This window comes from Litorimonas haliclonae, from assembly GCF_965138505.1.
GTDB lineage: Bacteria > Pseudomonadota > Alphaproteobacteria > Caulobacterales > Maricaulaceae > Litorimonas > Litorimonas haliclonae.
Genome location: NZ_CBCSCO010000003.1, coordinates 115344 through 167618, shown reverse-complemented (window position 1 = coordinate 167618; position 52275 = coordinate 115344). Strand labels below are relative to the sequence as shown.

The following is a 52275-nucleotide window of genomic DNA, read 5'->3' as shown; positions in this document are numbered from 1 at the left end:
CATCATACGCTGTCAAACAGACGATAGGGTCACCGCCTTTTCGCGCCGTAATCTCCGGAGCAGTCATTCGTTTAACGTGGTTTTGTGCTGACATAGTAAAAGCCCTATCCGTTCGGAAACGCTATACGCGTCAAGCCTATAGGTCTGCAAGCTGACTCTCGGGAAAATCAAACAAGGCTGAAGCGCCTGCTTGGACTTGCGCGAGCGCGGCATTTGCTTCGGGTAAGATCGCAACCGCGTGATAGCGGGCAAGACTTGCCATAGAGGCTGTAAGTTCGTCTCCGGACTCAGCTCCCTTCACAACGGACTTAAGAAGAAAGGCTCCGGAAATAACGGACGCGCATAGATTTAAATATGGCATTGCTACGCTGAGCGCCTCTTTATCATCCGCCTTTAGAACGATGTCTGTCGCGGTAGAAAGCGCCTCTATGCCTTTAGTGAGTGAGGCTGTGCACTGGCTCAAGCCCAACTTGTCCGCAGATGAACTCCCCTCTGCAAGCGACTGAATTTGCTTAAGGTCTTCAATCAACCTTTTCATCGCCTCGCCGCCATCTCGGCGAAGTTTACGTCCAACCAGGTCAATTGCCTGAATTCCATTTGTACCCTCGTAAATCGGGGCAATACGTGCGTCGCGGTAATGTTGGGCCGCACCGGTTTCCTCAACGAAACCCATTCCGCCATGCACCTGAACGCCAATAGAGGCGACTTGGACGCCTGTGTCGGAGCCATAGGATTTAATAATGGGCGTCAATAGAGCTTCGCGGGCGTGTGCGGTTTTCGCAACATCCGCATCTTGGCTGGCAAAAGCCAAATCTGAAGCCGCGGCTGTAGCCATCGCGATCGCCCGGGCCCCCATAAGGCGGGTTTTCATTTCCAGAAGCATGCGTCGAACATCAGGGTGACCTAAGATTGGGTCGCCCGCTTCGCCTTCAATGGGCACGCCTTGCACGCGCTCATTCGCGTAATCTAGAGCGGCTTGATAGGCGCGTTCACCGATTGCGACCCCTTGCACTCCAACAAAAAGTCGGGCCTCATTCATCATCGTAAACATACAGGCGAGACCGCGATTAACCTCTCCCACGAGCCAACCTGTTGCGCCGTCAAATTCCATAGTACAGGTCGGGGAGCCGTGAATGCCTAGTTTATGTTCCAGCCCTATAGGTTTGAATTTATTGCGTTCTCCAAGAGATCCGTCTTCATTGACAAAATATTTGGGGCAAAGAAAAAGGGATATGCCCCGCGATCCTTCGGGAGAATCGGGTAAGCGCGCCAGAACTAAATGGATGATATTATCGGCGCAATCATGATCGCCCCAAGTAATATAGATTTTTTGTCCTTTAAGGCTGTAAGTTCCGTCGCCGTTATCAGTCGCTTTTGTTCGAACCGGCCCCAAATCGGATCCAGCTTGAGGTTCTGTCAGGCACATGGCCCCGCTCCATTCGCCTGTCACCATTTTAGACAGATATATCTCTTGAAGCTCCTTAGACGCATGGGCGTGAATGGCTTTGGCCGCGCTGGACGTCAGCATCGGGCAGAGGCCAAAAGACATATTGGAGGCGTAAATCATCTCATTGGTCGCAACACTCACTACGCTCGGAAGGCCCATTCCGCCAATATCTTCGGGCGTAGCGAGTGTTTGCCAGCCGCCCTCTACAAAGGCCTTATATGCCTCTTTAAATCCCGGTGACGCCGTCACGTCATCGCCTTTGAGCTGCGCCGGAGACTGATCGCCGTCCCAATTTGTCGGGGCTATCACATCGCTGGAAAAAGCCGCCGCCCCGGCCAGAACGTCACTAACCAACTCTTGGCTCGCATCTTCGAATTGCGGCAAAGCGCGGAGCGCCTCCATATCCACGCTGTGACTGAGCAAAAACTGCATCGCTTTCTGGGGCGGATGAAATGTCATAAATTCTCTACTCTTTGTTTTCGCTCTCCTTTTAGCAAAAAGAAAGCCTTCTAATTGTCATAAGTCATGCCACATCACAGCAAAGCCGATAAGAGGCGCTTTGTCACATTCACATATAGCGCATATACGTTTTTGTTCGACTTGATGAAATTCAAAGGAACTTACAGGAATTAACGATGACATTTCAGGCGAAACTTCCGACCCTTTGTATCTCCCTTCTCATCACAGCTGCTTTGCTTTCCGGTTGCGGAGACAAGGAAACAACTGGGTCAGCAAGCCAATCAACGCCAGTCGCGACTAAAAAGCCCATGACGCAGATGGAAAGAGGTCGAATTATTTTTAAACGCTGTCAGGCCTGTCATACTCTAGGGCAAGACGAAATTCACAAGGTTGGCCCAAATCTCCACGGCCTCTTCGGAAGTGTTTCGGGTGCAAAACCTGACTTTAATTATTCAAAAGCGATGAGCGCCTCTGATATTGTCTGGACAGATAAAACTCTCGATACTTTTTTGATCCGCCCTAGCGACTATATTCCAGGCAACCGGATGAGTTTCATCGGATTAAAGAAGGAAGAGGACCGAGCAGCGGTTATCGCCTATATGAAACAACATACCAACGGGATAGAATCTAAAACTTCCGCCAAATCCCCGTAAACAAACCAGTTTCCTTAACGAGATTCCGTCCCGCAAGCGTTTGTAGTGCGCCGATCTGAATATATTGATTGGGTCTAATTTTATAGGCGATAGATAGCTCTAACTTGGCCTGTTTTGTGCTGGGAACGATAAAATTGCCGTTTCTCTGTTCCTGAATATCTAACCCGTATAATTGGGCCAGGCCCATCCACTTGTCATTCGGCTTTATTCCGGCCGTCAGATCGAGTTGCCACCGACTGATATCACTACTTTTCAGGTCATAACGCGTTCCCAGTTGAACGTCATAAAACCAAACCCATCTTGGGTCTTCGCCAGATTTAAGAGATTTACTTCGCCCGAAGAGCGCCCTCACCTCAATTTCATTGTTGCGGCCGCCAAGGTTCAGTCGAGGGTCATCAAGCCCGCCGTCTAGGACATAGGACGCCAGAACAGAGGCGGCCAAACCCTCTTTCCGTTTGATCTGATACTGCAAGCTCAGTTTCGTCTCTTCGAAATCAGCGAAGTCAACGTCACTTCCGGCGCCTTCAAAATCAATGAATTGATACCCGGTCTGCCCGACCATCATTATATTTTCGAATAAGCCAAACTCCAGATAGAGGCGCGTGTCACTTTTGGTAAAGCTTTGCAGCTCAACACTATCGCCTTCACTACCTATGAGTGTATCGGCAGAGCTATAAGCCCCCGTTAGGATAAGCTGGGCTTTGCCAGGCTTTAACGTCCAGGCACTCGCCGACGCCTCAACATATCCGAAAGCAGGTATCAGTCCGGAGAGAGTTAGAAACAAAGCCCTTTTAACAAAATTACAATAACACTTTGACATCAACACCCCCTCTCAAGTTTTTAATCTTTGCAACATCCTCAGGTCAAATGATAAGAGATAATCAAATGAACCGGAAAGGGCCTGAACTCAAACGCAATGGCCGACACAACATTTCAAAAACTGGCCTTTGTCGCCAGTCAGAAACCCGACGCTCAAAGCGCCCTTAAAACTTTGACGGAGCGTTACGGCAACGTGGATGCCGCAACAGCAGACGCGATTATTGCTTTGGGCGGCGATGGATTCATGCTGGAGACATTACGGCGGCATACGACTTTGGTGCAGCGCGGACTGCCTGTTTACGGCATGAACCGAGGCACGGTCGGGTTTCTGATGAATGCTTATTCAGAAGAAAGCTTGTTGGAGCGTCTCTCTGCAGCAGAAAAAACGACTGTACGTCCGCTGAAAATGATGGTGGAAGCTAAGGGCGGGCGTTTCGAAGATCTGGCCTTTAACGAAATCTCTCTCTTTCGTCAGACGCAACAGGCCGCACATATATCTGTGACTGTAGATGGGCATGAACGACTCGAGAAACTAATTGCCGACGGCATTCTGGTCGCAACTCCAGCAGGCTCGACCGCTTATAACCTGTCCGCTCACGGCCCTGTTGTTCCTTTAGGCTCCCGTATTTTAGCGCTTACCCCCATTAGTGCTTTCCGACCGCGTCGTTGGCGTGGGGCTTTACTAAACGCCAATGCCACCGTAGAATTCAAGGTGCTGGATCCGCTCCGCCGCCCGGTTTCAGTTTCCGCTGACAATCAAGAAATTCGTAATGTGACCTATGTGAAAGTGCACGAGGATCGCGGAAAAAAGCTGAACCTCTTATTTGACGCCGATCACGGGCTGGACGAAAAAATCCTGCGCGAACAATTTTCGACTTAATCGCTTTTTCGTTGATCCGATTCGAGACCGTCCAAAATCCCGTAAAAATAGTCACTATCAGCTTCCGATAGTTCAATTGGCAGCGTCAAAATTCGTTCCAGCATTTTGACTTGAAATTCATGCGCGGAAAGTTTTCCACCTGACATTTCAATATCATTGTAGAGCTTGAGAGCTTCCCGCATAAATCGGGTTTGGGGTTCTTTGAACCCCGCTTTCGCACAGAGACCACGCAATGCAAATGGCCCTGTATCATGGAGCATAAGAACAACTTTTCTGACGCTTAAATCTGCCAGGGCAGCAAGGCAATAATGAACGAGGCTTACCTTACCAAGCCCCATAGCTCTGAGTGTCAATTCAGGACTGAGACGCCCATTACATTTCAAAGCGGAAACGAGATCTCTGAGCGTCTTTTCAGAAAAATGCTCATTGGTTAGTCTGACGAGAGTTCTTTCGTGGGTCTCCCGTCCGATTCTGTTCGAATTTTCCTTAGATAGTGACTTTCTGCGAAATAACCTATCTGCGATGTCTTCCGCAGAGGCCGCCACAAGTTTCTCCACGACAAGCATCGGCATTGACGCTCTATTTAACATAGCTTGCCGGATAATGTCGTCTTCACGGTAGGTCTCAATCATCGCTTGCGCGGCTTCGTCCGACAAATGGAGAGTGTCATTGGCGGCGAGCGTGCGGCTCGACTGGGCGTCTCCTGTCTCTATCAAACTCAAGATGATGCGGTTGGATAGATCTTTACGCGCCGCGACAGCCCTCACCTTTCCCACCATTCCTGACTTCAGAACAAGCGAAAGATCAGCCTCTGTCAGTAAAGGAGAATGCGTAATCAATGGGACAGCAATCGAATCGATGTCTTCGATCAATCTCGACAAAACCGGTCTAGGAATAAAGGGAGAGTTCCTAAGTGTAATCGCCAAAGAACGACGAACCAATTCGGAGACGTCCTCACTGATGACTTCAATTAAGCGATTTGCGTAATCTCTTTCGCCTTCGGTAAGGTTGGGGTTCTGAATAACTTTAGATAGACGCATAGTCGCGTGGCTGCGCTTTTCAGGGTCAGCGTCATGCACAGCCTGACGGGCATCTTCAGTCTTAATGCGGTCTGTATCTTGAAGCATGCCCTGATTTATCCCGAACAGGGTTAATCAGTCGTTAGGACATGGAAAATTAGCCTTAATTTCAGGCATATTTGACAACCGGGGTTGCCACCATAGCTTGTCAAATAGGTTTGAAAAATGGTACCGCCTCTTGGTCTCGAACCAAGGACCTCCGGTTCCACAAACCGCGCACAAACTTAATAAAAACAATGAGTGTTCCGATATTTTGAGCGCTGATTCGGGCGGAACAAATCGTGAAAGTTGGAACAAATCAGTTGTGATCGAGTGCATCCGCTTCCTCGGTATTACGAAGGTGAGAACGTGAACGACGAGGCTCATGCAATGATGATGGCTTTAATGGGGTCGATGGTGCTTGGCCTCGGCATGGGCGGATTTAATCGTTACGGCGAGATAGAGTCTCGACCTCGTTCTCCAAACCAAATTTATAGCCGTCCAATTGGCCCTCCTACTTTGGCTCAAATAAGAGCGAAAGAGGCGAGAAACTTGCGCGACTGGGGGCGCGAGGTGCGGCGCACCTTGGCTGTCAGGCTGCCCGTCCCTGCATCTTATCCGCCAAACCCAAATGAAACCAGACAGATGCGCCGCGCAAGAGAGCGCTCTGAGAGCAAAGCTTGGGAATCACACCTCAAGAGACTGGATCGGGCGGCTTCTTCCCCACCGCATTTACAAAAAGGAGAGTGACGTGAGCTTATCACCGACTGAAATGCATGAGCAAATTCAGCGCCGCTTGGAATCCGCACAGGAAGGGCTAAGTCGAATCATGCCAAAGGCTAAAGAGCGCAAGCTGACTGTGGGTAAATATGAGGCGTCCAACTGGACTCACCTTGAGCAAGTTTTGTCTGATGCAGATGAGTCCTGCCCACGCGCCGCCGATACTATTCGATGGCTTATTTGGTGGAAAGCGCTCGACCTTCAGACCCTTGCGTATCTTTTAAGTGATGTTGAATCCTCCCCCACCAAAGGAACCTAACATGACAGAGAGAAAACCGTTATTCGTCCCGCTCAAAACAAAATACTATGAGCAGTTTGAGGCGGGCGTGAAGGTATCTGAAATGCGTCCTTATGGGCCGCGCTGGAATGAGCGCACTTGTTTTGTCGGGCGCCCCGTCACTCTATCTAAAGGGTATGGCAAGCAAAACCGTATTTCAGGCGTGATAACACGTTTCCGCCGCACGACGCCCGAACATCTTGGAGCCGCGCAAAACGACTGGATCGCCGTCTATGGCGAAGACCGAAACGATGTTGCCGAGATATTTATAAGAACGGAGCTAAGTCAATGACCGACTCATACACCGCCGAATCCCTTTAGCCGCCTTCTACGGGCCCTATCTCTTACGCTTTCTAGTTTGCGCCAATCACTGAGGCTCAAAAACTGTAAGGGCTGTTTGGTTCGGGCAACGTGTCTGTTCAATTCTATCATATATAAGTTTGGGATTGGGTCTTTGGTCATGGGTACTTCCTTTTTGTTTTAGGAATTACCTCTTGCCAGAAACCTTCAGACGCTCACACGCACCGCTCGTTGGCTATTGAGAAGCGGGTCTGGTTTTGTATATGATGTCCAAATGAGCCATGGAGAAAGATTTCGCCACGAGATGTACGTGACCCGTCAAAAGATGGACTATCACAAGATCAAGGCCGAGAATATCGGCAAGCGCCTGCAATTCATCGAGGGCGCGTTAATCGTAATGCTGGCAATTTTCTTTTCAAATATCGGGATAAGGTATTTCGGCGGCAACTATCCGGAATGGGTCATCGTGTTGGGCGGGGCGTTACTGGGAGGTCTCATTGGCTCGACCGTTCCCAAGCCTATCCTGAAATCTTATCACAAACGCATGAACGTCCGCTATCTTCGAAAATATTTGGCGATGGAAAACCTTTTGACAGGAACGTCTAATGACAATGCCGAATAGCGCGCGGCCGTCGCCTTGCCCTTTCTGCGGCGAGGCGAAACACTCGATTGATCTGGATGTCGTGACCGGGTTTGTGCGGGTGAAGTGCCTCAATTATGAGTGCCACGCGCAAGGACCGAAAGTGATGTTGCCCACGCGGATAAAGGACAGCGCTCACCCCGATGTGCCGAAGTTTGAGGCGACCGCGATTGAGCGATGGAATAAGAGATCTAGTTAGAAAAATGAAGCCAGACCCATGTGGAGAATAGGAAATCTGTATATATTTTTTATTAGACGGGCTCGACACTGAGGGTAATTTCTTCATAAATACGAAGCCCACAGCTAGATTCGGGATGGAAAGCCACACTTGCGAAGCTAGAGTTTAAATTGTCGCAATTTGAGGACTCCAACACCCGCCAATGTCTCACACACGATATATAATATACTGTGATGAATCCGACGCAAAGGGTCGGTTCTATTCTAATTTCTACGGCGGCGCATTAATCCGTGCCGATCGGCAATTTGCAATTGAGCAAGAACTGCAAGCTAAAAAAGATTTTCTAAACGTCTTTGAAGGTGAAATGAAATGGGAAAAAGTAACCCCTCACTATAAAGCCAAGTATATTGATTTCTTAGAGACCTTCTTTGATATTATTGAAAGGGGAGACCTCAAGGTGCGGATCATGTTTACGCACAATCAAAACATCCCGAATTTGCAGGATTATCAGGTCGGAAACGACTACTTACTCCTTTATTATCAGTTCATCAAACACGCGTTTGGACTACGCTATTCAGTGCCTCAGAACGGATCTGCATCGGCAATGGTTTTGCTTGACGATCTTCCGAGCGACCAAAAAAGTATTGATCAATTCCGAACATATCTATCTGATTTATCAAACTACCCGGTCTGGTCGCGCGCGAAGTTCAGTATCGCATTCGAGGACATTACAGCCATCAACTCTAAAGGTCACAATATTCTGCAGGGGTTGGATATCATTCTAGGCGGAATAAACTCTCGACTTAATGAAAAGCACACGAGAGTAGTGCCGCCAGCCAAAAGGCGAAGCAAAAGAGCGCGGGCGAAGGAAGAGGTTTACGCTGTTATCAAAAGACGGGTTAAGAGGCTTTATCCAAATTTCAATTTTGGAACGGGCACGGGAACGCCTGGCGGATTAGAGGACCGATTTAACCATCCGTATCGTCATTGGCTGTTTCTTCCGAACAATTCGACGCACGACCCGAACAAAACGAAAAAAGCTTCTAGGAAAAAATGATGCCCCATCGGTTCCTACGTACGACCAACTGCACCGCAGGAGGCTTCGGAATCGACAGGGCATCCCATATATAGCTCGATATATAAGAAGTAAATAATGTTTTTCTTTAAGATTTCATAAAAGAAAATCAATCTTTCCGCTTCCCAAACAGCTGTTGATACCAGGGCTTAGATCGCCTCGCTTCATTATTATTCAACTTTTGTACTAGCGCATCTATCTCCGCCGCACGGGCCTTTTCCGCCTCGACAATCGTTTCTTCTGAAAACTCTCTTTGCTTCACCGCCCCAACCAATTCCGTCAGCCGCGTCCGGTGAACCGCTAAGTCAGCGCCGAACTTTATGGCCCGCTCCTGGAGGGACGGATAATCGGTAGCGGGCGGCACGTCACTCAGCGGGGGGATAACCAGCAAGTCTGGGCTCACTTTCGCCGCGCTCCTCGCGTCCGGCTTCGTCACCACCGAATAAGAGACGATCGAGCTGGGTGTGCTGCACCCGCCAATCATCAGGAATAAAACCGGGGCAGACGTCAACATTTTTCGCATTTTTCAGATCCTCTTTTAGTTGAAAGACTTGGCCTTCCAGTTCCGCGATCGTGCGGATGGCGGCGTAGTCGGTTTTGACAATGGTTTGGGTTTCACGTTCGATGACGGCGGGAACTTTATCGGCACCTGCCTCTATCTCGGCTTCGCCTTTTTCAGAGCGGTCCTCGGCTTCGTCAACGCCTGTTTCCCATTTTTCTCTTTCAACGGACTTGCCGTATTTATAACCAGCAAAGGTTCCAAGAGAGGTCATGCCCAGGGCACTGAGAGAAACGATGGCGACAAGGCCGCCCGTGATTTGAGAGCCAATCACGGCAGCACCTCGCCTGTTTCCCACCAATACTTGACGTCAAAAGAAGGACAGGCCGTCGCTTTAGTGTCTCTATGTCCGATAATCTTGGCGGAAGGGTAATGGACAAGTTGCTCTTCCAGGACTTTCCGAAGGGTGGAAAACTGCGCCTTGGTGAAATTGGCTTCCGGCCCATGAGATTCAGACAAGCCGCCAACCATCATTATTCCGAGTGTGTTGGTGTTGTGGCCAGAGGCGTGGGCGCCATTGCGGTCCACAGGTCGAAGGCTTTCGAATGAGCCGTCGCGGTGAATAAAACCGTGATAGCCGACATCCGTCCAGCCTTGCTCAACGACGTGCCATTGATGGAGGTCGGCCTTCGAGACTTTCCGGTTTGCTTTCGTCGCGCTCGAGTGGACAATGATCGTATGAATGGGTCTTTTCGATTTTCGCAAATATGACATTGCAGGCTCCTTGGGTTCGGGATGGGGAATAGGGTCGCGGGAAGCGAAGTTCCCGGTTTTGTCGCCGCCAAACGCGATAGAGAGAAAACGGATTATCCAGTGCATGGTCAGGCGCGGGGCGTCATGTCTTTGGAGGTCTGATATTTCAGGCTCATCTTACCGTCCGTGACAGTCAGGCCGAATTCGACCAACAGGGCGTCACGCTGCCCCGCGAATTCCTTTAGGCTCTCAGGCGCGCGGTCGAGGCCAAGACGAAACACATCATCGGGGCCGGGATTGTCGACCAGGGACGGGACGCAAGTGGCGAGCGGATCATGCAGCCGCAGATCCCGCTCAATATAGCGCGCCGCGCTGAACAGAGCGCTTCGGTCAAAGCGCTGGCCGAGGAGAACCTTCTGACAGGTCTCCAATGCGCGGATGTTAAAATCAGACATGGATATCTCCATTAAAAAAGCCCCTTGCGGGGCAGGCGAAATTTAGCGGTAGAGAAGAATTTAGGGCCTTACCCTCACGTTGACGGAGGGCGAGGTGTAGCGGAGCTGCGTTCCTGGGCTTGTTGCTTTAAATCCATCTGCCGCCTGACACTTCACTCTGGCCGTGAAGAACAGACGGTATTTCCCCGCCGGGGCCGCTTCGGGAATTTTGTAGGTTACGACCTGCAAGGACTGACCTTCGGGCCACCCCGTTTCGCCGTTTCGCAAAGTGTAATTGACCGGGCCGACCATTTTGATTTTGACAGTGCCGGCGCAGCCAGGCCTTTTACGAACCGTAAAAGACGTCGGGATTTCGTCTCCAGCCGCCGCTTCGTACCGCATCGGCTTCATGTCGAGAATTTCCATGTACGGCTTATTATGATCATCAAAGACCGTGCCATCGACCAGAGGCAGAAGGCGGTCATAAATCCCCCAGAAAACCACAGAGAGAGAAATCGCGAAGACCGACCGGACAATTGTCCGGTCGGGAAACTTATCATTCCCTAGAACCCAGAACAGGCCGAGGGCAGACACAATCAACGCGAGCAAGCGGATTAAATCAATTAGGGTCACTTTGACCTCCTTTTTTGCGGGCATAGGCCAAGAGCGCGTTAATCACTGCGTCTTTGAACCCTTCGCCCTCACTCATCCCCCTTCCAATTTTTATTGTGATGCGTGTTATGAAAATGCCGAATATCCCGACCAGAAAGCCAAACCCCAAAAGCACATCGCGGTTTTGGGCGTCCACAAAAGGGACGATGTTGGCTAAAAACGGCCCGACAAACACGGCGCAGAGAAACCCGACGATAACAATCTGCAAGGACTCAAAATGCGAGGCAGGCTTCTTCGCGATAATGTGCGCGACGCTTCCGGCGATTCCCGCCACGCCGATCAGCAGCTTGAGCAGGACGCCTTCGAGAGAGGTAATATTCATCGGGTCACGCTTTTAAATAGAGTTTTAGGGTCATCGATAGGGAGGGGCCGTTAGACCTCTTCCGGGTTAGACGGGTCTGCCACCGGAACTGAATTGCGGGCGTCTACTCTTGCCTTGACCTTCTCGGCGATAGCGAACGCCTTATCCGTGGATTTGAGCCACATCTCAGAGTAGGATTTCTGCACAGCATCGGGATTGCCCGAATGGCTCACCTCTCGGTGAAAGGCCCTCATTTGCATGAAGATGAGAGGGTTGGCCTCTATCAAAGCCAAGGCATCCAGACAGGCCTGTTCGAGCCTCGCCGGGTCGAAGTCCTGCGACTGCCGCGCCTGCCAATCCGCGTCATTGGCTTCGGCGCGGGCTAATCTTTCTTCTTCTTCGGTCATGGGTTACTCCTATCCCGGTTCACTTGTGGAAATTGTAACGCGCACTTCTTCTGTGACGTAGCTTGCAGGAAGAGTTGTTGTGCCAGTAGCCCGCGCTTCATAAGTGGGGCCAGTTGTGGCTGTGAACGTTCCGGCTTTTGTTGCTGACGCCACGAAGGTCTCTTGAACATAATTGTCTCCGCTTCCGTTGGTAAACGGATGAACTGTTCTAGTGATTTCGCCATTGTTTGTGGTCGTTCCGATGTCTGTCCAACTGCCACCTGTTGTCCGTCTCTCGGTTTTGACTTGAGCGCTACCCGCCGTGATGGTGGTAGTGCCGACAGCGTAAGCGCTACTGTAGTAATTTCGAGAAGACGTAATCCGGGCTGTGCCTGTAACGGTTTTTGTCTTGCCGTTTCCGCCGATACCTGTTGTTGTGACCGTTCCATCAGATGTTCGGAAGTCAGAGGTTTCTATAGCAGATGTTCCAAGCTGTTCTCCAAACTGCCAAACCTCTCCGTCTGTTGTGTAAACGACGCGGCCATTTGTTCGGGTGCATGCATCCGGTGTTCCGAGATTTGCACCTTCCCATCTCATTAAGTCAGATGAAGCGCCAAACCCGTTACCTTGAACTATCCATGAATTACCATCAGGGCTTTCATGGATAAATGGAATTTCAGAATATAGACCGTCATCCGTTGCATAGAGACCTTTCCCGTTTGCACCCCTAAATCCAATCGCGTCAGACTCGAACAGAATAGCACTATACTCATCACCGTTGTCCTTATAGGCGCCGATTATCATTCTGGCCGTATTCGCATCGCCTGTACTGGCCGAAACACTAAACGTGGCGCTAGAAAGGTTCTCCTCTAAGTCTTCAATCGCCTCCGATTGTAGCGTGACAGTGGATTGCAAAGGAATGACCTTTTGCGCTTCAATTTCAGACGGGGTGGCGGGGCGAATATTGAACTCGGACAGACCAATATCTTTTAGCGACAATGAAACGCCGAAGCCTGTCCAATTCCCCATAAAGAAAATTCGGAGATTATCGACATCAGGGACAAAGGATTGACCCGAATAGTCGTAAAACTGACTGAACCGGACTTGCTTTCTGAAGTCGTCTGTTGAATCTAGAACGTCATCAAAATGAAGCCGCGTTGCAGTGTTGAGAACGACATCACCTGTGTCCCTCATCTGAATGTGAATGCCAGACGCTTCAAAGGTTCCATTGCGAAGATAAACTACGCCCTCTATGACGAATTGAGGCGAGAACTTCCAATCTTGGATGAACCCGCCTGAATTTGTGAAAAGCTGAATACCTATCTGGTCGTTTGTTTGCCCGTCAAGATACGGAGCCTGAGTATAGAGCGCAGAGTTGGTTGTTCGTAAGATGTCCCCGCCGTCATCTGACCAGACAAGCCAATCTTTCGGAACCTGATACCCGACGTGTGTCTCAAACGGCTCCGCAAAGGTCGGGTCTAACAACCACCCGTCCCGCTTTATATTCGCCGACACCTGATTGATTTGGGTGGACAGCGCGTCTCTCGCGCTCGCATTTGTAATGGCCGCAGAGGTGATGTCCGCTTCATTCTGGTCAACGCGGGATGTTTGCGTGGTAATCCGTTGAGCCTCTGCGGTTAAATCCGCCTGAGACGCTTTGACGGTGTATAGGTCGCTGATGTCGCTTTCTGTAGCATCGGTCCGCGCGTCCAAGTTAGTTAGCGCGAGAGCGTTCGCTTCGTCGGCATCGGTATAGGTATCGAAAAACTCTGTAATCTCGGCGGCGCTGTCGCCCATTTTGGACTCGAAACGTGCGACCCGTGTCGAAAGCGCGGCGTCTCCGTCGTCTGAGCTTTGTTGCACCGCCGCATCAGCCTGAGCGCGAGCTTGATTAACTTCGGCCTTCGCATCATTGATTTGGGTGGTCGCGTCGGATTGCGAGACCGTGGCTTCGAGGTCGGCTAGAATTTGGGACGCAGGCGTCCCGCCAACCGCATCTGTATTGTCTGAATTAGGAACCCGCTCAGGAACCTGCGTGGGAGGTGTGGCGGTCGTTCCGGTCGTCGTGGTCGGGCCAGTGGAAGCTGGCGTTGTGACATAGCCGACATAGTGGCGAGAGGGGTTGTCTGTAGACGTTCTAGCAGTCGGTCTGACGGGCGTTGCCTGGTAAGTAACATTCCCGCCTTCTCGATCAGCGTCATCGTAGAATATATAATAAAAGCTATTGAGAGTTAATCCGGTTAGAGTATCGCCATCCACATCAAGACCAGCGGCTTTATCCGTATAGTGCCGCGCATGAGACGAGATCGCAATTGAAGCAGTTGAGCCAGTCTTGGTAGCTAATATGGCAGCGCCCTCGACCCATGACTCTTGGATGATGACAGATACCCCTGCGAGACGGACTGTTGCTAGTGTCCCGGGGTTTGCGAATGGCCTCGGCGGGAAGTCTGGATCTCTCGGCGGAGAAATATTCGGACGAGTGTCCGGCACGTCCGTTTCATCAAAATCATGTGTTAGGGCGCTGTATTCACGCAAAATGAAGTTGATATAGCCCTCAGGTGTCTCGGCGTAGCCTTCAATCGACCATGTACGTCCGTTCATTGCCGGGACATCCGTATTGGCCAAAGTGACGGTCCCGCCTACGGCATAATCTTCAAATGGGATAAGTGGCAGGTTCTCAATCTCGCCGTTCGCCTGCAAGCGGGATGTGAATAGATCGGCTTTCTCAATCTTCGCGCCTTGGGTGGAATTCGCGACCAAGGGCAGTGTTTGCTTGAGGTAATTGATCTCGCCTCCGTCTTCGACAATCCACTCGGTCTTCGTCAGTTCCGGAAGGTCTTTCTCTGCGAACTTCTCTAGCGGCTCAATATATTTGGTTTGGGTCGCATTATAGACTTCGGTGGAATAACCATCCTCGTCATATCGCTTGACCCGGGCGGCCGGATAGTTGGCGAAGTCAATCGTGCCGTAATGAGGGCGGTTTCCTTCCGGAACGGTGCGTATTTTTGCGAGGCTCTCGACCAGAATGCCGTTGAAGGTGTCTCGGATGTTTTGACCGTCTTGTCTGGATCCCGATGTTACCACGCCGTGGCACTCAAACTCTTTCAGATCGCAATAATCTGCATTGTCCTCAATCTGGTCTTTGTCGAGAAGGTCTTCGAAATCGCCCGCGTAACCGAGACCGGCAATGAGCTTGTCTCCATTCTCGCCCCCGAACCAACCATGCTGGAATTGACCGTCCACAAGCCCTGAATTTGCACTATAAACATAGGTAGAAGGGTCGGAATAAATTCCACCGTTGCGAGGGTCGCAAACCTTTACACCGGACAGCTCAACGCGAAACTCTGGAAAGCCGCGAAACGGAATGAAGTTTTTGCCCTGCTGATCTTCGGGGTCGTCTTCATCACCAATGTCATCGTTTGTGTTTACGCCTCGCAGCATCCCAAGGCAGAGGCCGTTATGGTCATCAATGTCATTCAGCTCTGTCAGCTCATTATAAGTGTTCCATAGGCTCGGGTAGAGTGTTTTTAAGTCCGCCCCAAGACCGGAATTATTGTCTCCGAGCCAAAGCCTGAAACTAGCCCTTGGAACGTCATTCTTACCGAGAAAATGGGACGTGATGGTTGCCCATCCTATTGTAGCGTCGCCAGAAAGGGTAACGGGCTCTCCGTCCATATAGAGCTTATGGAACGCCGTGCAGGGAACCGCCGAAAAGATAGAAATGCGTTCGCCCGTTTCGAGGTCAACGCCTCGCGAGTTGTCAAAGCTCCCTACCCCGCCGACAATGCGGCGGCCAATTAAGACCTCCCTCGGTGCGCCGTTCTGAAGGCGTCTCTGAATGGTTTGGGTGGCATCGAGAGAACCCACGTCCTGCTTTGGCAGCTTGGGCATCTTGATAAAGGCGGATAAGATTGTACCCAGAACCGATGTAACCGCCCTAAAGACGCTTTTGACGACCTTAGGCATTTATACGGTAACCCTGAACCAAAGCATGGCGTCCAACACTGGCAAAGCCTCCCGGATGACCGAGGCCCGTGACAACCGGCCCGTTTACGATAGCCGCCGCTTCCCCCTCAAACTGTGCAATCACGAGATCGCCGGTTCTTGGGCGGTCAACCGGCGTTGCAAAATGCGATATAGTTTCATGCAATCCTCCTCCAAATTGTCGGTGCATTATTCGAGCGGCCTCAAATTCCGTGCTGTAAGTGCCGATAAATTCTGTTGCGGGGTTTCGCCCCGTCTCAACGCCAATCCAGCCGCCTAAATAAATCAGGCAGTCCCATTGGCCGTGTTCAAAGATTTGTCCGTCATTCTCGCGCAAGAACTGCGCGAGTCGATTAGCGATAGACAGTTCTCGGCCCCTGATTAGGTCGATAAGGGCTTCCGCCCGGATTGCTCGGCACGGTGTACCCACCAGAGCCAGAACCTTCTTTATTCCAGTCAAAGACACCGTTTCGGAAAACAACGTCTGAGAGGTGCTTAAAACAGCCGTCTCGCGGATGAAGCAAACGCTGGTCCACGTCCGAGTAAATTCTCTGAGCAGGGTTTTGGGCCAGCAAACGAAAGGACAAGCATTCGATTATGAACATCGGCTTTCGCTCGTCGCTGCGGTCAAGATAGGCCTTGTCGATACGGCCCGCGAATTTGTGCTTACGCGACACGGCCAGCATTGTGTCGATGTCCAAGTCCAGACGGTGAAAGTCCACGCGAACCTTACGCAATCTCTCCTCAAATATACTTTGCAGAACGCTGTCTGGCGTTCCCTGACCGTCCGGCCCTGAAAGAATATGAGAGCCGTCCAGCGTAATTCGGCATTTGTCAGACACCGTGCCGGGCTGGGACGCATATCCGTGTAGGTTGCCATAAGGCGCCGCGGTATAGTTCACGCCGTCCACCGAGTAGCCGACATTATCACGAACAAAGTGCAGCGCGCCGGAAGCCAGATGAACCGTGCAGGCCTTTCGCGTCACATAGGCGGTCATTCTGATATGGCTCCGAAATACTCAAACCCTGACAGATTGTGCGTGGTAAACCGTCCGGAACCCGTCTGGCGGCTGTCTTCGTTCAAATCGACCTGAAACAGGCATCTTGGGCGGATGCGCGTCGCGGCTATAGTGACACTCGAAAGGTCGTAACGCGGGCGGATTTTGACCTTAACCGCTTTGATATCCCCCAACCCAGTGCCGGTTCCTGTCATCGTTGCGTCAAGTCCCACGCGAAAATAGTGCGTGATGCCAAAGGCGTCCTTGAAAGCAATCGGGTCTCCGACCGTCACAGTCTCGCCCGGCGGGATTTGTAGGCTTAATGTGCTGTTCGCCCGGCTCATGCCTTTGACCAGAACCTCTTTGACAATGGTCTCTGACGCGCCGTTCTCGATAGCCTCTTGATGCTGCCAAGGGTAAAGGCGGGCATAATCGTAAATACCGAGAATATGAATGCCCTCGCCCTCATCCAGAGCGGCTTCGAACTCGCGCGCTTCCAGTCCTTTTAGCGGTATGAAGTCAGCCCGAAACGCCCAGTAAGGACTTCCAAAATTGTTCGGCACCTGGCCGTATTTATCGTAATGCGTCTGGTAAACGGGACGGAAGGTAAGGCCCTGCGCATCCCCGCCAATATTTATCACTCTCAGGCTCATGCCGCGCCCCGATTTCGGTCAAACTCATATTGCTGAATGCGCGCCGGTATATTCTGCTCGATTTCCTCTTTCTGTCGGCGGTCTTTCTCATCGACCTTCGCCATGATTTCTTCTGTCGTCGTGCCGTAGAAATTGTTCGTGCTGTTATATCTGACAATCGTCTGATTGCCGCCAGAGCCCCGACTGTCGTTTACAGGCGTCATCTGGCGCTCGTTATAGACCTGCCCTCTATTGCCCGGGATCATATAGTTCTTGCCGTTCATGGAGAGAATTTCAGGGCGGTTCTTCTCTCCAACTTCGTACATTGTCCCGGGCGAGACTGGACCGCCGTTTTCCCGGCCACCGCCGATAGCTACCCGGCTAACCATCGCCGCCTGTGCCAACACATTTGCATAAACTGCGGCGGCTAATACGAAGTTGAATGGCGGCGGCGCAGACGCCATGGCTTTGGCAGCAGCGGTTGGCGCTGCAATAGCAACTTGGGCCAACGCCGCGCCCTTCTCTGCGACCAGAAACGCTTTCGTCGCTTTAGAGTGCTCTCCCAATATCAGAGACATGGACCCTGCCAGACTGCTAAAGCCGTCCGCCATAAGGGCCGCGGTGCTTGCGTTGGCCTGAACCTTAAGTTCTTTCAGCTTAAGCTGGGTATCAGCCTCTATCGCAATCCGTCTTTGATTAAACTCCTCGATCACGTTGAGCTGTGCGAACAAGTTACCTTGTAGCGTGGCCAGTTTTTCAGCCTCAAGCTCTTGCAGGGCGTTCATTCGCTCCCGCTCCTGCTCGACGATGTCGAACGCCGCATAGGCGGCGCCCTCTCCCATCCCGCCGAATCCCGCAACGTCCGGTGTTCCGTATGCTCCCTCGCGGGTTAGCTGCGCATCAAACCTATTAATGCTCTGGTCAATCCGCTCGGCCTCGGCTTTTCTGCGTGCCGTCTCTCTGGCAAGGCGGATTTCTTCCTCGGCAGCTTTTTCCCGTAACGCCTTCTCATGGTCGTAAATGTCTTTATTGGCGCCCCGCATGGCCTCGCGCTTGGCGTTTGCGAGTTGTGCGTTAACCTTGGCGGCGTCAGCGCCGTTTTTAATGGCCTCCGCAGCAACCGCGTCTAGAGCCTTCATTTCCTCGCGTAAGCGGCGCTGAATGAGTTGAACGACCCTGCCCTCACCCTGCATTCGGGCTTCAATCAACTTGTCTTCGCGCTTTGCCAATTCTTCCAGCGCACTTTCCCGCGCCTTGGTTCTCTCCTCGGCAGCCTTAAGAGCATCTTTGTCATTCGCCAGACGCTCCTTCGCTATCTTTGCAGATCGCTTGGAAATGGCATCAAAGGCACCCCCGGCGTAATCTGTATTGCCGATTTCCTCCAAACGCTCCTTGGTAAGAGCCAGTTCTTTGTTCGCGCGTTCGAGCGGGGTTAGATCATCTGTCTTGATAGGTGCGATTTTGATATTGCTTGGGTCAAGCAGTCCGATTTGTCGGTGTTCCTGCTGCATCGCCACCATTGCCGCATTATAAACTGTTAGGAGCGTGTTGACCTTCTCAATCGACTTCTCAATAGCGTAATTCATCGGCGTCAAAAGCGCATTGAAGACAGTCGCAAGACCTTGCGTAACCGTCCCGCCGACTATCCGCACATAGGCGCCGGCCAATTCAAACCCCGTTGCAATGCCCCGCGTTATGGAGTTCACGCGTTTTGCCGTATATTCAACGATAGTGTCCCAGACTGCCTGCCAATTGAGACCGAACGACTCAATGATCGCCGTCGCCTGTTCTCCCAAGAAGTCACGAACACTCTCATAGGCAAGCTGTGCGGACGCTTTAACCACATCGCCCATCTTAACGGAGGTTTTGTTTGCCTGGTTGATCTCGTAAGTGAGGCCAGCAGCGCCGGCAGCAACCACACTTAAAGCTAACGCCAACGGCCCTAAACGCGTGGCGAGACCTTTCGCAAAATGGGCTCCGTCTGATAATGCGTTATTAAGTCCGCCGCGTCCGCCGTACACCTGAGCCAGCTGGCCGCCCTGTTGGGTAGCTACCATCATGGGCGACTGCCCCATAATTAGCCCAGAAATGATATCGTTTGACTGGTATAGGAACTGTTGCCGACGAAAGTTTAGCTGACGAGTTGCTCTTTCGTTTAATTGGACTGCCGAGGTGTTCGCTTTCAGCGCCGCGCTTTGCAGGTTCTCGGCTTTAGTGGCGGATTTTGTCGCGATTGTCGCCCGATATTGGGCGGCGGTCATACGTTCAGTCTGCCCTTCCAGTCCTTTGGCCGACGCTTGAGCGCCGGAAGCACTTTTACTGAGTTTGTCGAGATCCCCAGAGGCTTTTTTGACGGGTGATGAGTCAACGGACAAACCAAGTTGTGCAATATCCATTCAGTCCTCCATGCGAAAAAAGCCCAGTCAATGAGAGGGGCGGTTCAGTCGGTAATTTTAGGTTGGTTAGCTAGGCGTGAGGATGGGTCCAGACGACTTCGCCGTTTCGTTGCGCCCGGATCAACTCCCAAGCGCCATTTTCATTCTTGCGGGTGTCGCATTTATATTTTGTGTCTGAAGCGGCGAAACTAAAGGAGACGGTGCCGTCCGACTGGTATCCACTCCACTGAGTTTCTTCTCCCCCAACCGTCGACTCTATGTGCATAGGATGATTTCCTATCATCCCGAGTAGCTCGTCCCTGCGTTCTTGGGCATCACCCGGCGGCAACTCAATCTGGGTCTTACATTCTTGCCAAAGATAGCCGATTTCTTCTTTGTCGATTTCGCTAATACTAGTCGCACCACACGAGATAAGTGACAGAGTAGAAAGGATCAAAATAGGTCTAAGCATACTCTCTATTGGCAGACTGCTATTAAAACGACAAGAAAAACAAGAATGTGTAACATATTAGTTGACACATGTAACATGATACATTACATACAATCATGATTAAAACAATTAGGCACAAAGGACTTCGAGAGTATTGGAAAAGCGGAACAGCCCGCAGACTAAACGCAGACTGGGTTCCTAAAATTCGACGCATCCTGAATGCCTTAGACAGAGCGGAAGCACCGGAAGACATGAACATCCCGGGTTACTATTTCCACCTCCTTAAGGGTAAGGAAGCAAACCGCTACTCTGTTCGCGTCTCAGGCAACTGGCGCATAACTTTTGAATTTGACGGCAATGACGCCACAATTTTAGACCTAGAGGACTACCACTGATGACCAATCGACACAGATCCATTCCTGAAATGCATCCAGGCGAATTGCTTCGTGAGGATGTTCTTCCGGCCCTTAACATCAACAAAACCGATTTTGCTGGACTGCTTGGCATATCGCGGCAGCATCTGCATGCTATTCTCAATGAAGAGCGCCCCATCAGTCCTAAAGTGGCTGTCCGCTTAGGCAAGCTCTGCGGCAACGGTGCTCGACTCTGGCTAAACCTCCAAACTGCTTATGATCTTGATCAGGCCGAAAGAACGGTAGACGTCTCAGGTATCAAAACTTTAGCGGTCGCTTAGACCCATGGCCCCTAAAGCCACAAAAACGTATATTGAGGTCTGGTTTGACGACGAGACCTGACCAGCATTGACGCATGGTGCAAGGCTCAGCCTAAGAAAACAACACGCCCAGAAGCCATCCGCCGCCTTGTTCGCTTGGGGTTAGACGAAGAATTGTCCTAAACCCCTCGCACCTTGTCGTCCTGCTTTTTCCGTTCAATGCTTTCTTTCTGCTGCTCTGAATATGTGCTCATGAACTCCATATCCATTGATCGAATAAGCTTCACATCATCGGCGCTAGGCTTTCGTCCGGTGAGCCGGGCCCACACCTCAATGGCATGAAAATCGACAGGGGCTGGCCCTCCCTCTCCAAAAGTCCTTGCTTGGTGCATCTCGAAGAACCAATTCCAGTATTTTCGGCCAATTGGCGGGATATCTGGCTCTGGAGAGCGCCGATTAAAGCGCGCCCTGAATTGCTTCGCTGTCTGACCGTCCACGCCATAAGTATTATAGGTGAAATAAGTCCTGACCGCTTTTAAGAGCCAGTATTCAGCCCTTTGAAGAAATTCGATTTGGTTATGGTAAAAACCTCGGCTTGCGCGAACACCTCGTCATTTTTCAGAAGCTCGACTACATTAGCCTCGCAAAAGTCCGGCACTTTGCCGTCGAGCGTGTTGTCGCCCCATTCCCAACCAACGACAGACTTGGCAAGGCACGTTAAACCGCGCTCGTCTTCCAGAGCGTTGATGACAGCCTCGTCCTTGCCCATTGATCGGGCAGCTTGGATTTTCTTGGCGTAGTCTTCGTAGTGAGGTTTTACCTTCTCATCGCGGAAATAAAGCATATCGAGCTTTAGGCCCGTTCCCTGCCCTGTTGCTGGGTTGATGATTTCAAGCGTCGCTACCCCGGCCTTAAAGTTCAGAAAGTCCATTAGACGACCGCCGCAGGCTCAACCACGAGCTCTTGCTCGGTGTAAATGGTGAAGTTCTGACGGATGATATCGTTCGCGCCGCCCATATCCATCACATTGGACTGCTTACCACGGTAATAGGTGGTTTTACCTGTATAATCGGCAGCGCCGGCAGGCTCGACCTTTTTATAGGCATACGGGAATTGCGTCTTACCTGCTGCGATCGCAGCGGCTTGGCCTGCATCCTGTTCTTGAGAGGCGTCGCGGACAACAGCGAACATCCATTCCATGTTCTGATTGTTGCGAACACCTTTAGACTTCAGCGTCCGGTTTTTAGAGATAGATTCGAAACTGACCTCGGCTTCTTCGAGACCGCTGGTCGGCACCTCGCCCGTGTCTGAGATTTCAACAAACGTTAGTAATTCGAACGCGGCTTTATCCAAATCCTCACCTTGAGGGGTGGTGCAGATGAATAGTTTTGTGCCCACATTGGGCTGACCATTAGACATAATTATCTCCTATATGCTCTGTATGGAATTGTGATGGGAACGCGCACTTCATTATCTTCATAAATAGGCGGACGTTCGTTGGCCTGTTGGTGAATGGTGACGCACAAGTCGTCATCGTAAAATCTATTGCCCTTCGCAAAAACGGTCAGAAGGCGTGAAGCCAGCTCTTTGACGTCGATTATTCCGGCATTACGTCTCTGGATAATCGTCACTTGAAAGACGCCGGATATGTTCTTGAGCGGTCCCAGTGTTGGCCCCGCCCCATCGGCGGAGAAGTCCTGCACATCCAAATATGGATAAGTTGTCGGCTCAAACCCCACATTCGGAATGGCTACGCGTAGCGCAACGCTCGGCTCTTGCTCCGCCATAAATCCGACGAAGGTTTCCACCTCGTCCAATAGCCGTTTGTAAACACGCGTTTCCGCGCCTATAAGCTCAGCCATGGCGAGCGCTCCTGTCAGTAAAGAAGAGGTCCAGAGACGCCTTAGGGCTTGTCATGACCTTCTCGGCACGGAGAAATCGGATGATGTAAAAGCAAACACGTCCCTCGACACAGCCCGCCGCGTCCTCGTGACCTTGGATCTATCCCTTGAACTGTCTGAAGACGAGATAGCGGCGCTCAAATCGACGCCCTGAAGGTCGTTGCTGCATCGTTGACAAAAGACTGCCACCGCGCCGCATTTGTCAGTACAAACCCGTCTCCAGGCTTTCCCCGGCTTCCATACTCTCTTGGCCGCGCATAGTTTGCGGTAAACATCCCAAATATCGTCTGCCCTAAATCCGCCTGATTAATCGTGAGCGATATGGCGCCTGTGTCCGGCGTAAAACTGGCCTCTCCATCTGGACGAGGCTCAAGCCGTAAGACGGGCTGTCCAATCGACGCCTGAAAAGAGCTGCGCAAGAACCCTGTATCAATTCGCATCCGTCCGCCTTCACGAGCAGGCTTTAAGACGCCGTAAAATAACTCCTGAGTGGCAATCTTAAATACCGCCTCAATGCGGCGCTCAGACTTGGCGATCCACTCATCAACCTGGGCGTCGAAGTCATTCATTCTAAGCCTCGTGTAAAGTCAATGTCGTATTCCGAAATGCAGCGACATTGAACGATGTCGGCAGTTTTGGCCCCCAAACTGGTATCACCCGGGAATCTCAACATAGACCCAAGCGGAGTTATAAACGCCTCGCCGAAGCCGATTTCCTCATCATGCAGTGCCGAGTGCGAAAACCGCACTCTTCCGTCTCGGCTATCTCTCCACCGCTTCGTTACAGCCTGAGCCTCTACCTCTCCTGATGCTATTGCCTGTCGATAAGTTTCATATTTCGATGCCTGTAAGGCTTGCAGCGTCTCCGTGCGGGCGATTGTGTCAGCCCTCAATTTGAGTAAACGATCCGAATAGCGTCCGGCAATTTTATCGATTTCAGTCTGCTTCAAGCCTTTACCAGACCGGATCGCTTTCAGGACAGTTCGGTCAAACCTCTTATCCCGTTTCTTCCGGCGCAAATAAGCCCTGAGCTGGCTTGTTTCCCCAGACGCAAGTTCTCCCTTGCGCGGGATAACGCCTGTTCCTGCGGCTTTGTCAGCCCCAGAATGCCGCCTGAGCGACGATTTGAGCCGCGCTGCACTCGGCCCACAATATCGAGTGCCGTCCGCCGTGGATTATCTCCCGCCTCTAGTCCGCGTCTTAAAGTCTCTCTGACTGTTTGGCGCTGCCCCTCTGCAATACGCGTCACCAATCGGGAAGACATATCCGCGAGCCACCGTTCAGCCTCCAGATTGCGGGCGTCAAAGCGGATGATGGCTTTTAATCCCGTCTGGGAAAGGCGAACCGCAGATAATCCTTGCGCCGTTATGCGGCCGCCAGACACATAAGTCTCGGCCACACGCTCTGCGACTATCTGGAAGGCCTCGTCTTGAATATTGAGCGCTCTTAGCGCCCCGTCCAGATCGTTGCGCTCCAAGGCCCGAATAATGCGCTGCACATCGGAGCCGTCTACTATGTCCGCGACAGCCTCAAGAAAGGCTTCGCGGGTTTTATCGTTCCCGCTTTCCAGTAGCGCCTTAAGCGCTCTCCTTTCTCGACGGGAGGCCATAGGTTATTTTCCCTTGGAGCCTTCCTTAGAGCCCGTGTCCTTTGCGCCAGACTTCGAGGCAGTGACCTTCGATATTGTGAGGCCTTCCAGCGCTAGCGCGCCAATACGCTCATCTGATAAAGCCTTCGCGAGGTCCAGCTCGACAGTTTCATTGGACGAAACAGTTCTCACCCCTGATTTCGTATTGAACGCATAGTTTCCGCGCGATTTGTTCTGTATTTTGTAAGTGCTCATTTAAGCCTCCAGCTTGAGTTTGTATAATACTGTGATGCCAGCAGGTGAGACCGGAATAACGTCCACGATCTCACTCCACGCTGTGCTTTCGCTCACGTCGTCTTTCGTGATGCCCACACAGACCTTGTCGTCTTTGCTCGGCGTAATATTGATATCGGCGCTGACCAAAAGAGTTCTTTCCATTGCCAGAATGGATCCGTTTCGGTCGCGCGCTACTCTGTTTGTATCGACAATTATCAAGTCGTGATAAGTGAATTCTGATGACGGCTCGTCGAAGTCGGATGCGCGTTCGCCTCGCGTTTGAAGGACTGCCGGAAACCCCTCCCCGTCCGAACTCACGGAAGCAATACCGGCGGCGACCTCGGCCCGAACCGCTTCCCAGTCCTCAGCCACCGACCGCCCTCAATCCAAAGTTCATATCATCCGGATCGTTCACATATGGCTCGAACATGGCATGAATGAGCGTCGAAACCGGCATGGCAGAATGCGTCCCGTCAGCCTTGCCAGTCACCGTCCATCGGATGCTATCCACCCCTGTCAAAACCTTCTGTTCAGACTGAGTGAATGTCTTCGTAAACAGACCGGGCGTCGCTAGTTCAAGCCTTGCAGCTTCGTATGTGGCGGGCTCTACAACAGACAGGGTCTCGTCATAACCTTGGGCCAGTATCGCGACATAGCGATATTGAATGTAGTCAGAGGCCCGTTGCAAAGCTGCCAGAGCTTCTGCGTCATTTGCCTCTGTTGGCGCGCTATTCCCCCTTGCGAGAGCGTGAGCGCGCCAGTCTGTTAGGTTTCCGTACATAGCGGATTATGCGCTAAAGGCCTTGCGGTCTTTGGCTGTGAAAGGCGTCTCGCCTTCGTCCAAAAGCTGGTTCAAGGCGGTCAGATTAGGCTCTCCGTCTTTGGTAAAGTCGTCCTCTGACAGACCTTTGACCAATTCGTCATAGCGGGCCTTGCGTACCGGGTCAGTTTCAGCGGACTTGGCAGGCTTTCCCTTGCCTTTCGGTGCAGATGCTTTGCCAATGAGCCAAGCAGGCATTTCATCGCCTTTGACATCCATTTCAGTGCCGACCGCAACTTCTTTTCCTTTGGCATCAAAGACGCCAGATCGTTCTATAGTGACTTTCATAAGTCTCTCCATGTGGTTTGGTTTACTCAATTACTCAATTACTCAATCAAGCCATGTCCAACTTTGTCGGCGCTTGATTTCTCCAACAGTCTGGCGCGAAACGCCGAACATTTTAGCTATTTCTGAATGAGTTCCATCCATTACTCGAATGGCCCTTACATCCACTTCTGTAAGCTTGGCGCAGCCGTGACGCTCTCCGCGATTATCGGTCCCATCAAGGACACGGTCCGCGTTGTTTTCTATGTTGGTTGCCCAGCGTAGATGCTTGGGGTTTATACATTTCCGATTGTGACAGACTCTCGGTTTATGTGCGCAAACAGAGTTCGCGCTAGGGGCTGGCCCAACAAACCTAATCAGAGCCTCTTTCGGCGCAGTCACAATATGACCGTCAATACTCAGAACGCCATAACCATGAGTGCCTATGGCATAAGGCCAGATAACGCACACGTCAGGAGGTGTGGCTACTGTCTCCATCAAGAAACTTAATGGCTCTCCCGGACTGGCATGTTTAGAGGCTAAAGGGTCGCCGTATTTCCGCCAACGCTCATAGTGAGCGCCGCACCATTCACGGCGTCTTTTGGGCTTGAAACAGCCCTCGATTTTGCAGATACACCCTTTGGGCATCGAGACCTCCTAACTAGGTTTCATGTCAAGGGCCGGGCGAGTGTTGGTAGCACCGTCCGGCCCGTCTATTATAGCCCGTTAGGTACTAACTGCAACTCCACACTGGCTCTCCGCATCAAACTTAATTTCCACCGCGGCGGCTGCCATGGTGCGGAAATCATAATCGTCTTCTGGATTAGCGCGGAAACGAGGCAAGGTCGCAATCGGCATACCGTTGAGAACCTGAACAACGCGGCGGTCTTTGACCAAAGCGATCAACTGATCTGCGTTCACAGAGTCAGAAACGACCACTTCACGGACGCCGCCAGTTTCCATAACGCGCTGCGCAATGGTCTTGTCGGACTCAGCCTTGAAGTCTGTGTTCTGTGCGTAGAACCAATCGTCGAAATTGACGTAAAGCGTAACTGGAACTTTGAAGTTCTTGTTATGCAGCAATTTGACGGTCGCATTGACCTCTGCAAGCCACTGAGCGCCAGTCGCACCATTTAGCGTCACGCCTGTAGAACGTGTGTTGCGGTTCGGGTGATTACGAAGACCGTAAAGCGGGTTGCCGCCGACGACGATACTTGTGTCACCGTCCAGGGCAATACTTTCCAGCTTCTCAGCGACCCGGCGCATAGCGTTCATGCGGCCTGCACTATCGAGTGGAATGCCCTCTGACTGAGCGGCAAGCATTTGACGCCAGCCGTAACCGAAGGTGCTATCGACGATAGGCAGCGGCGTTCCGTGGTAGTCATAGACCTGTTGGTCCCGACGCGCGGACTGACGACCGTCAAGGCTGATATTTGCCTCGCCTGAGTCGCTTACCGTCTGGAAGTGGTGCACCAATTTGCCAAGCGGCATAGGTGTGGACACCGTGCGGGCCAGATCATTGAACACTGCCAGGGTCGAACGCTGAATCTCAACAGCCTCCGTGTCCCATTCGCCCCAAACATCGCGGGGGACAGGTAAAGCGTTACCGATAAGGATATCGCTTCCCATTGCAGTGTTCAGCAAGCCCTGCTGGGCGTTGAACTGACGGCGCGTGTTCAGAACATGCGCCTCTTGTGGTTTTGTGAAAAGTAACATTAATCAGCCCTCCTTAAGCCGCTGGTACAATGTAGCCGTCAACGAAGACGACATCGGCCAAAGCATCAGCGGTGTAAGCGCCGGCAGTGTCGTTAAACACCGCGACCACCTTGTCGCCGCTTGTGGCTTTGGTGAACCGACCAGACGCTCCGACTGTCAGCGCGTCGTTGACGGCGTAAGTCGCAGCCGCGAGGCGGGCGTGAAATACGTCGTTCGGGTTGGCTTCGTATCCAATACCTGTATCGCCAGACGCATAAGCATCCGCGACGGTTTGTTCTTTGAAAGCCACGTTTCCGAGAACGTGCACACGCTTGCCAATGGCCGTTGTGAGTTGAGTTAAGGCCGCACCTGTGTCCTCGACAGCACACCCCGGAAGGTATGCGCCAGAGACAGGCAGATTGACCGCGACAGGGTCCTTATCCAAGGGACCACGATAGATGACGTTCGCCATGGGTTACGCCTCCTCTTTCATGTTTGCGTTCAGGTCATAGCCCTCGAACTCATCCTTGCCGTCTTTCGACTTAAAGGCATTGTTGAGTCCTGCGGCCTTGCCGGGCTCGGCTTTTTTGGCGAGTGCGCGGGCGGTATTGAGCGTAAGCTCTTTCGCTGCGTCTTCGTCCATCAGCCCGCCTTCGACGATCTTGTTTTGAAGCTCGGTAAGCTCCGCGTCGTCCTTGGCTTTTTGATTGGCCTCAAGCTCCTTCTGGGCATCCAGAACGGGCTTCATTTTCTCTTCAACAGAGTTGCTGATTGTCTCAGCTAATCCATCACTCATTTTTTTGACGCTATCCGCGAGGGCGTTAACCGTCTCGGTAAGAGCGTCCAGCTTCTTTTCATCAGCCATATCCGCGTTCTCCTTTGTTGCGGGGTTCGTTTCCTCCGAGACGGAGAAAATATCCAAGATTTTGGATTTCAGTGCGTCCAGCTTTCCAGCCTTCTTGCGTTGCTCGACTGCGCGCGCGAGGTGCTGCACCGCCCAGTCCATTTCACGGTCGGCGTCATCAAGCGCCGAGTTGATTACATTGATGTTTTCGCCTTTGGCGTTGACCATAAGCCCGACGCCTTGCTCGGGCGTTGCCGCCCCTTCTTCGTTCAAGAGAATGGCGTCGTGGTCGAATTGCATCTCCGTGGCGATAAAGCCGTATTCAATGCCGTCCTTATTGCTCAGACCCTTTTCGGCTTTCACCAAATTGGCGAGTAGCGCATTGGATGTGTGAACAGGTTCGCCTTTGTTGATCGCGTCTATGACGGACTTTCCGCCCTCAGAGCGGTTGGCGACCTCGATATCGATAATCTTGTCGAGAAAGACGCGGCCATTTTCACGGCGCACATTCTCATTCCAAGCGCCGATATATCCAAGGTTCAGCCCTTCAGGGTCTTTGGCACTAATAAAGCGGTCATTGACCAGAGGGTGTCCAAGAGGCGCAGGCGTCCGGTCGAGGGTTTTGTAACCCTTCTCAATTTCGTCTGCGGGGTAAAAGACCCCGTTCATCACCACATCATCCGGCAAGGTAGCGCTCGGCACGATCATGATCTCGCGACCGTTGCGGGTTTCGGTTCTCACGGCGGCCGTGTTAACCAGTGTGCGGATATTAATCCGTGTCAGACCCTCATGGGCTTGTGTGTTCTTATTCGTCAGAAATGTCATCTATAGGCTCCTCTCCGGCCTCATCCGCATCGGCAGGGTCGTCGTTAAAGTCATTGAGTTGGTCGGGTGTGAGCGGTGCGTAATCGACCGTTCCGCGTATCTCGTCATCGGTGAACAAGAGCGCTCCGTTCGTGGTGTGGCTGTGCTTCTCATTCATGTCCGTCATTTTGGACGCCCGGTCTGTTTTCTCGGTTATCGAGCTTTCAGTTAGGTCAGCCCAATCAATCAGCCAGTCGCGTTCCGGCAGGATTCCAAAGCGCTCCAGACGGTCAATAAAGGCCATAAGGTTCGGAATGACGACGCTGTCCCGGCGTGACATGCAGGTCTTTGCCCACTCCTGGGCGTCCTCTGTGCTGGCTCTCTCGCCGGACTGTGAGCCAATGAGAATTTTGAGCGGTATCTCGATAGAAGCTGCGAACAGCTCCAACGGGCCTTGTTTGAAATGTTCAGGGCTTGGCAGATTGACCGGAACGGTCGTGACCTTAATCCCTTGCGCGAGAAACGTCTTGTCGAACCCCTTGTTGAAGTCGTCAACGGCCTCCCCGATTTTGTCAGCCACTTCGCCCGGCTCGACACCCATGCCTTTCGCAAGTTTTGTGGCGTCAGCATCTTTGTCCAGTTCAAGAACCAGACCCGACTTAGCGTTTTTCCAGAAGCCTTCACCGCCTGCGCCGACGACCTTTTCCAGATCGATTAGGTTGTTATATCCCGCCTCTAACAGGCTCGGCGCGTGAACCGTCCCGTCCTCAGACCAGACGATAACGCGGTCTGGGTGGACGTTGACCGTCCGTTGCGGGTTAGTCTCGCCTGCACGGTCAAGGCTGGCCTCCTGAAACTGAAACATCTTGGGCTCGCCATATGTCTCGGACGTTTCGTCATAATCCCAATCAGAGACCGTAAGCTGACCCTTCCAAGCAGGTATAAGTCCGACAAGGCCGTTTAATCCGCCCGGGACACGGCTCACTGGCTTATCAAAGGTCTGATCGTCCGCGAGCCTCAATATGACGCCGGAATAACCTCCAACCAGAGACCGGGCATCGGCGAGACAAAGGTTCTGCCAAACCCTCAGCTTTTCGAAGCGCCGGCGGATAAGCCTTTCCTGCTCCGTCTCCGCATCGTCCGGCTGTTTCTGCTTTTCCAGAACGTAAGGCATGTCCTGCCAGCATTTCTTTGCCGTCTTGTTCACACCCGCCTTGGCAAGGCTGTTACGCGTGTATTTCTGGTAGAAGTGATTAAACGACAGGTGTTCAGGATAGCCGAAATCCGCCGCGTAATTATGCTTTGTGTCCCCAAAATAGCCGGGGAATAGGTTCTCTAATCGACGCGAGGCGGCGTTCATCAGAGATTGTTTGATGCTCATCGGTGACGTGCGCCTAAGAATATGGCGGTGTTTGATTGGTCGTTCAGCATAAGTTCTGTCATCCCCCAAATCATCGCGTCAGCACGGTCAGGCGAGTCCTCGCCCATATATCCAGAGACCATGAAGCCGCACATTTGATCCTCTAATTCCGGAAAGCGGCCACAGTGTTTGGCGCGTCCCTGCTCGTATAAACTTGCCACAGGCTCGGCCCGCACATGCTTACCCCTAGAAGCCGTTACCAGCTTGACTGGGGCAGACCTGTCCGCCGTCCGAATGACGCTTTCGACCATGGCCCCGCCATAATTGCGTTCGGCTACGATCTTGTCCGCTTCCCATTTATGATAAAGATTGACCGCGACGCGGCCCCATTGATCCGGATGAGCGCGTAATGTGGCGTCCTCCAAAACATAACCGTTGTCGTTAAAATCTATGCCAGACGCGATTATTCCGATCTCGTCAGAACGATAGTCTGCATCCCCACTGGCGCCAGAAGGGTCCACGGCAATGACAATGCGTTTAAACTCCGCGGGAACTTCAGCCCTACATGCGTCCAAACCGTCTATCGTCCAGAGTGCGCCTTCAGTATCGTCTAGGAACACACCCTCCAGAAACCGTTTCCTTTGGGCTTCCGGCATCGACTCAAGTGTCTCGATGTAATCCGACGACAGATTTTCCAAATTGTCGCCCGGGTTCATCACGATGTGTCCGTATCGAGACTTATTGCGTAAAGGCTCTTTGGTCACTGGGTCTATCTTTTGGATAAACAGACGATAGGTCCAGTGTGACTTACCAGGTGGGTTGCAATCGAAATACGCCTTGTTCACCAAGCTCGTTTTTTGTGCCAGGCGCGTCAGCGCAATTAAAACCGCCTTATAACTGATCTGCGAACACTCATTGAAATAGAGCGTTGCGAATTCTTTACCGAGGATCTTCTCGGTGCGTTCTTTGTCATCCAAACCCAGAAGCCAGATTTCGGAGCCGTTCGGCAGCCGCACGACCCAGTCCGTCTTGTCGATGTGATAACTAAGGCCCGGATAGCAGAGAGCCATGACCTTGGGCAGCGTATCCAGCCCCACTGATTGCTTGATGTGGTTGAACCTGTGCCTGAGTATTCCGTGACGGCTGCCCGCCGCTTTCAAGGCCCTTGTGACAACGGCATAAACCAGCTCGAAGGTTTTGCCCGAACGCGAGCCCCCATAAAGCATTACGCGAGTTAACGCAGTCGATATGAGTAAGTTGGCAGCCTCGTCCTGCTTTGGGGTTAGTTTAAAACTTGGCGGCTTTTCCATCGATCACAACGGTAAAACCCTTCTGACCATTGTCCTTTTCGAAAAACCCGATGTGTTTACCGAGGCTGTCGAGGGCTGACTTCTTGTCGTGCAGTTTGAATCTCACCTTGCGCACGTCTCGGGCATCTTCCCCTCGTCCGTCGGTGAAGTCTTCGACAGAGACCTCAGAGATCGCCGCCGCCTGGTCACTGGTCAGCTCTGAAAGGTCTACATAAGGTTCGCCGTCGGACGTGATTTGAATATAGTTTTCCATATTCGAAAAGGCGAGTTTCGCGTATTCTTGAGCGATGCGGTCAGCCGTTATTTCAAGTCTGTCAGCCCGCTTTTCTTTGGCTATTGCTAAGGAATTTTGAATTTCAACATTCTTCAACAAACGTTGGCCCTGAGAATAAGCGGTTTTTTCGCTATAGCCCGCCCGTATCGCGGCTTGCGTTGCATTCAAATCTATAAGGTATTCTGCGACGAATAACTTTTGTTTCGGCGTCAGTTTTTTTGTTTTAGCCATGGGAGCTAAAACCTCGAAATTTTCGCATGAACATTCCTTGTTCGAAATCGGGATGTAGAAATTTGGATAAAGCTTCGCTTATAGCGATCTCAGTGGTTCGGTGATTATCACCTTTACGAGACCCGGATCGGACAGAGGTGGCCAACAATGAAAACATTACGTCATCGAGGCACATGCGCGGTCGCCCATCCCGCCTTTAGATGAGAAAAGGTTATCAAAACGTTATTTGTAATATTAGAAAAATGTGAAATCAGGCTTTGATCAATTGCGAGAGGTGAACCAGTTGTTCCTGCTCGATGCCGAAAAGCTCAAAGGCGATCTTTGCTTCATGATCCATAATTTCGCGCACCTCAACTTCGAAACCGGTTAAAGTCCCCTCGCGAAACGTTGCCTTGTCTCCAACGGCGTATTCGGCAAAAGTTTCAATATGTGCGAAATATTCCGGCTCGGAGAATTGTGTCAGGCTCAACCCTGTCCCGTCTGTGTCGTCCGCCCAATCGGTCGTATAGTGCGGCCCGTATTTGGAAACGTGCTTGTCCATCCACTCGGGAGAAAATGTGTAAAGCCTGCGTTTGTTTCCCATGAGGAATTTCAAAAGACCGCGACGGATCAACTCGCGCCACTGATAATCTCTTATTTCGATGAAGAGGTAGCCGACCAGTAGCGGAAAGGCCTGTTTCTCTTTTTCTTTTCGCTTCGCCTTGTCAGCCTTGTTCTTGAACCGGAAAACGGTTCGGAAAGGGACATACACGCGAAACCCTGCACGTTCGAGGAATTCGGATAACGTAAATTCATACCGCGCCGTTTGGCCCACGTGTTTGGGACGGGGAACCCGCATCAGATGCCAGCTAGTCCCCATCAGCGACTCTCTTTGAGTTTCAACTGGGCCCGCGCCTTATCGACTATCCGGGAATATTCATGCGCTTCAGTAATTCGGCCGTACTGGCGCGCGCGTCCTTCCTGAATTGTGGCATTTCTTATTTTCGCTTTCAGCTGTGCGCACGTCATGTGTCTGCCTCTGTCAGGCCCAGACGCAATCGAATGTCCTCGATGGTTTTCTCGGCCAAACCGTAACCCAGCCCGTGACGGGTCTCGATTTCGATCCCCTGCGGCGCCAAAGCTTTTCGTAAAGTGCTGATGTGAACCCGAACGGTATTCTCTTCGACGTATCCGGCTCGATCACCGTAAGCCGCCAAGAGCAATCTGTCCGACCGCAAAAACCTACCAGGCATCAGCGCCGCCAAAATTCGGATCTGGCCCTGCGTAAGTTTTAGGACCCGGCTCGCCTGCTCTGCGAAACGGTCACCGCCAAAGCCCAGAGCTTCCAAGGCCTGAACCGCTGCCAAATAGTTTGCTTCCAGATCGCCTCGGGACATGCTCGTCGTGTCTGTATCGAAATTCATGAAACCGCTCCGCGACACTCGGCGAACATTTGGGTATATATCCGTAGGATATATATACCCAAAAATGTTCGCGTCGTTTTGTGTCCAATGTTCGCCGAACATTTTAAAAATGTTCGCCTAAAACCTAATAAAAACAAACATTTACTAGACTTTTTCCATGAAGCGAACATTTCGGAAATGTTCGCGTTATAATGTATCAAATGTTCGCCAATGTTCGCCACGCTAAAAAGCCTCCAAGATATTGAATTTATTGTCATTTTCAGATATTTTCTCTTTTTTCTTGAGTTCGTTGACTGCGCGCCGAAATTGGGCGGTCGTTTCGAAAATTCCGTCTTCGATAGCAATATTCCGGAGTGCTTCCCGTTCGACAGGAGCCTCCGTTTCCACCAATTTGAACAACGCTAATTGCTTGCCTTTGAGCGGTGTTTCTTCCTCGACAGGAACCGGCGGAGACGTCTCATTGAGGACCAGACTTGTGATTTCGGTGTCGAAACCGCCTATCATAATGGTCTGCGGTTCAAGCCAAAACGGGTCCGCTAGCTCGCTATTTTTCTGTCTTGTATTCGTCAAAACAGCCTTGCTGGTGCCTTCCTCAGTGCCGAGACGGAAGAGAAAATCCGCAGCCCCTTCGAGGGCATTTGACCCCCGCATGCGGTCTTTATTCGAGTGGCCTGTGTGGTGTATTGGCATGACAGTTGCGCCAAGCGGCACGCGGATGTCGCTGTCCACACGGCTGACAAAATCGCTCATATCGGCTGTGGAATTTTCATCTCCGGATCCAAAGTTCCGTGCGACGGTATCGATGACGACCAGTTTCGCAGACGGTCCGCCTTCGGTTATTTTCTCTATGTGATTGCGCAGTTCTGCGGCACATTCACCGTCGCGCAAACGGATGGGTCTTTTGGTCAGATAGAAAGGTAGTTTACTGATATCCACATTGTGGTGCTGGCCCCAAGCCACGACGCGTTTTGCAAGGCCGTTATGGCCCTCCCCCGCGATATAGATTGCGGTTCCCTGTTCCACCTCATGGCCGTGCCAGTCTTTACCGCTTGCCGTGCACAGCGCCCAATCGAGCGCGAGGAACGACTTGTAGGCTCCGGGCGGCCCGAAAAGCACCCCAGTGGCGTCCTGTTCGAGGAAACCCTCTACCTGCCATTTGGTGGGGCCGAGCTGCTCCGCCAGTTCGCTGATGTGCATAAAAAGAGAACTGTCATCGGCTATCGACGTTTGATTTCGCTTTTCCTCTTTCGCCCAGGCTAAGACGGTGGCGAAGGTCACAGGCCGCGTGTTAGACAAGTTTGCAGAGAAGGTTCGCCATTTCGCAGCCATCTCTTCGCCGCGGTATTTGAGACTGTTCATCGACCAGTCGTTCCAGAGTGCGAAGCCTTGCTGTCCGCCGCCAAACTGATGATAGAGGGCCATTCCTGTCTTGACCCAGTCTTCATAACTATCACATCGTTCTGACAGAACGCTGAGGCAGGTCTTGATCTGATCTGTCGTCAAATCGAGCGGAGGCTTGGCATAAGCCAGTGCGCGTAAATCGTCAGAAACGCCGTCCGGCAGCTCCGCAGGCAAAGCACCCTGTTCCCTTTCAACTTCCTCCCAGTCATCCGGAATAATAGACTCGAAATAGGTGATGATGTCTTTCGCATCGTCGCGGCTCAAAACCGTGAGATCGCTATAGGGCACATCGGCCAGATCGTCTCCGTGCCAGCGATAGGGACTCCCCGTGTCAGGGTGGGTCGCATGTGAAACAAACTGTTGTCCCTTGCCGAGGATTTCGACCGCATGACGGTCGCCGAACATGTCTTCAAAAGTCCGGCTTTTCATTTTTGCGAACGGCACATCTGTGCGGAACACGAATAGTGTTTTCGGGGCACGGCCAGTTCGCCGCGGGGCGTAGCCGAGACGCTCGACATAAGAGGTCATACGATCGCAGATATCCCGATCGAGAATGTCAAGATCAACCGCCGGGGTCGTAGCGGTTAGAATACCGACGCCCCCGTGAGCGTAACCATTAGAAAGCCAAGCGGATAGATTATCCTTATCGGCCTTGATATCCTGCCAGCCTTTACGGCCCGGATGCTTGAGCCCGAGCTTTATCGGAATAATCGGATACCCTTTATCAAGCAGAGGCTTTCCGTATTGAGCGAGGAAGTCTGTCATGCCGCAGCTCCCGCCCGCTCAGATACGGGGACGGCTGTGACCTGTTTCGGAAAAACAGAGAGGGCGGCGTTCAGGAAAACCACGTTTGTCGGATTGTCGGTTTTGGTACGACGGTAGACGGGGCCGAATACCGGGACGAACTGCGTTCTGAAGCGAAGCCTTCCATGCCCCGGATAGGGTAGCTTTTCCAACTGATAATCGCACAGCCAGACCGCACCGAAGTCGTCACGGGCGACATAATACCATCGGCGGTTCACACAAACCGTCTGTCCGGTTTTGATATAAAGTGATCCGCTCATATACACGCCGCCCGAATTGACAGCGAGCGCAAAGCGCGGCTTAAAGAAGAAATGCGGTTCGGAACGCCCGCCAAGACTTTCCGAACCGCCAAGCGTGTCACATCCATTGCAGAGGAAATTTTATGACAAACTTGATCTTCGAGACGGGAGCGCCTTCGATAATGGACCGCCCCCCGTTGCATTTTCATGAAGCTGTTTGTGTATGGGTAGACCACCACCGCGGCCTGACAGAGCCCCAGATCGCCGCCAAGTATGGTGTCTGCGCGAACAGCGTCAGCTCTGTCTTGACGGAGCTGACGCATGAAGGCGCCGAGAAGGCCGCGCTTGCCGTCGTAACAGAAGGATATGGGGCTGCGGGGCCGACGCATCAGGTGTCTTCCTGAAAATTCGCGAAGGCTTTAAGATATCCGGCCAGACTTTCGGCACACGCGGCCGCATCCCGCGCTTTCACAGGGCAGGACGAGAATTGTCTGTCTAAATCCAGTATATCCCGGCGCAATTCGCATGCGAGCGTCTTTATTTTGTAGAGGCTGACACTGGGCGTCGCTGCACCTTCAAGCCCAGCCGCCGGAGCCTGATGAACATTTTGGGAAATATCGGGCATTATCCGATTTCCCACCAAGCGCGACCTGCGCGACTGGCTTTAACAGCTAAGTCGGATGAGATGACGCCAAGCGCGCCTATCCAACCTAAAGGATAACTAAGTCCGAGAAGACAAAGCCCTGCGATCTTCATCAAGGGCTTGTAAATCTCTTTCGATTTGTCGTTTCTGGGCTTCAAGGCGGGCCTCCCGTAGGGTGATGTGATCCTGAACAATCGGGACAAACACCGCGTCGAGAAACGCTCGGCCGTAAACGGCTGTCATTCGGGCAAGGTGGTCAGGACGCGTCGGGAACGCCGTTCCGTCGACCCACTTATAGGCCGTGTCCGGAGAGACGCGTATATCCGAGGCAACCAGCTTGGCCGCGTTCATCGGGTAACGGTGTAAAAGAAAGTCGGACAGACGCCGTTTCAGGTCGTCGCCTGTATCATTCCGAAATTTCTCCATGATCTGTATCTCCATGTCAGGTAAGCCCTAAGCATGGATAGGAAATGTCAGTTTCGAACGACTTTGGCGAGACAGTCGAAATTGACGGATTTAAAGATTTGAAAACAGGCGAGAGTGGCACAATCATTGCGGCACCTCGTCTCTTTCCAAACCATCCAATTGGCTGGTGATGGCCTCGTACCGACCGGTGGTCAGGTCTTTCCCAGTTTTCAAACTGGGAAGAACTTTACCGTCATTTGCCAAGCGGGAGGACAGCGTAGAAAGGGTTATTCCGTTTCTAGTGCAGTAATTTTCCGCCCTTTGGAGCAATTTTTCACGCAGCTTCATGTTTCCTGCATTATTAGGTATTATTACCGATGTCAATTTATATTCGGTAGAATTACCGCGTTACCTATCTCTTTAAGTGGTTTACCTAGTAACCATGAAAGACTCGGAGATGATTGAGCGCATCGAACGCCGTCTAAAAGCGGTTGGTTTGTCAGCGAGTGCGGCGTCCACGGAAGCAGGCCTTTCGATTGATTTCATTCGCAATATGAAAAGAGGGTTGAGTAAACATCCGAGCGGCGAAAACTTACAAAAACTAGCAGACGTGCTTGAGACTACAGTGGGCCATCTGATGGGTTTTAACGAACATTCAGAAAGAGCTGACGACGATTTGAGCGGCAACGGCGCGCGGTACACCGATGACGAATCTGGGGACGAACAGGGTGTAGTCCGGGTGCCTTCGTACGGGTTCCGTGCCGGAATGGGCGGCGGAGGCGTAGTGTTGGATGAAGCCCCGTTATATCACTGGCCTGTTAGAGAAGAGTATCTAAAAGCTGTACGACTATCGACAGCCGATTTGGTTTCTATAGAAGTTGAGGGCGATAGCATGTCCCCCAGTCTAGAGTCCGGCGATCAGATCATGATTAATCGCAAAGACAAGAACCCTGCCCGGGGCGGGATATTCGCAATTTTTGATTCGGACACCCTAGTAGTAAAACGAATAGAGAAGATTCCCGGAACAGACCCGATTATGCTGCGATTGATCTCAGATAATCCGCACCACAATGCTTATGACGTAATAGCGGATGATACCGCAATTGTCGGCCGCGTGGTTTGGTATGCGAGAAGGCTCTAGGTGCAGCCGAGATGGTGGGCTGAGCATAGGAAACCACGCCCCAATAACAACCCAGAAACCCGAAGTCAGTTAATTTTATAGTAGAAAAGCAAAGAAAGGAATGAATTATGTCATTCAATAAAATTACGATCTCCGCCGATGTAATCAGCGAGAGAAGCAATATCACCTTCCGAAAGGACAATCTCACTGGAAGACTAAACATTCAAAATATGCCTGTTGATTTTGCTGACTGCACAACCAAAGAGGCGGCAGAAAAGGCCGCAAAAAAGGAAGCCCTAAAGCTTTTAAAGGAAGCTATTGATTCTCTAAAAGACTGAGCGCTTCTTCAGCGAGCATTTTTGCCGCTGCGGCTTCTGTTTCAACATTGTCAAGCCTCTCCACAAGAGCTTCGTATTCGGCTTTATCTATTTTCTTTTCCATGTCGATAGATATAGCCTATTGAGCTTGCGGTGTCTATCGGATGTTGCGATATTGACATTCTTGGCGACCTCAACACCACCGCTCATCCTTAGGCGTCGCAATCCACTCCTTGGAATACCGAACCGCATACCCCTGCTCTAACATGGTCTGCCCATAATCTTCGCCGTCGACGCCAATACGCGCGATCAACCGGCCCCACTTCCCCTTTTTACCTGTCGTATATATCTCGACCACCCTGCCCTCCAGTAGCGCCCGAGCGTAACCCTTGGCCTCATAGCCGAGATTGCGTTCCCTGCGGCAAGACGCCGTTCTGGTTTCGGGCGTGTCTATCCCGTCCAGCCTCACCTTCGTGACGCCAAACAACGGCTCCGACAGCTCGATTGTGTCTCCGTCTATGACGCGTTCGATGATGATTTGGGGTGCTGGGAAGATGTCCATGGGTTCGAGTAGCACACGTAAACACGGGTTTTAAGGAGGAAAGAGCTGGATCGCTGAAAATAAATAGGTAGATTTACCTATTATTGATTGACTTCGGTATATTTACCTACTACTACAGTTCTCGTAAACCGAAAACACGAGAACACGATACATGCGACACCAACCTTCTATACCGAAAAGAGCGAGAGTCTCTTTCAACCATTCACAACAGAAGCAGCGCCAACAGGGCAATCAGGCTTCGATCAACATTGAATTGGAAATTAAAAGCGCGGCGTGTCTTCGATCGCTCGACGATAATCTGGATCATGCTCATGGCAATATCTCCGATAAAGAGTGTGTAAAACTTGCCCATGAGTGTGGGGTGCGGAAGTCTTCAGCTTCCGCACCCATCACGAGCGCGAAGTTATCGGGTTCACGGATTAACGATTTATCGGATGACGGGTTTTCGCTTTTACGCCGGGTTTTAGGTCGGGCGAGACCGTTGAAGTTTCTATCTGCTGTAAATGACGGCCGGAGTCAATTCGGGGGGCTTTCAGCATGAACGTCCTACAATTCACCCACCCGAAACACGGAATCCGATACGTAGCCCGTTCAGGCGACCTCCCCGGCTATATTCCCGGAGGTTTCTCCCTCACAAGCGATGCGTCAAAAGCTCTCCGGTTCGAGGGACACAATCTTAACAAGGTAACCAGTCCAAAAGGCAGATTGCGAGACTGGCTTATTCTTTCACGTTGGCATGACCCGTTTTGCCAGGAAGCAACCGACCGAATTATTCCGGCTTCTGAAATACTAGAAGCGGAGGTCGCGTAATGACCTCGATTAAACAGCTCGACAAACTCAATATGCGTCAGCTTTGCCGGTGGCTCTCAGAGCAATCAGATCGCGATGTCAGCTTTGTCGAATTTGATGGAACACGGCTGCATTTCGGCGTTCAGGAAAACTGGACACTCCGGTCTGTCGATCTGAACGGGACGGTGCACCCAGCGGGGCGCGTTGCCTTAGGAGGCTACCCCAAATATTTCTCTATGGCGTGTTATCCCTGCCAGATTGCCGATGGCGACGCCGTTTTTATGATCCGCAATCATCTCACTCAAGAGCCGCACAATCGGTTCGGGACGGCGGCGTAATGGCTTTTTCCGATATTACAACGCCTGACTATTGGGACTGCGAATGCCCGACGGACTACGTCCACCGCAGTTTCGTTTCTTCCTGTCACCTGTGCGGCGCTTTGCGCGAAGAACAACCTGACTCAAGGCGCACCGAAGTAGACCAATTGGAGACTGTATAATGCTATCTCGTAAAGTCGTTAAATACGCCGCAGAGTCTCTCACCCTTGTTTTCGCCATGGGCGTTATGGCCGCTTGGGTCATACTTCTCGGTGTTTTTACGGGGGCTTTATAATGCCCGCCGTCCCCGACCTGTATTCGCCGCATGACAACCTGCACGGAGAGGCTCTTATCAAAGAGTTCCGTCTGACGGACAATCCGGATGTCGCAGTTCTGTGCCGCCGACTGGCTACTTTTCTCGACGAGGATTCCGATGCGGAAAAAGAAGTCAGCCGGATTGACGAGATGCTTAACGAAGACGGTTGGGACTGTGTCGATGACGTTATCTCGTCACTGAAAGAGGACCAATCCGCAATCACCGAAGCAGGTTTTGACGACCTGCACGAATTAATTCTCGCTTATCAGAAAAAAGAACAAAGGGCTTTGGAAGCAGATGAGCTGGAAACTCTTTCCGAAGAACAAGTGCACGAAATCGACCGCCTTCGTGCGGAAAACAAATCATTCACTGAAACCCTAACCCTAATGGAGAACGCCATGCTTGAAGAGAAAATTGAAAAGCTGATTGAAGCGCTGGAACGCAATACCGCCGCCCATGAAAAGACCGCCAAGATGCCCCCTGCTTCGTCGACTAAACCGAAGAAAGAAAAGGCAGTGGAGAAAGCCCCTGCGAAAACCACGGTCAAAGAACCGGACACTTCCGAAACGGAAGAAAGCGAAAACAAACTTTCCGATACCGACGTGAAAAACAGGCTCATTGACTATCAGGAATTAGTTGGTCGCGACAAGGCGAAAGAGCTTTTGACCTCGTTCACGAAAGGGGGTGCAGCCAAGTTTAGCGCCTTACCAGAGAGTAAATACCAGGACGCCTTCGACGCCTGCACCGAAGCTCTTAAAGCCGCAAAGAAGGCTTCGTAATGCCGACTCCAGCCACACCTTATTGGGACTGGCCTGAGAACGCGCATCGTCGAAGCCGCGCTTCTATCCGGCAACTTTCTCAGAAGCTTCGGCCTTCGCACTTTTCCATCGGAGGAAAATCGCACCGCGTTCTTAATCCGATAACCGGCGCGATGGAGACGAAGAAAATTCCGGCAACTTTGGTCGAGAATGATCGTCAGGATCACACCCGTGAACGACGAGAAAAACTCAGAGAGGACGCGAAATGACTGAAGAACAGAAACCAATTTTAGCTTTTAAAGCCTTTAATTCGGATATGACTTGTCGAGGGTTCCAATACGAAGTTGGAAAAACCTACGATCACGAAGGGTCGATATCAATATGCAGAAGTGGGTTTCACGCCTGTCCAGCACCTTTTTCTGTTTGGGGCTATTATCCTCGAAGTCCGGAAACACGTTATGCCTTGGTTGAGCAAAGCGGAGAAGTAGAAGCGGACGGGGATAAAACAGTCTCTTCGCGAATAGCGATTAAAGCCAGCCTCGACCTTGCCGGAATGTTTAAAGCGCAGGTCGAGTGGGTTCGCAACACTATTAAAACGGCGACCACTGGCAACAAGGCACATTCGGCGACCACTGGCNACNNGGCACATTCGGCGACCACTGGCTACGAGGCACATTCGGCGACCACTGGCGATAACAGTATAGCCGCCTCTCTAGGCCGTTCTGGTCGCGCAAAAGCCGCATTAAACTCTTGGATTGTGCTCTCTGAATATGACGATGATGGAAACCTTCTTTCTGTGCAAACGGCAGAAGTAAACAACCAGGAAATCAAAGCAGACACATACTATCGACTTGTCGATGGAAACTTCAGCGAGGTAGAGTAATGGCCCAGCACGCAAAACTATCAGCTTCAGGAGCGCACCGTTGGATGGCTTGTCCCGCGTCCGTTCAACAGGAAGAAGGCCTGCCAGATACCTCAAGTGACTATGCACAAGAAGGCACTGACGCCCACGATTTGGCAGAGCATTTCTTGAAAAACAGACGCAATGCGGCTGACGATATTGATACGATTGAAACGGACAGTTTCACCGATGCCCCAGAAGAAGTCGCTGAGTATGTCCAGATGTATCTCGACTATGTGCGTGGTCTCCCGGGTAAATTATTCACCGAGCAACGTGTAGATTTCTCTCCATGGGTGCCAGAAGGTTTCGGCACAGCCGACGCGATTGTTCTTAATGAGAACATAGCCCACGTCGTGGATCTGAAATACGGCAAAGGCCTGCGAGTGGACGCAGAACAAAACCCGCAGGCTCTTCTATATGCATTGGGTGCCCTTAACGAGTATGGCTACCTATTCGACGAGATAGACACGTTCCGGCTTGTCATTGTCCAGCCTCGGCTAGACCATATCAGCGAATGGGACATATCCCGTAAAGACCTGATGGCTTGGGGAGAATCGACCAAGGCAGTTGCTGAGGAAGCCGCAAGCGGAAACGGACGTTTCAATCCGGGCGAGAAGCAATGCCAATGGTGTAAAGCAAAAGAGTTTTGCAAGCCCCGTGCCGTCAAAATTTTATCTATTGCTTCTGAAGGCTTTGAAGCCGTTGGCGATCCAATTGAGCCGACCCCAAAGGACAAACTCACCCTCGATGAAATCGCTGAACTTTTACCTCATTTCGGCGAACTCTCTAAGTGGATGAGAGACTTGGAAGGCTTTGCCTATAATCTGGCTATGCAGGGCCAAGACGTGCCTGACCATAAGCTCGTAGAGGGCCGCTCGATGCGCAAATGGGGTGATGAAGAAGCCGCAGAGCGAAAATTGAAACGCGACCTTGGCGCGACGAACGCTTTCACCAAAAAGCTTCTTTCTCCGGCTCAAGCTGAAAAGGCTTACGGCAAAGAGAAAGACAAAATCCAATCATACATAACCAAACCAAGCGGGAAACCTACGCTTGTGCCCGCCTCGGACAAACGTCCGGCCATTGAAATTGACCCAACCGAAGGTTTCTCGGCGGTCGCTTAAATTCGCAACACGAAAGGACGTTTAACAATGTCACAATTTATCTTTATCAAAGGGGCCAGAGTATCGTTCCCCCATCTTTTCACAAAGCCGATTATCAACGGCGACGAAGGAAGCTGCGGGGCCACATTGATGCTGGACCGCACCAAGCACAAAGCCACGATTGAGAAAATCAAAGCTGACGGCGAGGAACTTCGTAAAAACGCCCTCAAAAACGCTCGGGTTCCTGACGACAAATGGTGTCTTCGCGCCGGAGAGGACAAAGGCCGTCCTGAATACGACGGTTACGATGTCGTTTCTGCCAATAACCGCGGACGACCGACAGTTATCGACGGCACCGGAACTGGCGTCGTTACCAATGAGGAAGACAATAAGATTTATGCGGGCTGTTATGTGAACGCAAAAATCCGACTCTGGGCGCAAAATAACAAATACGGAAAGCGCATCAATGCTGAACTCGTATCGATCCAGTTCTCGGCAGACGGTGAACCCCTGGATTCTTCATATGTGAGCGTGGACGAAGCGATGGAAGGCTTTGGCGCCACGGGCACAGATGACGACTTTCTGGACTCATAATCAAAAAGCTTAAGAAAGACCGGCCCGTGATTTATCTCGATACAGAGACTTATAACGCAGAGAAAGACATCTCCGCAGGCACGTATGAATATACGCGCACATGTGAGGCGATGCTTGTTAGCTATGCGTTTGATGACGGGCCGGTGCACCTGTGGGACTGCACTGACACCAGCGAAATGCCCGCGAATTTGCGCGAAGCCTTAGAAGATGCAGGGCATTCCATCATAGCGCACAATGCAATGTTTGACAGAAACGTCATTCGGTACGCTCTCGGCGTTTATACCAAACGGTCGCGTTGGCGCTGCACGATGGTGAAAGCCATGGCTCACGGCCTCCCCGGGAGTCTCGACCAGATAGGCGTAATCCTTGGCTTGCCTTCCGATAAGGCGAAACTGAAAGCGGGAAAGAAACATATCCAGCGTTTCTGCAAACCTGCACCTAAAAATCATAAGGCTGATAGATATACCAGAGAGACCCATCCGGAAGAATGGGCAGGGTTTTGCGAGTACGCGGCTGCGGACATCACTGCGATGCGCGAAATTGATAAGCGTCTCCCCAGCTGGAACATGAAAGAAAGCGAACTAGCGCTTTACCATCTGGATCAAAAAATAAATGACCGCGGATTTGCCGTCGACACGGACCTTGTAGAAGCCGGAAGCCGCGCGGCGGCCACAGAGAAAATAAATCTGGCAAAAAGGTTCGTGGAACTAACCGGCGGCGCGGTCCAGCGGCCTACTATGCGGGAACAGTTCCGTGTATATTTGAACGACAGGTTCGATCTCTCTTTAGACAACACACGGGCACAGACCTTTCGCGATATGTTGAAAGCAGACAACGCACTGCCAGAAGACCTTCGAGAGTTGATGCAGATTTCAATTCGTTCGAACAAGACGTCTACCGCCAAATATAAAACCCTAGCACCCGCAGTTTCACCGGATGGCCGCTTTCGAGGCGGTTTGCAGTATGCAGGGGCCGCCAGAACCCGCCGTTGGTCTGGGAGAACGTTTCAGCCTCAAAACCTGCCCAGCCGCGGTCTGCCGGACGCTGTCTCTGTTGATTGCTATATCCGTGCGTTGAAAGCCGATATGCACGAGGACCTATTTGACAATCTCATGCTATATGGGAGCGCGGCTTTGCGCGGGGTCGTTGTGGCTCCGGAGAATAAGAAACTGGTTGTCTCTGACTTATCCAATATCGAAGGCCGCGCGAACGCTTGGCTGGCAGGCGAAACTTGGAAACTGGAAGCCTTTCGCGCTTTTGATCGCGGAGACGGTCCCGACCTCTATAAAGTTGCAGCAGGTCGTATTCTGGGCAAAGACCCCCTTAAAGTTAATAAGCCTGAACGGAACGGTCTCGGCAAAGTGTCAGAGCTGGCTTTCGGCTATCAGGGCGGCGTCGGTGCTTGTCAGAATTTTGCTAAAGACCAGATGGCGGACCTCATGCCTATTATCCAAGCCAGTGCGGGACAGTTTGTCGCCCGCGCAAAGGATAACTGGGTGATCTGGGGCGAAGAGCGAAACGAGGGGTCGGACACATCTTATGACGAATGGATTGCCAGTGAATCTGTCAAACTCGCTTGGCGCGATCGCCATCCGGCAATCTGTTCGCTTTGGAAAGCATGCGAGGAAGCCGCTCGTTTAGCTCTTAAGAATAAAGGGCGTGTATATCGCGCGGGGCCAAAACTCCGGTTTAAAACCCTCCAGTTTGCCGGACACACATATCTTTTAATGAAGCTGCCCAGCGGTAAATTCTGTTGTTACTTTGAGCCCAGGCTTACGAGAGACGGGACGCTGACTTATATGCGCGTCAATCCCCTCACCAAGCAGTGGGAGCGTTCAGCCTCTTATGGCGGGGTATTCGTCGAGAACGCCTGCCAGTCGCTTTCCCGGGATATTCTTTGCGAAGGCATGTTGCGAGCAGAAGATCGCAATTACGAAATCATTCTGACAGTTCACGATGAACTGGTCACCGAAACACCTGACACAGCTGAATTTAACGCTCCGGCGCTGTCATCCCTCCTCGCGACTGTTCCTGACTTTGCTGAAGGCTTCCCTTTGGCGGCGGCTGGGTTTGAAGCCGCCCGATACAGGAAGGATTAAACAGTGTCTGAGTCCCACATTCAGAAAAAGGTTGGCGAGTTTGCGAAGGCGCAAGGATGGCGTGCCTATCCGTTCAGGTCGGTCAATCACAACGCCATTCCTGACCGCATATATTTTCGTAAATCCCAAACCAAAATGATCGAATTTAAAGATGCCGGGGAAGAACCGACACCTTTACAAGCCTATGAAATAAGAGAGCTTCGGGCGGAAGGCATGGACGTCCATGTTATTGACAATGTCGAGGACGGCAAAGATGTCTTCCGTCTCCAAAGAGATATGTTGCATGATTACCAGCGGCGCGCCGTGCAGTTCGCCAAAGACCACCCAAAGTGCGCATTATGGATGGATATGGGGCTGGGTAAGACGGCGACCACGCTGACAGTAGCTGTCGACCTTTTGGAAGAGTTTGAGTTTGAGAACGCCCTTGTTATTGCCCCCTTACGTGTAGCCAAATCTGTCTGGCCGTCCGAGGTGACCAAATGGGCGCACACGAGAAAACTGGTCGTCAATAATCTATGCGTCCCCGCTTCCAAGCGTAAAAAGGCCTATGAGAAACCCGCGGACATTCACGTCATCAATCGCGAGTTAGTCACGAAACTCGTCGAATATTGGGGGCAAAACTGGCCCTATGACTTCGTTATTATAGACGAGTCTTCAAGCTTCAAGTCCCACCAGTCCAAGCGGTTCAAATCGCTTAAAAAGGTGCGAAATAAAATAGAGAGAATGATACAGCTGACCGGGACGCCCGCAAGCAACGGACTGCACGACCTTTGGTCTCAAATCTTTTTACTCGATGGCGGCGAACGCCTCGGAAAGACCATCACAGCCTACCGTAGAGCTTACTTCGATCAGGATTACCACGGCTTCACATGGACTCCGAAAGACGGCGTAAAAGATAAGATTTACCAGAAGTTGGACGATATCGTTCTGACATTGTCGAGCGAGGATTATCTTTCTTTACCGCCTTATATTCTCAATCGAGTAGAACTCGATATGCCGGCCGACACCGCCAAACAGTACAAAACCTTGGAAAAGGATTTCATCCTAGAACTTGAAGATGCAGATGTCACCGCCCTTCATGCGGCCTCTTTGACGAATAAACTCTTACAGTTTGCCAATGGGGCGATCTATTCGGGCGACGCAGACGAGCGCATCACGGTCAATGTTCATTCCTTAAAACTGGACGCGCTGAGCGATATTATTGATGAAGCCGCAGGGTCGCCCGTCTTAGTTGCGTACAACTACAAGAGTGACGCCGAACGGATCCAAAATCGGTTTAAGCAAGCTGTTCTATTGGACGCTGACAACGCCACAATCGAGAAATGGAACGCGGGTAAAATACCTCTCTTACTCGCTCACCCCGCAAGCGCCGGCCACGGTTTGAACCTCCAGGACGGAGGCAATACTCTCGTTTGGTATGGGTTGAATTGGTCACTGGAACTCTATCAGCAGTTCAATAAGCGCCTGCACCGACAGGGCCAGACCAAACCCGTCATAGCACACCACATCATCATCAAGGACAGCGTCGATGAAACAGTCATGGCGGCCTTAGAAGCGAAGAACACGACGCAAAAAGCGCTTTTGGACGCCCTCAAGAAAGACGTGAAACGGAGAACAACCCCATGAAGAACAAGCTATCAGACCTTAACAATCACCTATTCGAAACTCTCGACTTCCTGAATGATAGAGATATTGACGGAGAGAAGCTTGAAACTGAGATCAAGCGGGCGAAGGCCATTACGGACGTATCCGACAAGATTATCCAAAATGCCAATCTACAACTGAATGCGGCAAAACTCATGGCGACGCACGGCGCCGGAGTATCCGCGAACCTTCCCATGATTGAGCAGAAGCCAAAACCATGAAGGGACGGCAAATAAACTATAGTGAAGAAGAGCTCGCGTTTCTACGTAGCCACGCCAAAACGCCCCGTCGCAGGCTTGCTGAGCTGTTTAACGATGCCTTTGGTCGCAATGTCTCTCTGGAGAACATCAAGGCCAAATGTACGCGGATGGGCCTGAAAACGGGTCGAACAGGTTGTTATTCCAAAGGCCATGTCTCTCATAACAAAGGACGAAAAGGGTGGTGCGCTCCCGGTAGTGAAAAGGGCTGGTTCAAAAAGGGCACCCAGCCGCCAAATCAACGCCCTATAGGTTCAGAACGCGTCTGCCCTAAAGATGGTTATATTCTCATCAAAATAGACGAGACAAACCCCCATACCGGGCACCGTGGCCATTTCGTGCTGAAACATCGGCACCTATGGGAGCAGCAGAACGGCCCAGTTCCTGAAGGATACTTTCTGAAATGCCTGGACGGGAACAAACTCAACACCTGCCCTACGAACTGGGAGTGCATGCCCAACGGCATGAAAACGCGCCTCGTCGCAGGAAATGCAGGACGCGAGTATGACAACGCGCCCGTGGAACTGAAGCCAACAATCTTGGCGACGGCGAAAGTCGAGCAACGTCTTTACGAATTAATAAAGGAGAGAAAGTAATGCCCCAGAATTTCACGGATTGCATGATCGATTTCGAGACGATGGGGCCCACACCAGACAGTGTTGTGTTGCAAATGGGTTGGTGTTTTTTCAATCGTAAAGACAACGAAAAGCCGGTTGGGTTCCGCCGTATGTTTTGCCAACTCGAACAGAAGATGCTCGGCAGAACTGTCACGCCTTCGACAGCCGACTGGTGGGAAACCCAAGACCAAGACCTTTTCCAGAGAGTTTCTTCCGGGAAAGATGAGATTGAGGACGTTCTATCAGATTTTACAGCCTCATGGCAGAAACATGCGATCGAGAGCACTTGGCTCTGGAGTAACGGCCCGGCTTTTGATGAACCGATTCTGGTCAGTCTGTATAATTCTATTGAACAGCAAACGCCGTGGAAGTTTTGGAATAGCCGGTGTCTGCGAACGCTAAAAGCCACCAGTCCTTTTGTAGCGGGCTTTCGTGCTTCGGAAGCGCATGACGCGCTGAACGACGCTCTGGCCCAGGCGAAGACTGTCAGAGCGATATATCAGAAACTTGATGAGCTGAAACGGGAGACGAACTGATGGCGAAAACAAACCCAAAAGCTTTAGCAGGCCGCCAGAAAAGGCAATTCCAGTTTCTGCCAATTCCGGTTTTGAATGAAATCGCAGAAGGCATGGCCGAAGGCGCACGAAAATACGGAGCATATAACTGGCGCGAAAAGCCAATTGAAGCATCGGATTATTATGACAGCACGATGCGCCATCTAACGGCTTGGATGAGCGGAGAGGATGTTGATCCAGATAGCGGCGTCCACCACCTATCAAAAGCAATTACAGGCTTGGTCGTCGTAAGAGATGCCGTTTTGAACGGCTCGTTCATCGATGACCGACCAAAGCAGAAAAACCAGTCGCCAGACGTGGTCGTCCCTAACATTTTGACGAAAGGCGGACTCCAATGTCAGTAGATGCTTATCCCCTCTCATGGCCCACCGCATGGCCTCGCACGTCAGAACACGAACGTGAGGAGGGTCGTTACAAATACCGCACGAATAGCGGTTTCCTCAGCATGTATAAGGCCCAATCGGGGTTATACTCAGAGCTGGAACGCCTCGGCGTCGAAAGCGTGATTGTGTCGTCCAACCTCGTACGAAACCTCGACGGCTCTATTCGCAGCGGACAGCGCAGACCGGAAGACCCGGGCATAGCGATTTACTTCAAATGGAACGGTAAAGACATGGTTATGGCCATGGACGACTTTATCGAGCCGGAGTGCAATGTTCGCCGCTTGACGCTTGCCATAAAAGCCATGCGAGACCTTGAGCGTAATGGCGGCGGCACAATGATGGAGAAAGCCTTTACTGGCTTTGCCGCCCTTCCCGCCCCTATGAGCGGCGGCGGTGATTGGCGCGCTGTCTTAAACTTCCGTTTCGACGAATATCCATCAGGCGAAGAAATTCGGACGCGGTTCAAGAGTATGGCCAAGCAACACCATTCCGACAAAGGCGGAAATGATGTGGACATGGCTGCGCTAATTCAGGCGCGCGATGCGGCTTTGGGGAGTGTGGCATGATGGGAAAATCAACTGAACAACCGCAAAAAGACGCGCAACCCAGCCCCTGCCCGCCCGCCGTAAAAAACATAAATCGCCACCTCATCGCCGTAGGGCTTCCCGCAATCTGGCAAGGTTTCAATCAAATGACTGATGGAGAAGAAGTTGACCGATATAATAATTGAGATTGCAGCCAAAATTATGTTGGGAGTGCTCTGTGCAGGGGGTTTTATGGCATTTGAGGACACTGGAAAGATTTCACCTTTATTGATCTCTGTGTTCTCTTTGGTGATTATTGGGGTGTGGTAATGACCTCCCCTTCCCAAAACCCAAAGCGAAGAAGCAAGCTCCAGCGCATGATCGACGACGCGCAATCGGCTGGCTTGGTCGTGACGCGGGTCGTGGACAAAGGCTATGGTCAATATGACTTAATCACAACTTCTCCCCAGAACCACGCACAGGAACAGTCTGCCAATATTATTGACTTGGAGATGCGCAAGGCGTTCTCAAAGGGATGATGGGAATGGTAAAGATACCATATTACAGAATCCGGCGTAACGAAATGGCCTATTGGGAGCCAACGCCGCGCATGAAGGCCTTGGGGTTTTCCAATGTGCCGCTCGGCAAAGACGGGCCGGAGGCGTGGTCTAAAGCCCATTACTGGAACGCCGAGTATCAGAAGGCGCGAAAGCTGGCCAAGGCTCAAGGTATAGAAGCCGTAGTTAAAACCGCCTGCCCTTATGGCAACGGAACGCTCGGCGCTCTCTACTGGCACTTTACGCGGTCGGAAGCCTTCTCGCGCAAGTCCAGAGCGGGGAAAGATGATTATCGCCGTGCGTGGCGGTATTTGAAGCCCGCTTTTGCTGATACATTCATCACCCAAATATCGGAAGGCGATTGCGAACGTTTTCAGATCCGCATGGAGCAAAACCATTCCGGCTATGAGCGGTACCGAACCATGCAGGTCTTTCGGAAGTTGATGAAGGAATGCGTCAAACGCCAATGGGTCAAGTACAACCCCGCGACCTCTCTTCCAAACCCCATGCCGCGCGGCCGATCCGCGTTTTGGCTAGCTGAGGAGATCGCGACGCATATCTTGGACGCGCATGAGGCAGGCTATACGGGCTTGTCAGTCGGATTGCGTATCATGTGGGACACTCTGGTCTCTCCTGTCGATGTGCGCGCTCTCAGAGTCGGCCAGATAGACGGTGACTTGATGTTTAACGCCCGGGAGAAAACCAGAGCAACGGCCATTTTTACCCTGTCCCCTGAAACGATAGGCGCCATTGACGACTACAAGCGATCACTCGACTTCCAGCTCATGCCTGATGCACAGCTCATACGAATGCGGTCCGGCCGAATTTACAAATCAAAGGACAGCTTTGCGAAAGACTTTAGGGCTGTGCGGGAGATATCATTCAAAGGCGATACGCGCCGCATGGCAGACTATCGCCGTTCAGGAAATTGGGAAGCAGCGCTCGGCGGCGCATCCAAAGCAGACCGAGCAGCAATGCTTGCAAACACCCTCGATAAAGACGCGTTTCTTGACGCCACTTACACCCCTATCAACCGGATAGATTCGGACAAAATGTATGCCAAAAGAAACGAAGGTCGCTCCATTTTGTTGGAACAGAAACGGTCTGGAATGTTGGAACGGATTACAGGCTAGGCGAATGACTCACGCAACTATCTGTAATTTAAGGGAAAAATGGTACCGCCTCTTGGTCTCGAACCAAGGACCTCCGGTTCCACAAACCGGCGCTCTAACCAACTGAGCTAAGGCGGCTAAACAGTGTGGCGGGACACCTAGCTTATGGACCCCCGCCATTCAAGTCGTTTTTATCATGCTTTAGAAGGAAAAGCAGATAAATTATGTGTTGATATTACGAAACCCTTGCGACCCCATTCTTTCCTGTCTTTGAATATATTCACTCAAGACCCGCGCCCGATCAGCTGGGTCCGGATGGGTGGACAAAAATGCAGGCTGACGAGATGGTGTGTCTGCGGCCATTTTTTCCCACAGACGAACGGCCTGATTAGGGTCATACCCGGATTTGTGCATGTAATTGACGCCCAAAAGGTCTGATTCAGTTTCGTGTTTGCGAGAATATGGTAAGACAATCCCGATTTGCGAGCCTAACCCCAGAGCGGTCACCAACATCTGCGTATTTCGATTAGCGCCTTGTAAACAGGACCTCCTTTGCGCCGCAGCCATATTTTTACACTTTCCCGAGAAAACCGAACTCCCTATCAAAGTCCCCCCAAGTACAGCGCCTTGCGACGCGATTTGCATAGACATCCTTTCGCGGGCGTGGGAGGCGGCAACATGACCGACTTCGTGTCCCATAATTCCAGCGATCTGATCATCATTATCAGCAAAGTCCATCATACCTGTA

At 51.7% G+C, this 52275-nt stretch carries 76 protein-coding genes, 1 tRNA gene and 1 pseudogene (2 of these 78 running past the window's edge); 32 read left to right on the top strand and 46 right to left on the bottom strand.

Going from position 1 to position 52275, the window contains the following annotated elements:
- Both panB and ACNA05_RS08180 read right to left on the bottom strand, forming a co-directional pair.
- Positions 1–94, bottom strand: partial view of a 3-methyl-2-oxobutanoate hydroxymethyltransferase gene (panB, locus tag ACNA05_RS08185; protein WP_415810961.1) — the beginning only. The gene continues 725 nt to the left of window position 1, outside the view; the window shows 94 of its 819 coding nt (coding positions 1–94); its start codon is at positions 92–94; its stop codon lies beyond the left edge, outside the window.
- 42 nt (positions 95–136) lie between these two features.
- Complete coding sequence (locus ACNA05_RS08180; protein WP_415810960.1) at positions 137–1906, bottom strand: acyl-CoA dehydrogenase; 1770 nt, start codon at positions 1904–1906, stop codon at positions 137–139.
- 176 nt (positions 1907–2082) lie between these two features.
- Here ACNA05_RS08180 and ACNA05_RS08175 point away from each other — a divergent pair, with 176 nt between their 5' ends.
- Positions 2083–2559, top strand: a complete 477-nt coding sequence (locus ACNA05_RS08175) for a c-type cytochrome (RefSeq protein WP_415810958.1) — start codon at positions 2083–2085, stop codon at positions 2557–2559.
- On the opposite strand, the gene ACNA05_RS08170 is transcribed toward ACNA05_RS08175, so the two are convergent.
- Positions 2534–3379: a hypothetical protein gene (locus ACNA05_RS08170; protein ID WP_415810957.1), complete on the bottom strand. Its 846-nt coding sequence runs from the start codon at positions 3377–3379 to the stop codon at positions 2534–2536. The genes ACNA05_RS08175 and ACNA05_RS08170 overlap by 26 nt on opposite strands.
- A gap of 96 nt (positions 3380–3475) precedes the next feature.
- On the opposite strand from ACNA05_RS08170, the gene ACNA05_RS08165 reads away from it, so the two are divergent.
- Positions 3476–4258, top strand: coding sequence for an NAD kinase (locus ACNA05_RS08165; protein WP_415810956.1), 783 nt, complete (start codon positions 3476–3478; stop codon positions 4256–4258).
- Here ACNA05_RS08165 and ACNA05_RS08160 read toward each other — a convergent pair.
- Positions 4255–5385, bottom strand: a complete 1131-nt coding sequence (locus ACNA05_RS08160; RefSeq protein ID WP_415810955.1) for a DUF2336 domain-containing protein — start codon at positions 5383–5385, stop codon at positions 4255–4257. The two genes, ACNA05_RS08165 and ACNA05_RS08160, sit on opposite strands and share 4 nt — an antisense overlap.
- Before the next feature lie 300 nt (positions 5386–5685).
- Between ACNA05_RS08160 and ACNA05_RS08155 the strand changes: the two genes are divergently transcribed.
- The 6 genes from ACNA05_RS08155 (at position 5686) to ACNA05_RS08130 (ending at position 8548) form a co-directional block, all read left to right on the top strand.
- Entirely contained in the window at positions 5686–6066 is a 381-nt protein-coding gene (locus ACNA05_RS08155; RefSeq protein WP_415810954.1) for a hypothetical protein, read from the top strand.
- Position 6067: 1 nt separating this feature from the next.
- Positions 6068–6355, top strand: a complete 288-nt coding sequence (locus ACNA05_RS08150) for a hypothetical protein (protein ID WP_415810953.1) — start codon at positions 6068–6070, stop codon at positions 6353–6355.
- A gap of 1 nt (position 6356) precedes the next feature.
- Entirely contained in the window at positions 6357–6665 is a 309-nt protein-coding gene (locus ACNA05_RS08145; RefSeq protein ID WP_415810952.1) for a hypothetical protein, read from the top strand.
- Between the two features lie 318 nt (positions 6666–6983).
- Positions 6984–7295, top strand: a complete 312-nt coding sequence (locus ACNA05_RS08140) for a hypothetical protein (RefSeq protein WP_415810951.1) — start codon at positions 6984–6986, stop codon at positions 7293–7295.
- On the top strand, positions 7279–7512 hold the full coding sequence (locus tag ACNA05_RS08135; protein WP_415810950.1) for a Lar family restriction alleviation protein: 234 nt from the start codon (positions 7279–7281) through the stop codon (positions 7510–7512). Before ACNA05_RS08140 ends, ACNA05_RS08135 begins: the two co-directional genes overlap by 17 nt.
- 181 nt (positions 7513–7693) lie before the next feature.
- The gene (locus tag ACNA05_RS08130) at positions 7694–8548 is read left to right on the top strand and encodes a DUF3800 domain-containing protein (RefSeq protein WP_415810949.1); all 855 of its coding nucleotides are present in this window, start codon (positions 7694–7696) and stop codon (positions 8546–8548) included.
- 127 nt (positions 8549–8675) lie between these two features.
- On the opposite strand, the gene ACNA05_RS08125 is transcribed toward ACNA05_RS08130, so the two are convergent.
- The 13 genes from ACNA05_RS08125 to ACNA05_RS08065 form a co-directional block, all read right to left on the bottom strand.
- Positions 8676–8969, bottom strand: coding sequence for a hypothetical protein (locus tag ACNA05_RS08125; RefSeq protein ID WP_415810948.1), 294 nt, complete (start codon positions 8967–8969; stop codon positions 8676–8678).
- Positions 8932–9399: a hypothetical protein gene (locus ACNA05_RS08120; protein ID WP_415810947.1), complete on the bottom strand. Its 468-nt coding sequence runs from the start codon at positions 9397–9399 to the stop codon at positions 8932–8934. The genes ACNA05_RS08125 and ACNA05_RS08120 overlap by 38 nt, the downstream gene beginning before the upstream one ends.
- The gene (locus tag ACNA05_RS08115; protein ID WP_415810946.1) at positions 9396–9944 is read right to left on the bottom strand and encodes an N-acetylmuramoyl-L-alanine amidase; all 549 of its coding nucleotides are present in this window, start codon (positions 9942–9944) and stop codon (positions 9396–9398) included. The genes ACNA05_RS08120 and ACNA05_RS08115 overlap by 4 nt, the downstream gene beginning before the upstream one ends.
- 2 nt (positions 9945–9946) lie before the next feature.
- The gene (locus ACNA05_RS08110) at positions 9947–10273 is read right to left on the bottom strand and encodes a hypothetical protein (RefSeq protein WP_415810945.1); all 327 of its coding nucleotides are present in this window, start codon (positions 10271–10273) and stop codon (positions 9947–9949) included.
- Between the two features lie 60 nt (positions 10274–10333).
- Positions 10334–10885, bottom strand: a complete 552-nt coding sequence (locus tag ACNA05_RS08105; RefSeq protein WP_415810944.1) for a hypothetical protein — start codon at positions 10883–10885, stop codon at positions 10334–10336.
- Positions 10872–11246: a hypothetical protein gene (locus ACNA05_RS08100; RefSeq protein WP_415810943.1), complete on the bottom strand. Its 375-nt coding sequence runs from the start codon at positions 11244–11246 to the stop codon at positions 10872–10874. Before ACNA05_RS08100 ends, ACNA05_RS08105 begins: the two co-directional genes overlap by 14 nt.
- A gap of 50 nt (positions 11247–11296) precedes the next feature.
- The gene (locus ACNA05_RS08095; RefSeq protein WP_415810942.1) at positions 11297–11632 is read right to left on the bottom strand and encodes a hypothetical protein; all 336 of its coding nucleotides are present in this window, start codon (positions 11630–11632) and stop codon (positions 11297–11299) included.
- A 9-nt stretch (positions 11633–11641) separates the two neighbouring features.
- Positions 11642–15577, bottom strand: coding sequence for a hypothetical protein (locus tag ACNA05_RS08090; RefSeq protein ID WP_415810941.1), 3936 nt, complete (start codon positions 15575–15577; stop codon positions 11642–11644).
- Positions 15570–15932, bottom strand: a complete 363-nt coding sequence (locus tag ACNA05_RS08085) for a DUF6950 family protein (protein WP_415810940.1) — start codon at positions 15930–15932, stop codon at positions 15570–15572. Before ACNA05_RS08085 ends, ACNA05_RS08090 begins: the two co-directional genes overlap by 8 nt.
- 16 nt (positions 15933–15948) lie before the next feature.
- Positions 15949–16593, bottom strand: a complete 645-nt coding sequence (locus ACNA05_RS08080) for a hypothetical protein (protein ID WP_415810939.1) — start codon at positions 16591–16593, stop codon at positions 15949–15951.
- The gene (locus tag ACNA05_RS08075; protein ID WP_415810938.1) at positions 16590–17246 is read right to left on the bottom strand and encodes a hypothetical protein; all 657 of its coding nucleotides are present in this window, start codon (positions 17244–17246) and stop codon (positions 16590–16592) included. Before ACNA05_RS08075 ends, ACNA05_RS08080 begins: the two co-directional genes overlap by 4 nt.
- On the bottom strand, positions 17243–19621 hold the full coding sequence (locus ACNA05_RS08070; RefSeq protein WP_415810937.1) for a phage tail length tape measure family protein: 2379 nt from the start codon (positions 19619–19621) through the stop codon (positions 17243–17245). Before ACNA05_RS08070 ends, ACNA05_RS08075 begins: the two co-directional genes overlap by 4 nt.
- A 70-nt stretch (positions 19622–19691) precedes the next feature.
- Positions 19692–20072, bottom strand: a complete 381-nt coding sequence (locus ACNA05_RS08065) for a hypothetical protein (protein WP_415810936.1) — start codon at positions 20070–20072, stop codon at positions 19692–19694.
- Positions 20073–20167: 95 nt separating this feature from the next.
- Here ACNA05_RS08065 and ACNA05_RS08060 point away from each other — a divergent pair, with 95 nt between their 5' ends.
- Complete coding sequence (locus ACNA05_RS08060) at positions 20168–20446, top strand: type II toxin-antitoxin system RelE/ParE family toxin (protein ID WP_415810935.1); 279 nt, start codon at positions 20168–20170, stop codon at positions 20444–20446.
- Entirely contained in the window at positions 20446–20745 is a 300-nt protein-coding gene (locus ACNA05_RS08055) for a HigA family addiction module antitoxin (protein ID WP_415810934.1), read from the top strand. Before ACNA05_RS08060 ends, ACNA05_RS08055 begins: the two co-directional genes overlap by 1 nt.
- Before the next feature lie 158 nt (positions 20746–20903).
- Here ACNA05_RS08055 and ACNA05_RS08050 read toward each other — a convergent pair whose 3' ends face one another.
- From ACNA05_RS08050 to ACNA05_RS08035, 4 genes are read right to left on the bottom strand one after another with little or no spacing between them, the layout of a single operon-like run.
- Entirely contained in the window at positions 20904–21221 is a 318-nt protein-coding gene (locus ACNA05_RS08050) for a phage tail assembly chaperone (RefSeq protein ID WP_415810933.1), read from the bottom strand.
- A 38-nt stretch (positions 21222–21259) separates the two neighbouring features.
- On the bottom strand, positions 21260–21655 hold the full coding sequence (locus ACNA05_RS08045; RefSeq protein ID WP_415810932.1) for a hypothetical protein: 396 nt from the start codon (positions 21653–21655) through the stop codon (positions 21260–21262).
- Positions 21655–22143: a hypothetical protein gene (locus ACNA05_RS08040; protein WP_415810931.1), complete on the bottom strand. Its 489-nt coding sequence runs from the start codon at positions 22141–22143 to the stop codon at positions 21655–21657. Before ACNA05_RS08040 ends, ACNA05_RS08045 begins: the two co-directional genes overlap by 1 nt.
- 2 nt (positions 22144–22145) lie before the next feature.
- Positions 22146–22586, bottom strand: coding sequence for a phage tail terminator-like protein (locus ACNA05_RS08035; RefSeq protein ID WP_415810930.1), 441 nt, complete (start codon positions 22584–22586; stop codon positions 22146–22148).
- Between ACNA05_RS08035 and ACNA05_RS08030 the strand changes: the two genes are divergently transcribed.
- Positions 22585–22779, top strand: coding sequence for a hypothetical protein (locus tag ACNA05_RS08030; protein WP_415810929.1), 195 nt, complete (start codon positions 22585–22587; stop codon positions 22777–22779). The two genes, ACNA05_RS08035 and ACNA05_RS08030, sit on opposite strands and share 2 nt — an antisense overlap.
- On the opposite strand, the gene ACNA05_RS08025 is transcribed toward ACNA05_RS08030, so the two are convergent.
- The 18 genes from ACNA05_RS08025 to ACNA05_RS07940 form a co-directional block, all read right to left on the bottom strand.
- Positions 22763–23194: an HK97 gp10 family phage protein gene (locus tag ACNA05_RS08025; RefSeq protein WP_415810928.1), complete on the bottom strand. Its 432-nt coding sequence runs from the start codon at positions 23192–23194 to the stop codon at positions 22763–22765. The two genes, ACNA05_RS08030 and ACNA05_RS08025, sit on opposite strands and share 17 nt — an antisense overlap.
- On the bottom strand, positions 23191–23643 hold the full coding sequence (locus ACNA05_RS08020; RefSeq protein ID WP_415810927.1) for a phage minor head protein: 453 nt from the start codon (positions 23641–23643) through the stop codon (positions 23191–23193). The genes ACNA05_RS08025 and ACNA05_RS08020 overlap by 4 nt, the downstream gene beginning before the upstream one ends.
- Positions 23598–24233: a hypothetical protein gene (locus ACNA05_RS08015; protein ID WP_415810926.1), complete on the bottom strand. Its 636-nt coding sequence runs from the start codon at positions 24231–24233 to the stop codon at positions 23598–23600. The genes ACNA05_RS08020 and ACNA05_RS08015 overlap by 46 nt, the downstream gene beginning before the upstream one ends.
- A gap of 3 nt (positions 24234–24236) precedes the next feature.
- Positions 24237–24467 carry a hypothetical protein gene (locus tag ACNA05_RS08010; protein ID WP_415810925.1) on the bottom strand — a complete coding sequence of 77 codons (231 nt, stop codon included), beginning with the start codon at positions 24465–24467 and terminating at the stop codon, positions 24237–24239.
- Positions 24468–24860, bottom strand: a complete 393-nt coding sequence (locus ACNA05_RS08005; protein WP_415810924.1) for a hypothetical protein — start codon at positions 24858–24860, stop codon at positions 24468–24470.
- Entirely contained in the window at positions 24853–25269 is a 417-nt protein-coding gene (locus tag ACNA05_RS08000) for a hypothetical protein (protein WP_415810923.1), read from the bottom strand. The genes ACNA05_RS08005 and ACNA05_RS08000 overlap by 8 nt, the downstream gene beginning before the upstream one ends.
- Positions 25270–25275: 6 nt before the next feature.
- A complete protein-coding gene (locus ACNA05_RS07995; protein ID WP_415810922.1) occupies positions 25276–25596 on the bottom strand; it encodes a hypothetical protein in 321 nt (106 codons plus the stop codon).
- A 42-nt stretch (positions 25597–25638) separates the two neighbouring features.
- Positions 25639–26220 (bottom strand): hypothetical protein, encoded by a 582-nt coding sequence (locus ACNA05_RS07990; protein WP_415810921.1) that lies wholly within the window; start codon positions 26218–26220, stop codon positions 25639–25641.
- A 78-nt stretch (positions 26221–26298) separates the two neighbouring features.
- Complete coding sequence (locus ACNA05_RS07985; RefSeq protein WP_415810920.1) at positions 26299–27288, bottom strand: major capsid protein; 990 nt, start codon at positions 27286–27288, stop codon at positions 26299–26301.
- Positions 27289–27301: 13 nt separating this feature from the next.
- A complete protein-coding gene (locus tag ACNA05_RS07980; protein WP_415810919.1) occupies positions 27302–27739 on the bottom strand; it encodes a hypothetical protein in 438 nt (145 codons plus the stop codon).
- Positions 27740–27742: 3 nt separating this feature from the next.
- Complete coding sequence (locus tag ACNA05_RS07975; RefSeq protein WP_415810918.1) at positions 27743–28936, bottom strand: hypothetical protein; 1194 nt, start codon at positions 28934–28936, stop codon at positions 27743–27745.
- Positions 28917–30296 carry an anti-CBASS protein Acb1 family protein gene (locus ACNA05_RS07970; protein WP_415810917.1) on the bottom strand — a complete coding sequence of 460 codons (1380 nt, stop codon included), beginning with the start codon at positions 30294–30296 and terminating at the stop codon, positions 28917–28919. The genes ACNA05_RS07975 and ACNA05_RS07970 overlap by 20 nt, the downstream gene beginning before the upstream one ends.
- Positions 30293–31585, bottom strand: a complete 1293-nt coding sequence (locus tag ACNA05_RS07965) for a phage terminase large subunit (protein WP_415810916.1) — start codon at positions 31583–31585, stop codon at positions 30293–30295. Before ACNA05_RS07965 ends, ACNA05_RS07970 begins: the two co-directional genes overlap by 4 nt.
- Entirely contained in the window at positions 31563–32090 is a 528-nt protein-coding gene (locus ACNA05_RS07960) for a terminase small subunit (protein WP_415810915.1), read from the bottom strand. Before ACNA05_RS07960 ends, ACNA05_RS07965 begins: the two co-directional genes overlap by 23 nt.
- A 250-nt stretch (positions 32091–32340) precedes the next feature.
- Complete coding sequence (locus ACNA05_RS07955; protein ID WP_415810913.1) at positions 32341–32949, bottom strand: transcription termination/antitermination NusG family protein; 609 nt, start codon at positions 32947–32949, stop codon at positions 32341–32343.
- A 145-nt stretch (positions 32950–33094) separates the two neighbouring features.
- A complete protein-coding gene (locus ACNA05_RS07950) occupies positions 33095–33493 on the bottom strand; it encodes a helix-turn-helix domain-containing protein (protein ID WP_415810912.1) in 399 nt (132 codons plus the stop codon).
- A gap of 222 nt (positions 33494–33715) precedes the next feature.
- Complete coding sequence (locus ACNA05_RS07945; RefSeq protein WP_415810911.1) at positions 33716–35659, bottom strand: AAA family ATPase; 1944 nt, start codon at positions 35657–35659, stop codon at positions 33716–33718.
- Positions 35656–35958 (bottom strand): hypothetical protein, encoded by a 303-nt coding sequence (locus ACNA05_RS07940; RefSeq protein WP_415810910.1) that lies wholly within the window; start codon positions 35956–35958, stop codon positions 35656–35658. Before ACNA05_RS07940 ends, ACNA05_RS07945 begins: the two co-directional genes overlap by 4 nt.
- 122 nt (positions 35959–36080) lie before the next feature.
- On the opposite strand from ACNA05_RS07940, the gene ACNA05_RS07935 reads away from it, so the two are divergent.
- Positions 36081–36341 carry a hypothetical protein gene (locus ACNA05_RS07935; RefSeq protein WP_415810909.1) on the top strand — a complete coding sequence of 87 codons (261 nt, stop codon included), beginning with the start codon at positions 36081–36083 and terminating at the stop codon, positions 36339–36341.
- On the opposite strand, the gene ACNA05_RS07930 is transcribed toward ACNA05_RS07935, so the two are convergent.
- The 3 genes from ACNA05_RS07930 to ACNA05_RS07920 all read right to left on the bottom strand — a co-directional run bounded on the left by ACNA05_RS07930 (position 36326) and on the right by ACNA05_RS07920 (position 37333).
- Positions 36326–36562: a hypothetical protein gene (locus ACNA05_RS07930; protein WP_415810908.1), complete on the bottom strand. Its 237-nt coding sequence runs from the start codon at positions 36560–36562 to the stop codon at positions 36326–36328. The two genes, ACNA05_RS07935 and ACNA05_RS07930, sit on opposite strands and share 16 nt — an antisense overlap.
- Before the next feature lie 96 nt (positions 36563–36658).
- Positions 36659–37021, bottom strand: coding sequence for a hypothetical protein (locus ACNA05_RS07925; protein WP_415810907.1), 363 nt, complete (start codon positions 37019–37021; stop codon positions 36659–36661).
- Positions 37022–37129: 108 nt separating this feature from the next.
- On the bottom strand, positions 37130–37333 hold the full coding sequence (locus tag ACNA05_RS07920; RefSeq protein WP_415810906.1) for a hypothetical protein: 204 nt from the start codon (positions 37331–37333) through the stop codon (positions 37130–37132).
- Between the two features lie 109 nt (positions 37334–37442).
- Here ACNA05_RS07920 and ACNA05_RS07915 point away from each other — a divergent pair, with 109 nt between their 5' ends.
- A complete protein-coding gene (locus tag ACNA05_RS07915; RefSeq protein ID WP_415810905.1) occupies positions 37443–38126 on the top strand; it encodes an XRE family transcriptional regulator in 684 nt (227 codons plus the stop codon).
- A 107-nt stretch (positions 38127–38233) separates the two neighbouring features.
- Positions 38234–38443 carry a hypothetical protein gene (locus ACNA05_RS07910; protein ID WP_415810904.1) on the top strand — a complete coding sequence of 70 codons (210 nt, stop codon included), beginning with the start codon at positions 38234–38236 and terminating at the stop codon, positions 38441–38443.
- Here ACNA05_RS07910 and ACNA05_RS07905 read toward each other — a convergent pair.
- Both ACNA05_RS07905 and ACNA05_RS07900 read right to left on the bottom strand, forming a co-directional pair.
- The gene (locus ACNA05_RS07905) at positions 38421–38546 is read right to left on the bottom strand and encodes a hypothetical protein (RefSeq protein WP_415810903.1); all 126 of its coding nucleotides are present in this window, start codon (positions 38544–38546) and stop codon (positions 38421–38423) included. The genes ACNA05_RS07910 and ACNA05_RS07905 overlap by 23 nt on opposite strands.
- A gap of 69 nt (positions 38547–38615) precedes the next feature.
- On the bottom strand, positions 38616–38984 hold the full coding sequence (locus ACNA05_RS07900) for a thermonuclease family protein (RefSeq protein WP_415810902.1): 369 nt from the start codon (positions 38982–38984) through the stop codon (positions 38616–38618).
- A gap of 151 nt (positions 38985–39135) precedes the next feature.
- Between ACNA05_RS07900 and ACNA05_RS07895 the strand changes: the two genes are divergently transcribed.
- From ACNA05_RS07895 to ACNA05_RS07815, 18 genes and pseudogenes are all read left to right on the top strand, one after another.
- Entirely contained in the window at positions 39136–39525 is a 390-nt protein-coding gene (locus ACNA05_RS07895; protein ID WP_415810901.1) for a hypothetical protein, read from the top strand.
- Positions 39522–39794, top strand: a complete 273-nt coding sequence (locus ACNA05_RS07890; protein WP_415810900.1) for a hypothetical protein — start codon at positions 39522–39524, stop codon at positions 39792–39794. The genes ACNA05_RS07895 and ACNA05_RS07890 overlap by 4 nt, the downstream gene beginning before the upstream one ends.
- The gene (locus tag ACNA05_RS07885; protein ID WP_415810899.1) at positions 39794–40111 is read left to right on the top strand and encodes a hypothetical protein; all 318 of its coding nucleotides are present in this window, start codon (positions 39794–39796) and stop codon (positions 40109–40111) included. The genes ACNA05_RS07890 and ACNA05_RS07885 overlap by 1 nt, the downstream gene beginning before the upstream one ends.
- Positions 40112–40384: 273 nt before the next feature.
- Positions 40385–41185 (top strand): hypothetical protein, encoded by an 801-nt coding sequence (locus ACNA05_RS07880; protein WP_415810898.1) that lies wholly within the window; start codon positions 40385–40387, stop codon positions 41183–41185.
- Positions 41185–41433 carry a hypothetical protein gene (locus tag ACNA05_RS07875; protein ID WP_415810897.1) on the top strand — a complete coding sequence of 83 codons (249 nt, stop codon included), beginning with the start codon at positions 41185–41187 and terminating at the stop codon, positions 41431–41433. The genes ACNA05_RS07880 and ACNA05_RS07875 overlap by 1 nt, the downstream gene beginning before the upstream one ends.
- Positions 41430–41801, top strand: a pseudogene (locus ACNA05_RS13870) (DUF7666 domain-containing protein); the annotation flags it as partial. The gene ACNA05_RS07875 and the pseudogene ACNA05_RS13870, both read left to right, overlap by 4 nt.
- A gap of 245 nt (positions 41802–42046) precedes the next feature.
- Complete coding sequence (locus ACNA05_RS07870) at positions 42047–43186, top strand: DUF2800 domain-containing protein (RefSeq protein WP_415810896.1); 1140 nt, start codon at positions 42047–42049, stop codon at positions 43184–43186.
- A gap of 27 nt (positions 43187–43213) precedes the next feature.
- A complete protein-coding gene (locus ACNA05_RS07865; protein WP_415810895.1) occupies positions 43214–43759 on the top strand; it encodes an ssDNA-binding protein in 546 nt (181 codons plus the stop codon).
- Positions 43756–45858: a DNA polymerase family A protein gene (locus ACNA05_RS07860; protein WP_415811267.1), complete on the top strand. Its 2103-nt coding sequence runs from the start codon at positions 43756–43758 to the stop codon at positions 45856–45858. Before ACNA05_RS07865 ends, ACNA05_RS07860 begins: the two co-directional genes overlap by 4 nt.
- Before the next feature lie 3 nt (positions 45859–45861).
- Positions 45862–47484 carry an SNF2-related protein gene (locus tag ACNA05_RS07855; protein WP_415810894.1) on the top strand — a complete coding sequence of 541 codons (1623 nt, stop codon included), beginning with the start codon at positions 45862–45864 and terminating at the stop codon, positions 47482–47484.
- The gene (locus ACNA05_RS07850) at positions 47481–47723 is read left to right on the top strand and encodes a hypothetical protein (protein WP_415810893.1); all 243 of its coding nucleotides are present in this window, start codon (positions 47481–47483) and stop codon (positions 47721–47723) included. The genes ACNA05_RS07855 and ACNA05_RS07850 overlap by 4 nt, the downstream gene beginning before the upstream one ends.
- Positions 47720–48355, top strand: coding sequence for an HNH endonuclease (locus ACNA05_RS07845; protein ID WP_415810892.1), 636 nt, complete (start codon positions 47720–47722; stop codon positions 48353–48355). The genes ACNA05_RS07850 and ACNA05_RS07845 overlap by 4 nt, the downstream gene beginning before the upstream one ends.
- Positions 48355–48912, top strand: a complete 558-nt coding sequence (locus tag ACNA05_RS07840; protein WP_415810891.1) for a 3'-5' exonuclease — start codon at positions 48355–48357, stop codon at positions 48910–48912. Before ACNA05_RS07845 ends, ACNA05_RS07840 begins: the two co-directional genes overlap by 1 nt.
- On the top strand, positions 48912–49295 hold the full coding sequence (locus ACNA05_RS07835) for a dATP/dGTP diphosphohydrolase domain-containing protein (RefSeq protein ID WP_415810890.1): 384 nt from the start codon (positions 48912–48914) through the stop codon (positions 49293–49295). Before ACNA05_RS07840 ends, ACNA05_RS07835 begins: the two co-directional genes overlap by 1 nt.
- Positions 49286–49900, top strand: coding sequence for a J domain-containing protein (locus ACNA05_RS07830; RefSeq protein ID WP_415810888.1), 615 nt, complete (start codon positions 49286–49288; stop codon positions 49898–49900). Before ACNA05_RS07835 ends, ACNA05_RS07830 begins: the two co-directional genes overlap by 10 nt.
- Complete coding sequence (locus ACNA05_RS07825) at positions 49897–50064, top strand: hypothetical protein (protein WP_415810887.1); 168 nt, start codon at positions 49897–49899, stop codon at positions 50062–50064. The genes ACNA05_RS07830 and ACNA05_RS07825 overlap by 4 nt, the downstream gene beginning before the upstream one ends.
- A gap of 123 nt (positions 50065–50187) precedes the next feature.
- The gene (locus ACNA05_RS07820) at positions 50188–50397 is read left to right on the top strand and encodes a hypothetical protein (protein WP_415810886.1); all 210 of its coding nucleotides are present in this window, start codon (positions 50188–50190) and stop codon (positions 50395–50397) included.
- A gap of 5 nt (positions 50398–50402) precedes the next feature.
- Positions 50403–51548, top strand: coding sequence for a hypothetical protein (locus ACNA05_RS07815; RefSeq protein WP_415810885.1), 1146 nt, complete (start codon positions 50403–50405; stop codon positions 51546–51548).
- 40 nt (positions 51549–51588) lie between these two features.
- Here the strand turns inward: ACNA05_RS07815 and ACNA05_RS07810 are convergent.
- Both ACNA05_RS07810 and ACNA05_RS07805 read right to left on the bottom strand, forming a co-directional pair.
- Positions 51589–51665: transfer RNA gene (locus ACNA05_RS07810), tRNA-His, on the bottom strand.
- An 84-nt stretch (positions 51666–51749) separates the two neighbouring features.
- A protein-coding gene (locus ACNA05_RS07805) for a M48 family metallopeptidase (protein ID WP_415810884.1) crosses the window boundary here: on the bottom strand, positions 51750–52275 show its 3' portion. The gene runs 419 nt beyond the window's last position; 526 of the gene's 945 nt are visible here — the last part of the coding sequence; its start codon lies off the right edge, out of view — the gene reads right to left on this strand; its stop codon occupies positions 51750–51752.

Coding starts and splice junctions, on each gene's coding strand:
- ACNA05_RS08180 (WP_415810960.1), bottom strand. CDS start 1,906: ATGACATTTCATCCGCCCCAGAAAGCGATGCAGTTTTTGCTCAGTCAC.
- ACNA05_RS07950 (WP_415810912.1), bottom strand. CDS start 33,493: ATGAATTTCGATACAGACACGACGAGCATGTCCCGAGGCGATCTGGAA.
- ACNA05_RS07865 (WP_415810895.1), top strand. CDS start 43,214: ATGTCACAATTTATCTTTATCAAAGGGGCCAGAGTATCGTTCCCCCAT.
- ACNA05_RS08000 (WP_415810923.1), bottom strand. CDS start 25,269: ATGTACGGAAACCTAACAGACTGGCGCGCTCACGCTCTCGCAAGGGGG.
- ACNA05_RS07915 (WP_415810905.1), top strand. CDS start 37,443: ATGATTGAGCGCATCGAACGCCGTCTAAAAGCGGTTGGTTTGTCAGCG.
- ACNA05_RS08160 (WP_415810955.1), bottom strand. CDS start 5,385: ATGCTTCAAGATACAGACCGCATTAAGACTGAAGATGCCCGTCAGGCT.
- ACNA05_RS08065 (WP_415810936.1), bottom strand. CDS start 20,072: ATGCTTAGACCTATTTTGATCCTTTCTACTCTGTCACTTATCTCGTGT.
- ACNA05_RS07910 (WP_415810904.1), top strand. CDS start 38,234: ATGTCATTCAATAAAATTACGATCTCCGCCGATGTAATCAGCGAGAGA.
- ACNA05_RS08060 (WP_415810935.1), top strand. CDS start 20,168: ATGATTAAAACAATTAGGCACAAAGGACTTCGAGAGTATTGGAAAAGC.
- ACNA05_RS07930 (WP_415810908.1), bottom strand. CDS start 36,562: ATGCCCGATATTTCCCAAAATGTTCATCAGGCTCCGGCGGCTGGGCTT.
- ACNA05_RS07880 (WP_415810898.1), top strand. CDS start 40,385: ATGCCCGCCGTCCCCGACCTGTATTCGCCGCATGACAACCTGCACGGA.
- ACNA05_RS07830 (WP_415810888.1), top strand. CDS start 49,286: ATGTCAGTAGATGCTTATCCCCTCTCATGGCCCACCGCATGGCCTCGC.
- ACNA05_RS07945 (WP_415810911.1), bottom strand. CDS start 35,659: ATGACAGACTTCCTCGCTCAATACGGAAAGCCTCTGCTTGATAAAGGG.
- ACNA05_RS07925 (WP_415810907.1), bottom strand. CDS start 37,021: ATGGAGATACAGATCATGGAGAAATTTCGGAATGATACAGGCGACGAC.
- ACNA05_RS08070 (WP_415810937.1), bottom strand. CDS start 19,621: ATGGATATTGCACAACTTGGTTTGTCCGTTGACTCATCACCCGTCAAA.
- ACNA05_RS08145 (WP_415810952.1), top strand. CDS start 6,357: ATGACAGAGAGAAAACCGTTATTCGTCCCGCTCAAAACAAAATACTAT.
- ACNA05_RS07975 (WP_415810918.1), bottom strand. CDS start 28,936: ATGACATTTCTGACGAATAAGAACACACAAGCCCATGAGGGTCTGACA.
- ACNA05_RS07995 (WP_415810922.1), bottom strand. CDS start 25,596: ATGAAAGTCACTATAGAACGATCTGGCGTCTTTGATGCCAAAGGAAAA.
- ACNA05_RS07970 (WP_415810917.1), bottom strand. CDS start 30,296: ATGAGCATCAAACAATCTCTGATGAACGCCGCCTCGCGTCGATTAGAG.
- ACNA05_RS08170 (WP_415810957.1), bottom strand. CDS start 3,379: ATGTCAAAGTGTTATTGTAATTTTGTTAAAAGGGCTTTGTTTCTAACT.
- ACNA05_RS08090 (WP_415810941.1), bottom strand. CDS start 15,577: ATGCCTAAGGTCGTCAAAAGCGTCTTTAGGGCGGTTACATCGGTTCTG.
- ACNA05_RS07965 (WP_415810916.1), bottom strand. CDS start 31,585: ATGGAAAAGCCGCCAAGTTTTAAACTAACCCCAAAGCAGGACGAGGCT.
- ACNA05_RS07875 (WP_415810897.1), top strand. CDS start 41,185: ATGCCGACTCCAGCCACACCTTATTGGGACTGGCCTGAGAACGCGCAT.
- ACNA05_RS07990 (WP_415810921.1), bottom strand. CDS start 26,220: ATGCCCAAAGGGTGTATCTGCAAAATCGAGGGCTGTTTCAAGCCCAAA.
- ACNA05_RS07870 (WP_415810896.1), top strand. CDS start 42,047: ATGGCCCAGCACGCAAAACTATCAGCTTCAGGAGCGCACCGTTGGATG.
- ACNA05_RS08045 (WP_415810932.1), bottom strand. CDS start 21,655: ATGGACTTTCTGAACTTTAAGGCCGGGGTAGCGACGCTTGAAATCATC.
- ACNA05_RS07900 (WP_415810902.1), bottom strand. CDS start 38,984: ATGGACATCTTCCCAGCACCCCAAATCATCATCGAACGCGTCATAGAC.
- ACNA05_RS07980 (WP_415810919.1), bottom strand. CDS start 27,739: ATGGCGAACGTCATCTATCGTGGTCCCTTGGATAAGGACCCTGTCGCG.
- ACNA05_RS07840 (WP_415810891.1), top strand. CDS start 48,355: ATGCCCCAGAATTTCACGGATTGCATGATCGATTTCGAGACGATGGGG.
- ACNA05_RS08010 (WP_415810925.1), bottom strand. CDS start 24,467: ATGAGCACTTACAAAATACAGAACAAATCGCGCGGAAACTATGCGTTC.
- ACNA05_RS07815 (WP_415810885.1), top strand. CDS start 50,403: ATGGTAAAGATACCATATTACAGAATCCGGCGTAACGAAATGGCCTAT.
- ACNA05_RS08115 (WP_415810946.1), bottom strand. CDS start 9,944: ATGCACTGGATAATCCGTTTTCTCTCTATCGCGTTTGGCGGCGACAAA.
- ACNA05_RS08030 (WP_415810929.1), top strand. CDS start 22,585: ATGGCGAGCGCTCCTGTCAGTAAAGAAGAGGTCCAGAGACGCCTTAGG.
- ACNA05_RS08095 (WP_415810942.1), bottom strand. CDS start 11,632: ATGACCGAAGAAGAAGAAAGATTAGCCCGCGCCGAAGCCAATGACGCG.
- ACNA05_RS07850 (WP_415810893.1), top strand. CDS start 47,481: ATGAAGAACAAGCTATCAGACCTTAACAATCACCTATTCGAAACTCTC.
- ACNA05_RS07935 (WP_415810909.1), top strand. CDS start 36,081: ATGACAAACTTGATCTTCGAGACGGGAGCGCCTTCGATAATGGACCGC.
- ACNA05_RS07885 (WP_415810899.1), top strand. CDS start 39,794: ATGACCTCGATTAAACAGCTCGACAAACTCAATATGCGTCAGCTTTGC.
- ACNA05_RS08175 (WP_415810958.1), top strand. CDS start 2,083: ATGACATTTCAGGCGAAACTTCCGACCCTTTGTATCTCCCTTCTCATC.
- ACNA05_RS07895 (WP_415810901.1), top strand. CDS start 39,136: ATGCGACACCAACCTTCTATACCGAAAAGAGCGAGAGTCTCTTTCAAC.
- ACNA05_RS08035 (WP_415810930.1), bottom strand. CDS start 22,586: ATGGCTGAGCTTATAGGCGCGGAAACGCGTGTTTACAAACGGCTATTG.
- ACNA05_RS08165 (WP_415810956.1), top strand. CDS start 3,476: ATGGCCGACACAACATTTCAAAAACTGGCCTTTGTCGCCAGTCAGAAA.
- ACNA05_RS08025 (WP_415810928.1), bottom strand. CDS start 23,194: ATGAATGACTTCGACGCCCAGGTTGATGAGTGGATCGCCAAGTCTGAG.
- ACNA05_RS07905 (WP_415810903.1), bottom strand. CDS start 38,546: ATGGAAAAGAAAATAGATAAAGCCGAATACGAAGCTCTTGTGGAGAGG.
- ACNA05_RS08135 (WP_415810950.1), top strand. CDS start 7,279: ATGACAATGCCGAATAGCGCGCGGCCGTCGCCTTGCCCTTTCTGCGGC.
- ACNA05_RS07955 (WP_415810913.1), bottom strand. CDS start 32,949: ATGGGGACTAGCTGGCATCTGATGCGGGTTCCCCGTCCCAAACACGTG.
- ACNA05_RS08130 (WP_415810949.1), top strand. CDS start 7,694: ATGTCTCACACACGATATATAATATACTGTGATGAATCCGACGCAAAG.
- ACNA05_RS08040 (WP_415810931.1), bottom strand. CDS start 22,143: ATGTCTAATGGTCAGCCCAATGTGGGCACAAAACTATTCATCTGCACC.
- ACNA05_RS08080 (WP_415810939.1), bottom strand. CDS start 16,593: ATGACCGCCTATGTGACGCGAAAGGCCTGCACGGTTCATCTGGCTTCC.
- ACNA05_RS08110 (WP_415810945.1), bottom strand. CDS start 10,273: ATGTCTGATTTTAACATCCGCGCATTGGAGACCTGTCAGAAGGTTCTC.
- ACNA05_RS07985 (WP_415810920.1), bottom strand. CDS start 27,288: ATGTTACTTTTCACAAAACCACAAGAGGCGCATGTTCTGAACACGCGC.
- ACNA05_RS07920 (WP_415810906.1), bottom strand. CDS start 37,333: ATGAAGCTGCGTGAAAAATTGCTCCAAAGGGCGGAAAATTACTGCACT.
- ACNA05_RS07835 (WP_415810890.1), top strand. CDS start 48,912: ATGGCGAAAACAAACCCAAAAGCTTTAGCAGGCCGCCAGAAAAGGCAA.
- ACNA05_RS07825 (WP_415810887.1), top strand. CDS start 49,897: ATGATGGGAAAATCAACTGAACAACCGCAAAAAGACGCGCAACCCAGC.
- ACNA05_RS08055 (WP_415810934.1), top strand. CDS start 20,446: ATGACCAATCGACACAGATCCATTCCTGAAATGCATCCAGGCGAATTG.
- ACNA05_RS07940 (WP_415810910.1), bottom strand. CDS start 35,958: ATGAGCGGATCACTTTATATCAAAACCGGACAGACGGTTTGTGTGAAC.
- ACNA05_RS07960 (WP_415810915.1), bottom strand. CDS start 32,090: ATGGCTAAAACAAAAAAACTGACGCCGAAACAAAAGTTATTCGTCGCA.
- ACNA05_RS08015 (WP_415810926.1), bottom strand. CDS start 24,233: ATGGCCTCCCGTCGAGAAAGGAGAGCGCTTAAGGCGCTACTGGAAAGC.
- ACNA05_RS08100 (WP_415810943.1), bottom strand. CDS start 11,246: ATGAATATTACCTCTCTCGAAGGCGTCCTGCTCAAGCTGCTGATCGGC.
- ACNA05_RS07890 (WP_415810900.1), top strand. CDS start 39,522: ATGAACGTCCTACAATTCACCCACCCGAAACACGGAATCCGATACGTA.
- ACNA05_RS07820 (WP_415810886.1), top strand. CDS start 50,188: ATGACCTCCCCTTCCCAAAACCCAAAGCGAAGAAGCAAGCTCCAGCGC.
- ACNA05_RS08075 (WP_415810938.1), bottom strand. CDS start 17,246: ATGAGCCTGAGAGTGATAAATATTGGCGGGGATGCGCAGGGCCTTACC.
- ACNA05_RS07845 (WP_415810892.1), top strand. CDS start 47,720: ATGAAGGGACGGCAAATAAACTATAGTGAAGAAGAGCTCGCGTTTCTA.